This is a genomic window from Streptomyces mauvecolor (assembly GCF_039532965.1).
In the GTDB taxonomy this organism is placed as follows: Bacteria; Actinomycetota; Actinomycetes; order Streptomycetales; family Streptomycetaceae; genus Streptomyces; species Streptomyces violascens.
Genome location: NZ_BAAASQ010000029.1, coordinates 1 through 57,671, shown reverse-complemented (window position 1 = coordinate 57,671; position 57,671 = coordinate 1). Strand labels below are relative to the sequence as shown.

The following is a 57,671-nucleotide window of genomic DNA, read 5'->3' as shown; positions in this document are numbered from 1 at the left end:
AAGACCGCCGACCCGGTCTACGCACCGAACTCGAAGGGCGGCCCCGCGGCCGACACCGGCCGGTACGGGAATCCGCCCAGCTGGCACACCGACGGGGAGATCACACGGTCGGCCTACGTCTCTCATGCCGAGGACGACGACTGGGGCCAGCCAGGCACCCTGGTGCGGGAGGTCATGGACGACGCGGCCCGGGACCGGCTGGTGGACAACGTGGTGGGTCACCTCCTCAACGGGGTCACCGAGCCGGTCCTGCGACGAGCCTTCGAGTACTGGTCCAACATCGACAAGTCGATCGGTGAGCGCATCGAACGGGGAGTTCGCGCCAAGGCGGACGAGAAGGACCCCAAGGCCGCGGAGCAGAGCAACCCTGCGCGGCGGGACATGCAGGAAAAGGCCTGACCGCGGGAACAGGGCCTCATGGTGTCCCGCCGTGGCCCCCCGCCGGGAAGGCGAGCGGGGTGGCACTGCCCTGGGCCAGGTTTGGGCCTGACGGGCGTGCGTACCCGTACGACAGTCGTAGGTGTCCGACGAACCAAGGGAGTGATCGAATGTCCGGCAACAAGAAGGCCAAGGCGAAGTCTGAGCAGGTCAAGGGCAAGGCCAAGGAGGCGGTGGGACGCGCTGTGGGCAACGAGAGCATGGAAGCGAAGGGCCGTGCCGAGCAGGCCAAGGGAGACGCGCGCCAGGCCAAGGAGAAGGCCAAGGACGTCTTCAAGCACTGACCCGCTGCCGGGACGTCTCGTGGGGCGCGGCCCGAGCCTGTGGCTGCGCCCCGTCGTCCCACGGCTTCTGAGCCCTTCTGGGTCCCTCCGAGTCCCTTTCGATCCTCGTTGGCAGGGTCCGTGGTTCGGGCTGGGTGCGATCGCCGGGGTCGTGGGTGGTTGCCGGTACGGTCGGCCGCAGGGCGGGTAGTTACAAGCCATGATCACCATCGGGGTCGAAGAGGAGTACCTGCTGCTCGATCCGGGCACCGGGCATCCTGTGCCTCTGTCGGAGGAGGTGCGCCGCGCCGCGGGCCTGGAGGCGCTGGCCGAGGACGACGAGGTACAGCTGGAGCTGCTGCAGGCGCAGGTCGAGGTCGCCACGCCGGTGTGCGGCAGTCTGGCGGAGGTGGCCGGTCATCTGCTGCGACTGCGCCATGCTCTGGGCACGGCCGCGGAGCGGGCGGGGTGCCGTCTCGCCGCGACGGCCGCCGCTCCGGTGTCGGGTGCGGGCACCGTGCCCGTCACGGACAAGCGGCGGTATCTGGAACTCCGCAGGCAGGGCGGCCATCTCATCGACGGCATGCTGATCAACGGGATGCATGTGCATGTCGGGATTCCGGACCGGGAAGTGGGCGTGGCGGTTCTGAACCGTCTGAGGATCTGGCTGCCCACCCTTCTGGCCATGTCGGCGAACTCGCCGTTCTGGGAAGGCAGCGACACCGCCTTCGCGAGCTGGCGCACCCCCGCCTTCAGCCGTTGGCCGGTCAGCGGGCTGCCACCGCACTTCGCCGACATCGAGGACTACGAACGACGCACCGACGCACTGATCGCGTCTGCGGTCATCACCGACGCGGGACAGCTCTATTGGCAGGCGCGCCTCTCCGAGCGCTACCCCACCCTGGAAGTGCGCTGCATGGACGTCCAGCTACGGGTGGACGACGCCGTGATGCTCGCAGGAATCGTGCGTGCCCTGGCCGCCACCGCCATCAGCGAGCACAAGGACGCCGTCCCCGAGCCGGTCTGCCCTCCCGAACTGCTCCAGGCCGCGATGTGGCACGCCGCGAGACACGGCCTCGGCACGACCCTCCTCGACCTCGCCGGCCGCCCCCGCCCCGCCGGCGACGTCCTGGTCCAGCTGGCCCGGCACATCGCCCCGGCCCTCGCGGAACACGGCGACGGCCGCCACGTCGATCCCCTTCTTCACCGCCTGCTGCGCGAGGGCACCGGTGCCGACCGCCAGCGTCACGCCCTGGCCGAGGGGGGACTCCCCGCCCTGATCGACTTCATCATCGACGAAACCGCCTCCACCTGAGCGGCATGCGAGCGGCAACAGCGCGTCCTTGTCGGGGCTGAGGGGGCGTACGAGGTCGGCGTGCGGTCCTGTCCCTGCCTTCCACCTTGCATCCGGGGCACCTGTGACGCACCCGGGGAATCGCGGTCACGGCGTTTGCCGGACTTCGGGGTCAGGCGGGTTCGGCCGCTTGCATGAGGTGCTGGAAGGCCGTCATACAGGCCAGACAGTGGTGGTCGGTCTGGGCGTCCCCGTCGAGGTCGAGGGGCTGGCCGCACAGGGTGGCGCGCTGGCCCTGAGCCACTACATGCCACACCTTGCCGACGCCACTGACAGATATGCCGACGTGCATTTCGTACATGACAGTCCTCCAAACCGTGGACAGCACTCCACGCCATCACGGCTGAGGGCCCCGCGCTCCCTGGCGTGGCATTCGGGTGAACCCTCTGCGGCCGCGCCCCCGCTCCCGTCGCCGGCCCACCTACGCCGTCGGCCATGCCACCCTGCACGGCGGCAGCCGCCGTACCCGACGGGAGCGAGAGGTAGTGCTCCGGCCACGTGGCTCGGTGCGGGAGCGGGACTCGACGCAGGGTGCCACGGTCCTGCTCGGCGAAGCGGCGTCGCGCGTGGTCGGAGGCCTATGGCCAGGGCGACTGCCGAGGGGACGGACTGAGTTCTGCCTGGGACGCTGGGTATACGCAGGAAAGGGGTGAGAGGGAGCTGGCCCGCCTGATCGAGACACCTCACGTCAGCCATTTCTTCGGCCGCACACCCCTCGGCCCGCCCCCTCGGCCCGCCCCCTCGGCACCCCCGCGGGCCGACCGCCTGGGCCGGAGTCGCCACCGCCATCGACTCCGACACCGCCGTGGCGGCACGGGGCGTGACGCGGACGCCCGGCCAGTACCAGTCGCCCCCCGGCGTGCGACTGGGCACGTGGAACCGCTAGGAGGACCTCATGGACTCGAAGCAGATGGCACGTCAGGTGCTCCACTCCTACGGGGAGACATATGCGGGGGAGGCGGGCATCCGGCTGCGCGACACCCCGGCGCCGCTGTACCAACTGCTGGTGCTCTGCGTCCTGTTCGCGGTGCCGATCCGCGCGCAGACGGCACTCGCCGCGGCCCGGGAGCTGTTCGCCGCCGGGTTCCGCACACCACGGGCCATGGCTGATTCCAGCTGGCAGGACCGGGTGGATGCGCTCGGCCGGGCCCACTACCGCCGGTACGACGAGAGCACGGCCACCGCACTGGGCGACGGCGCCGAACTTGTTCTCGAACGCTGGCACGGGGACCTGCGCGCGCTGCGGAAGCAGGCTGACGGCGACCTGGGACGGATGCGGGAGCTGCTGCGGGAGGTACCGCGAATCGGCCCCACCGGCGCCGACATCTTCTGCCGGGAAGTCCAGGAGGTCTGGCCGGAGGTGCGGCCATTCTTCGATGCCCGAGCCCGGAAGACGGCCGCCGGTCTCGGCCTGCCCCGGACCCCCAAGGCTCTGGCGGACCTCGTCCAGCCACGCGAGCTGGTCCGGCTGGCGGACGGCCTGGTGCGGGTCGGCCTCACACCCGAGGCGACGGAGAAACTACGCCACGCGTGACATGTCGAGGGCCTGAGTGCGGGAGGCGGCCCGGATCACGTGCGGGGCGGCCCGCCGCGCCTCATGCCGTCCCGGCGGTCCGCCTCATGCCGTCCCGGCGGTCCCGAGGTCGCACCATGCGAACGCGCCCTCCGCGAGGCTGTCCAGCATCGGTCGGCCGCGGTGTTCGGCCCACGCTCATCGCCATGCGGCAGCGACGCGTCTCATCTACGGGTGACTGGTCCCAAAACCAACGCGTCCCTCGGTCGGCCGCGTGTGCGCCTTAATTGGCCACCGGCGGGGTGCAGAGGCGTGCGGGGCGTCTCAGAGTGGAAGGTGAGCCGGACATCACTGAGTGGCGGAGGAGACAGCATGCCTCGCGGATCGAGTTCCAAGCGGGAACGCCAGTACGAGCACATCAAGGAGAGCGCCGAGGAGCGCGGCGAGAGCACCAGGCGTGCCAAGGAGATCGCGGCCAGGACCGTCAACAAGGAACGGGCCCGCGCCGGCGAGTCCAAGACCGCGAGCAAGAGCTCCATTCAGGACATGTCCTCGTCCGAGCGGGGCGGCCGGCGCTCGCACAGCGGCGCACAGGGACCGACGTACGACCAGCTCTACGCGGAAGCGCAGCGCCGCAACATCCATGGCCGGTCCAGCATGGACAAGGCCCAGCTCAAGCAGGCCCTCGGCGGGAGCTGAGCCAGCGGGCAGGCCCGGGGGCGTCGCGTGCTTCGGCGGCCCCGGGCCCTGTGCCGTTCTCAAGGAGGCGCTCCATGCCGACGACGCCCCGTTGTGACAGAGGTCAACCAGCGCCATTGCCGGACCTGTTGGCGCTTCTGCGAGCCGGGCCGTGGCCGTCACTCATGGGCACACCTGGCTTCGTCGCCGACGCTTGATCGGTGGGAGTTCTGCGACGAGGATGAAGGCACGGAAGGCGAGATCATCTGGGGGAGTCGTAGTGGGTCTGGGGACGGTGGCGCTGACCGGCGCGGCGGGCAACATCGGGTCCTTCGTACGCAGGGAGCTTCGGCGGACAGCAACACGTGTGATTCTGCTGGACCGGGTGCCACTGCGGCGGGAGGCCGAGAACGAGGATGTACACACGGTCGACTTGCGTGACGCGCTCGCCGTGGAGTCGGCGCTCTCCGGCGCCGACCAGGTGATCCATCTGGGCGGTGTGCCGGACGAAGCGCCGCTCGCGGATCTTCTCGACGCCAACGTGCTCGGCACCCATCACGTGTTGGAGGCGGCGCGGCGTACCGGCATCAAGAGGGTGGTGCTGGCCAGCAGCAATCGTGTCACAGGGTTCTACCCCGTCGCGCACCTGACGGGGCCGGGGGAGCCCGTGCGGCCCGACGGTCTGTACGGGGTGAGCAAGGCAGCCGTCGAGGCACTGGGACAGCTCTATGCCGACAAGTTCGGCCTGTCCGTCATCAGCTTGCGCATCGGCAGCTTCGAACCCGTTCCCACCGAGTCCCGGCATCTGGCGACATGGCTCAGTCCGCGCGACGCCATGGGCTACATCCGAGCCGCTCTGACCGCTCCGGCCTCCACCCACTTCGTCACCGTGTACGCCGTCTCTGCCAACACCCGCCGTTTCTGGGCACTCCCTGATCCGGAGGTACTGGACTACACGCCCGTCGACAACGCCGAACTCCACGCGGGCGACATTTCCGGAGCCGACCTCCCGGCCGACCCGGATGCACCTCAAGCGGGACCGTACGCCCTGCCCGACTTCACCATCCCCCATCTCCGGCCCTGACCCGACTATCAGCGTGCGGGCAGCCACCGCGTCAGGGGCACCTCCGGCAGACGGCCCGCGATGACGCCCGCACGTCGGCCGGGGGCTGTGTGAGGCTTCGTGGGCTCAGTGTCCTGGCCGTGTCCTCGTCGTTGACGAGGTATGACGAGAACTACCCGACTGCGCCACCGCCTTGCGGTGACGCTCGCAGGCCCGTTGTCCCTCCTGCTCGCGTGCGCGGCCACCACGACCGCGCGCGCCGCCACCGGTGAACCATCAGGGAGGGTCGGCGCTGTCGGCGGTTATGCGGCCCTGGGTGATTCGTTCGCCTCGGGCGTCGGTGCCGGTCGCGCCGGTGGCGACTGCCGTCGCAGCTCCCTCGCCCACCCCGCGTTGTGGGCCGCCGGGCACCACCCGGGGCGGTTCGACTTCGCGGCCTGTACAGGGGCGACCAGCGCCGACGTCACCGCGCAGCAGCTGTCCGGGCTCGACCGCAGCACGACGCTGGTCAGCATCACCGTCGGCGGGAACGATGTCGGTTTCGCCGATGTCATGAGGACGTGCACCTTGAGCAGCGAGAGCGCCTGCCTGGAGAGCGTGGCTCGGTCCGAGAAGGCCGTGGACCACGATCTGCCCGGAAAGCTCGACGCCGCCTACCGCGCCGTCAAGGCCAAGGCCGCACATGCCCGGGTGGTGGTGCTCGGCTACCCGCACCTGTTCAGCCGAGACGCCTGCCTGATGGGGCCGGTGACGGGGCGGGAGCAGTCCGTGCTCAACACCGCGGCCGATCACCTCAACCGCGTCACCAGGGACCGTGCCCGCGCGCACGGGTACGTCTTCGCCGATGTCACGGCTGCCTTCGCCGGGCACGAGATCTGCTCCGCCGACCCGTGGATCCACGCTCCGTCACTCCTCACCGCGGACGTGGCCTACCACCCCACCGAGGAAGGCCAGCGCGAGGGCTACCTCCCCGCCCTGACCACAGCAGCCGGACCCGGCCACGCCTGACGGACCCGGCAGGGGGGCCGCTCGGGAGCACTCAGGTCGAGATGCCGGTGATGTCGGCGGCGAGGGTGGGGACCGCGGCGGCGGCCCGGCGGTCAAGGCCGTGGGCGGAGGTCGACGCGGTCGCGCCGCAGGTCGTCGGTGCCGGTGGGTGTTTCGGCGAGCAGGCGCGGCCGTACACCGGGGGACTGTGACTGCACGGCGGCCAGCAGGGCAGGGCCGCTCGCGGTGGTGACGGTGTCGTGGCAGCGCAGGTGAAGGTGCTCTCCAGCCGCTACCGCCCCACCCCGTTCGCCCTGACCGCCGCCCGCTGACCGAGCCCGTAGATGATCGATTCCAAGGGGGCGGTGGTCGATCGCCTCTTGACCTCTACCGCGCTTGAGGTAGCACGGTGGTTCACATGAACACGGAATCCACGGCGTACGCCGCAGACATCGAAGCCATCGGACAGGTCGTAGCCGCCGTCGAGCACTCACAGCAGCACAAGAACCCCGATGAGTTCCTCGCGCTGTTCCACCGCGACGCGGTCTGGACGACGGCCGGCGGCAAGGTTCTCATAGGCCTCGACGCGATCTCCGAGTTCACCCGCAAGGTTCTCCCCGCGGCGGACTGGGACGGCAAGGTCACCTACGACGTGGTCCACGTGTTCTTCATTCGCCCGGACGTCGCGGCGGTCAAGGTTCGTCAGCTCTACCTGACCCCGGGCGAGGAGAGCGAGGGTGCCCCGCTGTACGTGATGTCCAAGCAGGGCGACGGCCGCTGGTTGCTGACCGCCTGCCAGAACACGGGGGTCGTCACCGACTGATCAATTCGGACGGATCGGCTGCGCGCAAAAGGGGAGGGCGTCCAACGTCATTGGGTGAAGACAGAGTTGGACACCCTCGCCACCGCACTCTATGTGAAGACCGACGAACTGCTGAAGGACTCACCCCATCTGGCGCCCTGGCGTCCGGCGGTCGGGATCGGCCCGCAGCTGACCGATGCCGAGCTGGTCACGCTCGCGATGATGCAGGCCATGCTGGGCTTCACCTCCGAGGCCAAGTGGCTCCGCCACGCCCGCTACCACCTGCGGCATCTCTTCCCCGACCTGCCCCAGCAGCCCGGCTACAACAAGCGCCTGCGCAAGGCCGCCGAGCTGCTGCGGCGGGTGACCCGGGGACTGGCCGCCGACACCTCCGTATGGAGCGACGACGTGTGGATCGTGGATTCCACACCGGTGGAGTGCGGACGCTCCCGCGAGACCGTCAAACACTCCGACCTGGCCGGATGGGCGAGTACGGGTACTGCGCCAGCCACAGCCGCTTCTTCTGGGGCCTGCGCCTGCACCTGGTGTGCGCCCTGCAGGGCCTGCCCATCGCCTTCGCCCTGACGGGGGCCAAAGCAGACGAACGCGAGACCCTGCTGGACCTGCTCGCCGCCGAACCAGGTCTGACCGCCGCCCGGCCAGGACAGACACTGATCGGCGACAAGAACTACTTCGGCCGCGACTTCGAGCACCAGCTGGCCGAGCAGGAGATCCGGCTGCTCCGGCCGGCCCGCAAGGGCGAGCCGGAGCGGCCCGGAGCGCCGCTGTTCAAGCCGTTACGGCAGATCATCGAGTCGGTCAACGAGACCTTCAAAGGCCAACTCAATCTCGAACAGCACCGAGGCCGAACGCCGGGCGGGGGCGTCGCCCGCGTCATGCAGCGAGTCCTCGCGCTGACTGCCGCGATCTGGCACAACGACCACACCGGACAGCCCGTCCTTTGCTCACTCACTGCCTATGACCGCTGACCCCTTGGAATCGATCATCTAGAGGACAGGAGGACGCCGCTCCCCAGGTGCATGGCGGCGCGGCGCGGCGGAGGTTTCTCGGCGTGCCGCTAGCGTCATGAGAGTGACGGGAATCCATGCTGACCGGCGGTGGTCGGAGTCCATGCCGGCGGCCTATGAGCGGTACCTCGTGCCCGTGCTCTTCCGGCCCTTCGCCGAGGACCTGGCCGCCCGGGCCGGGGCACTCCGTCCCCGGCGAATCCTCGAACTGGCCGCGGGGACCGGCGTGTTGACCTCGGAGCTGCTTGCCGCGGCACCGTCGGCCGAGGTGACGGCGACCGACCTGAACGAGGCCATGGTGGCCTTCGGGGCGACCCGGGCCCCCGGCGCGGTGTGGCAGCAGGCCGACGCGCAGCGGCTGCCGTTCCCGGACGGGGGTTTCGACCTGGTGGTATGCCAGTTCGGCGTGATGTTCTTCCCCGACAAGATCGCGGCGTTCACCGACGTCCGCCGGGTGCTGGCTCCGGGCGGCCGGTTTCTGTTCAACACCTGGGGGCCGCTCGCCACGCACGGCTTCGACGCAGCGGTGCAGGCCGGTCTTGAGCGGGCGTTTCCGGCCGACCCGCCGGGGTTTCTCCCGACCGTCCCGCACGGTTACGGGGACCCCGCCGTTGTGGCCGCCGACCTGGAGGCGGCCGGGTTCACGGTCGAGGAGCAGCGGGAGCTGACGCTGGAGGGCCGGGCCGCGTCGGCCGCCGATGTCGCCCTCGGGTTCCTCGGCGGGACGCCGGTGCGTGCGGCTGTCGAGGAGCGCGGTGACGGGGCGGCCGTCCGGGCCACCGTCATCGAGGAGATGACGGCCCGTCTGGGTCCGGGGCCGGTCACCGCCCCGATGACGGCGTACGTCTTCCGCGGCACGGCCTGAACCCAGGCTGCACCCGTGCCGGGCGCTGCCCTCTCTCGTGGCATCGGGGCTCGGCCTGTGGGCTGCGCCATTCGGGGGAAAGCGGGACAGACACCCGCGGGTTCGCTCGGCGGGAAGAGGAAAGTGGACGTGTGAGCCCGCCTGTGGGGTGGCCGTCAAGGGGAGTTGCGGGTGAGCGCTTCGCTTTCGGATGTCCAGAACCAAACGATTGCCGCGATCGTCCGGGCCGTGGACGAAGGACGCGGGCACTGTGTGATCCGGCTCCTTGACGAGTTCGTGCAGGAGGCCGACCTGACCGCGCTGTTCGCCTTGCGCGAGGCCCTCCACGACGCCAGACCCACCCCCGGGCACCGCTCCCGGCCCGTCAGATCACGGTAGGAACCGCTGCTTACGCTGTCGGCAGGGGAGCAGGAAGGCAGCGCCGCCTTCCGGGGCTGGGGCGGTCGCTTCGAGGGTGCCGTGGTGGCGGCTTGCCGCGGACGGGCGCCGTCTCCGGAAGGTGGGTCATGAAATACGGGCCGCAGGAGTGGCGCAGGCGGAGCTCGTCGGTCAACTCGCGTGCTGTGCCTGCGAGATCGTGCCTGTTTCCCTGCTCTTCGACAACCCGGTCGACACGTCGCACCGCGCCGCCGTCGAGAAGAAGCTGAAGGTCACCACCGCGCCTCGGGTGGAAGGGAGTTGGGGCTGGCTGAAGGACCACTCGGGCAAGGACCGGATCGACTGGCGCCCCAAGGACCCCTGGCTGGCCGGGACCAAGGTCTCCGTGAAGGGGCGCGCTCGACGGCCTCGACGCCGGGAACGGGGGCTGGTTCGCCCGCGACTACGACTGTTCCTTCACCGTCGGCTCCGCCCACCGGGCCGTCGTCGACATGCCCTCGCACCCCCTGACCCTGTACGACGATGACCGTCAGGTCGGCCAGGTGCGGGGCTCGGCCGGATCCGCGCAGACCCCCACCCGGGGCGGCACCCACACCGTCACCAGCAAGAACCCGGCCGAGGCCATGGACTCGCAGACCATAGGCTTCGGCGACCAGTGGTCCCTGAAGGCCAAGTGGGTCGTCCACAGGACCGCCTCGGGGACGTTTCTCCACTCCGCACCCTGGAACCAGCCCGTCGGCGTGGAGAACAACAGCCACGGATGCTTCGGCATGACCGACGCCGACGCCAAGTAGGTCTACGACTTCCTCACCGTCGGCTCCCTCGTCGAGGTCAAGGGGGCCAGCAGTACGGTCAGGACCGACCCCGGCAACGGTCTCGAGGACTGGCAGGAGACCTGGCAGCAGTGGCAGCACCGCAGCGCCGAATCCCTGGCGGGGTAGCGTCCGCGTGCCTGCGTGGCTGTGTTCCGGCCGTGTGGTCGGCCACGGCGGCATTCGACGCTGCGCGAGGAGCTCCTGTTGAATCGGCGTGTTGAACTACCGTTCCGACCGGGGGAGATCCACCCATGACCGCTACCGTTGACGCCGAGTTTCTCGCCGCCGCCAGGAACCCCACCGCCGAGTGGCTCGAGTCCTGCTTCGGTCCTGGCGCCCTGTGGCGCCCGAGCGCGGAGTCGCTGCCCGAGGGGCTTGAGCACGCCGGGACCCGGGCGTTCCTCGCGGAGGTCGGTATCCCCGCCGCGCGGAACCGTTTCACCGGGTTCGACGGGAAGGACCTGCCCGAGAACGGCCTGTGGGAGGCGGACCCGGACGAGATCTACGGCCGCCGCTACCCCGACGACGACACCCCGCCGGAGAGCTACGCCTACTGCGTCGGACTGGTCAACCAGCTGCACCTCATGGTCGACGGCATCACGGGCTCGGTCGAGGCGTACGACCCGAACGGCTGGGACCACGCCGCCGGCCACGTGGGCTACGTGGCCGACTCGGCGCCGCAGGCGATCGCTGCCTTCGCCCTGCTGGCCCGTTACGAGGAGCGCTTCGACGGCGGCGACGCGACGGCGTTGGCCGAATTCACCGAACTGCTGGAGCAGTTGGGCCTGGACCCGGAGGACGAATTCTGGCGGAACCTGGTGGACGAGCTGCGCGAGAATTACCTGGACGTCGACTGACGCCTTGTGAAGCATCGGCCGCACGACCCCTGCCGGTCCGTGCGGCCGTGCGCACTTCCCGGCAGCGGCCCTCCCCGGCCGGCTGCCGCCCGCCCGCGACATCGAGACCGCAGACGGTCTGCGACGGGTCGGCGGTGCCGCCCTCGCAGCGGGATCACGAAATCTCGTGACCTTTCCGGTCGCGGTTCTGGCTCTCGGTCGCACCCGTGAGGCGCAGCGCGTTGCCCTGGACGCGGTGAAGCAGGGCGTGCAGCTGTTCGCGTTCGGCCGAGGTGAAGCCGGTGTAGAGCTCTTCCTCGATGCGTTCCTGTACTGCCCACAGGGACGCGATGGCCTGCTCTCCCTCGGCAGTGATCGTGGCGACGTCCTGGCGGGTCCTGATGTAGTTGCGGTCGCGCATCGCAGTCAGCGACGCGCGGGTGGGCGTCGAAGGACTGCCGGACGGGATGGGCGGCGAGCGTCAGGTTCCGCCCGAGGGTGGCGCGGATCCGGTCGGTGAGCATGGTCAGAATCATCCTGGTGCGCAGCTCGTAGATGCTGACGTCCGGATCGGCGAACCGGCGGACGCGGCAACCGAGCACGGCACCCCGTGCCGCGTCGAGCACCCGACGGGACGCGTCCAGCACGTAGTCCGGGCCGGCTCCGGCGGCCACGACGTGCCGGATCAGGTTCACGCCCTCGATCAGGCAGCGTCCGGCGGCGATCCGCCCGGACCGCGTGGCCGGCGTCCGTGCGGTGGCGATCCGTTCGTCCTTGGTCGAATCGATGGGCACCGTCGACGCCGGCGGCCCGGCCCGACGAAATTGATCCGCGCCCTGCTGCCTGATCTGTCTAACCTGTCTGGCCCGATGAACTGACAAGGAGCAACCCTCGTGCAGAAGATCCCGACCCTGTTCGTGCGCGATCCGGAGGACCGCCGTTACGTCCTCGACCTGGTCACCCCTGGGTGCGAGTGGGTGGCCTCCGGCGAAGGCGTGGCCACGCGGAAGTACGACGGAACCTGTGTCATGTTCGACGGCGAAGCCTGGTGGGCGCGGCGCGAGGTGAAGCCGGGCAAGACTGCGCCGCCGTCCTTCCGGGCCGTCGGCACGGACGACGTCACCGGCCGCACCGTCGGCTGGGAGCCGGTCGGGCAGTCGTCGTTCGCGAAGTTCCACGGAGAGGCGCTGGCCAACGTTGACCGGCTGGTCGACCCCTCGAAGCCGTTCCATGCCGGCACCTACGAGCTGATCGGCCCGAAGATCAACGGGAACCCGGAAGGCAAGCCTGGGCATTGGCTCGTCGCGCACGCCGAAGCCGACGTCATCTCCCTGCCGGGGCGGACGTTCGAGGAACTCCGAGCAACCGTCTTGAAGCTCGCCGAAGTCGACCGTGCGGAAGGCCTGGTCTTTCACCACTCCGACGGCCGGATGGCGAAGATCAAGGCGAGGGATTTTCCGACGTAGTCCGACGTAGTCCGACGGGGTCAGAGCGGTGGGATGAGTCCGGCGTGATCGCCGGGCGCGTGCAAGCGGAGGGCGGACGCCGCCGAAACGGGGTGGCGGCAGTGGCTGATGGCGGCACGAAGCAGTGAAAGAGCCCGTACGCAACGGGAACACGGCGATACGAATGATGTGCCGGACGGAAAATGTCGTGAACCGGTGGCACGGCTGTATCCGCACCCGCTGAGCCTCACGGCGGGCCCGGCGCCGACAGTGCGGCGCGGGGCCGCCACTTGTAGACAGGCCCGTCGTGGTGAAGCGCTCCTGACGGATGGGCACTCGCCATTCGCCGTCGATCACTCATCGCGCACGGAGTTGTTCAGAGTTGCCCGTACCTGTTCTTTTCGGCGGGGGTCATGACACATGGCGTGTGCTTTTCGGACGTGTTGTTGCCCGGCCCGCACGGCGCAGGCGCTGATTCGCGCCACTTACCGGTGAAGCCCCTTACTGACTTTGTGGGGGCGTCACGCTCTGAACAAATCTCCCTTCGCATCGGACAGTGGAGTGTTCATGACGCGTACTGGTTCCCCTGCGCCCGTGCTCATCGAAAACCCCTCCGTCAAGTTCTCCAGCGCCCCCCAACGCGCGCCGCTGCGGCACCTGGGTCGCCCCTCCCTGCGCACGTCCGCCTCGGGCACCCGGCGGCTCGCCCGCGGAGAAGCCCCCCGCGTACTGCTCCTCGTGCCCTCGTACACCCGGGTCGTGGAGCCCTCCCCGGAGAGGAGCAGCTTCCGGGCGCTCGGCCTGGACACGTTCGAGGTCATGAAGCGCGCGGGCACCCCGATCGGCCTGCTACGCATAGCCGCGAACGCCCGGCTCGCCGGGTTCGACGTCCGCATCGTCGACTCGCCCTTCGCCGGTTGGGAGCAGGAGCGCCGGCTCGTCGACCTCGGCGGCGGCAGCAGCCTGGTCCGCTACGGCCTCGACGACGCACAACTCCGTACGATCATCGAGGAGTTCGAGCCGGACGTCGTCGGCGTCCAGTGCATCTACACCGTCCAGTGGGGCAACGCGCGTGCCCTCGCCGAGCTGGTCAAGGACATCGACCCGGCGATCGTGACCGTCACGGGCGGCGCCCACCCCAGCGGCGACTGGCAGTACGCCGTGCCGGACTCGCCCTTCGACCACGTCGTGATCAACGAGGCCGACCAGACCTTCACCGCCCTCCTTCAGGCGCTGACGGAGGAGGGCGGCGACGTCGACGCCGTGCCCGGCATCGCCTACCGACGGGCCGACGGAGCGGTGGTCCGCACCTCCGCGATGTCGCCGTACATGCGGATCCTGCCCAAGCGGCAGGGCCTGGACCAGCGGCTCGCCATGATGCCGCTGCCCGACTTCGGGATGCTGGACATGCGCCAGTACGAGCAGGCGTACCACTCCTCGGGCAAGCGGGTGCGCGACCACGGCTCCTGGGCGCAGATCTTCTCGACCATCGGCTGCAACGTAGGGTGCGACTTCTGCTACATCCCGATGGTGAACGGCCCCTGGCGCGCGCTCGGCACCGACTGGTTCGACCTGCATCTCGCCGAGATCACCAAGCAGGGCGTGACCGAGGTCCTCATCGAGGACGACCATCTGCTGCACGACCCGCTGTACGCGATGCGGGTCTTCGAGCTCCTGCGCAAGCACGATCTGCCGTGGGTCGAAGAGGGCGGACTCAGCCTGTTCAACCTCGTACTGCTGCACCTGGGCGCCGAGTTCGCGGACGGCATGGACGAGGCCGAGCGCCGCAACCCCAACTTCCGCAACGTTCTCGCCGCCATGCGTTCCGGGCTCACCTGCCGGGACCTGATCAGGGCGATGGCCCAGGGCGGCTGCTACAGCGTCTACCTCGCGGTGGAGAGCGCCAACGAGGACAGTCTGCAGAAGTCCGGAAAACCCCGGCTCAACGCCATTCAGCGGGCCACCGGCGAGATCGTGGAGATGTTCACCGAGTACGGAATCCAGGTCACCGGCGGTTTCATGCTCGGCTTCGTCAACCCGCCCGAGCAGCCGGGGGACGCACCGTACATCGAGTCGCTGGAGCAGATCGAGAAGACCATCGACTACGCGGTGACGCTCATGGGGCACGGCATGGCGTACGCCAATCCGTTCATCGTCACCCCGCTGCCGGGCACGAATATGTGGGACTTCCAGAAGGACTACGTCGTACGCCACTACGACAACGGCTGGTCGCACGAGAAGGCGACCATGGCCACCGACCAGTGGAGCGCCGAGGACATCGAGCGCATGCGCCTGGAGCTCCTGGTGCGGGCCAATGGCGCCGACAAAGTGACCGAAATGGTGCGGCGCGGGACCTGGCCGGTGGACGCCTGACGGGGCTGGGCCCCTTCCTCATGGCCGGCGCGGCTCGGCTCGGCGTCGGCGGCGCGCCGAGCGCAGGGTGTCCGCCGAGGCCAGCGCGGCCCCGCCGGCGATGAGGACACAGGCGACGGCGACGGGCCAGCTCGCGTGGGCCCGTCCCGTCGCGACGAGCAGTGACGTGGACAGCAGCGGGGCGAAGTACGACAGGGTGCCCAGGAGGCGGATGTCGCCGTGCTTGGTGCCGTGGTCCCAGACGTAGAAGGCCCCGCCCACCGGGCCGAGGCCCAGGGCCAGCACGGCGAGCCACTGCGGGCCGTCGGGCCGGACCGTGGTCTCGAAGAAGAAGTGGCAGACGGCCGCGAGGGCGGCGGTGGCCAGGCAGAAGAACGCGACCATGTCCGTGGGGACTTGGGGATAGCGGCGATTGGTCACCGAGTACGCCGACCAGACCACCGCACAGACGGCCGCCGCGATGTACCCGAGCAGGTACTCCCCGCGGAAGTGCACCCCTTGACCGCCGGTGACCAGCAGGAACGTGCCGCCGAGCCCGAGCACCGCGCCCGTGATGTGCCACCAGCGCAGCCGTTCGCCGGGCAGCAGCGCGGAGAACACGACGATCAGCAACGGCCACAGGTAGGCGATGAGGCCGGCGTCCACGGCCGGGGCGTTGCGCAGGGCCAGGAAGTAGAAGAAGTGGTAGCCGAAGAGCCCGCCGATGCCGAGGGCCCAGGCGCCGACAGGCAGCCCTCGGGCCGCCGCTCCACCGCCGCGCAGGGCCCGGGGCAGCCCGATGATCCCGCCGACCGCGAAGGCCATCGCGGTGAGCTGGAACGGTGGAATCCGCCCGGTCAGCGTGGTGAACAGCGCGAGCGCCGCCCACAGCAGCACCGCCACGGCACCGATTCCGGTGGCTCTGAGCCGACGTGCCGGGTGCGCCGTGGCGCCGGTCCGGTTCCCCGCCGCCGCGATGAGATCGGCCTCCGCGTCCATGCGCCCCCCAGTCCGTCCGTCTCCGGCGACTACCGGGGCATCGTAATGACGCCCGCCCGATCCGCCCACGCTTTCCGGACAGCCGACGGACGGCGCGGGCCGGCCTGTGGCTGAGGTGTCAGCGGACGACCCTGGCGCCGAAGTGGTTGCCGAAGCCGCGGGCCAGGCCGATGGCGCTGTGGATGCCCGGCGTACACGGCTGGAGCGACGCCAGGGGTGTGCCATCACACCCGCGCCGCACACCATGGGCCGCCTCGCTGGGAGGACTGCCTTCGGGACGGTCGCCTGCCGGGATCTCGCGGTCCCGTCTCCCCATCACGCGCGGTCGGGCCGCACCGCGTCGAGGATCTCCCGCAGCTTCGCGCGGCGGGGCTCGTCCCTGAGGGGGCCCGAGTCCGTGACGAGTTGCTGCGAACCCGCCTCGTCCCCGGCGAATCTCGGCTCACCGGTGCCGAGGAGGGCGGTGGCGTGCCCTTCGCACTCCGTGCGGATCGCGTCGAGCCGGTCCCGCAGGGTGCGGCGGCGGGTGCCCGCGGCGGAGCGGATCTGCTCGCGGACCTGCCAGGCGTGCCCGTACAGCGCTTGGACCAGCTGGTAGCGGGCCTCCACATTGCCCGGGTCCGTCTCCCACAGCTCGCGCAGTTCGTCGGCGAGCGGGCCGACCCCGGCCCCGTCGGGGCGGTCCCGGTGCGCGGCCACGGTCGCCATGACGACCAGGGCGCGGCGGCGGTCGACCGTCTCGGGGTCGCTCCAGCGCGCGAGGTCCTCGGCGATGCGCCGGGCCGGGGGCACCTGCTTGCCCGAGCTGATCCAGTGGTTGTACGCCTCGACCAGCAGATAGCGCAGCCGCTCGTCGTCGGAGCCGCCGTCCAGCAGCGCCCGAGTCTGCGTGACGGCCTCGGCATACTCGCCCCGGGCGATGTCGTGGCGGATGAACGACACCGCGAGCCTGCGGCGCCCGAGCTCGCCGAACGCCTCGCGACGCGCCGTCGACAGCACCTCCAGGACCTCGTCGTGCCGGTCGAGGCTGGCGAGCAGCCTGGCCAGGGCACGGGCGGGGCCGGTGGCGCCGGGCAGCCGCGCCACCCACCGTCGCAGGCCGGTCACAGCGGCCTCGACGACGCGCCGCTCGGCCTCGTCACCGGGTGCCGCCGATGTCTCCAGGATGGCGAACGCGGAGCGCGCGGAGGGACGGTAGAGCCGCGTCGGGTCGTCGAGGAGTTCCGCGTACCGCTCGGGAATGGCGTCGCCGTTGCGCCCCCAGGAGCGGGCGATACGGCGGAACCGCTCGGGGAAGTCCTGGGTGACGGTGCCGGTGGAGGTCTCCTCGGCCGCTTCGTAGATCCGGCCCAGGGCGAAGTTGCAGGCGAGCTGGGCGAGTTGGTTGTGGTGCTCGATGATCTCGGCCGGATCGCCCTGGAGGCCGAGGAGCCGCGCGGCGCGCTGCACCACCTCGTTCGCCGGGTCCATCGGAGCCGCGTCGACGAGGCGCAGGTTGGCGATCACATCGCCGCAGTACTCGGTGAGCGGCCACTCCGTCTCCGCCCCGGTCAGCGCCCGCACGAGCCGCATCCGCCACAGGATGCGACCGCGCACCCACTTCTCGTGCGCCTGCTCCTCGGCCTCGTCGCCGGGCCTTCGGGTGCGCCCGTGCGTCCGTGACGCCTCTCGGTACGCCTCCTCGATCCGCTGTCGGCACAGCTTCGCGAACGGCTCCCGCACCCGGGGCGGCAACTCTCGTACGGCCGCTTCGACGGTCTGCGTGCTCCGGTCGCGGGCAGCGGCCAGCTCGGCCTCGCCGACCGAGCGGCCGACGCCGAGGAGGAGGGTCGGGCTGCGGTGGGAGAGCGTGTGGTTGAGCTCTTCGAGGCGCAGATGGGCGGTGGCGATCGCGACCTTGCCGGTGCCGGCCAGGACCGGCGGCACCTCGCGCAGGTCACCGTCGAGTTCGCGGTCGGTCGCCGACCCCGCGCACAGCGGGGCCGTGCCGAAGGACCCGGCCAGGACGCGGTGCACCTCGGCGCGCTCGGACGCCCCTCGCCGGATGTCGCCGTGGGCCAGGTCCTTGAGGTACAGGGCTTCGAGATGGCGGCGCCACGCCAGCGCGGCCGGGGCGAGGTCCCCTGCGGAAGTGTGCGCCACCGCGAGGTTGCGCAGCACGCCGGGGTGCAGCGGGTCGTCCTTGAGCATGGTGCTCCAGCGCCGCCGGGCGGCCGCCGTACGCCCCAGGCGCAGATCCGACTCGGCCTGCTGCCCGCCGAGGTAGGCGCGCAGCAGAGTGACTGCCTCGCGGTGCCTCAGTGCGGGCGGATAGGCGTCCAGCGTCCGCCAGGCATCGTCGAAGTTGGCGTCGAGGCGGGCCTCGGCGGCCTCCAAGGCGTGGGTGACGCGCTCACGCGGGCCGGCGTGGGCGGGTGGCGGCGCGGGGGTGGGGACCCGGTCGGCGGGGGGAGCGGCTGGTGCGGTGGAGGTCCCGGGGGGCTGCTCCGTCTCCAGTACGGACAGGTGCTCCCCGAGAGCCAGAGCGTTGGCGGAGGGCGCGGGCCGGGACCCCGCGAACTCCTGTGCCCTGGCGGCCAGTTTGCGCTCGACCTTCTTGGTGAGAATGCTGCGCAGACTGCCCAGCGGCTGCTGGAACAGTGCCTCGCATTCCTCCACCCGTCGGCGGAACTCCTCGAACTCCATGACCAGACCGGCCGGTTCGGCGTCCTTGAACCGCTGGAGCGCCTCCAGCCAGGCCTGCCGGACTCCCTCCAGGCGGCTCACCAGGCTGGTCAGGATCTCCTTGTCGCCCGAGACCCGGGTGAAGTCGGCGGCGTCCCCGAGCGCGCCCTTCGCCAGCGTCTTGGCGTGGCCGAGCGCCTGGTCGCTGAGGGCGCCGAGCCGGGCGGCCGCCTCCTCGAACGCTGCGAGCCGCTCGTCCGGCCCCGTCGGCGCCCCCGCGGAAGCGGCCGGAGCCACCACGTCCCCCATCGGCTCGGGCGGCCCCGCGCCGAGCGTCTTCTCCGCGGAGCGCAGGGCCTTCTCGTGCCGGCCGGGGTCGCCGTCCGTGAAGGCCCTGGCCGCCGCGTGGGCGCCGAGGTCGGGGAAGCGCAGGGGCCGCCAGAACAGCCGCTGACGATGGATCAGCGCGGCGAGCGTGTCGGGCAGCGACCCGTCCGCGAGGCAGGCCGCGAGGCGCTCGGGGAGGTCGGCGCGGTCGGTCTCGAACAGGTCGCAGACCAGGCTCAGCAGGCGGATCGCCGGCCCGTCCTGCTGCGGCAGGCCTTCCGCCAGGCGGCGTACCGTCGCGGTCGGATAGCCGTACACCATCCATTGCACGGCGAGCACGGTGAACGCGGCCGTCCCGCCCCGGCGCCGGGCCGCGAGGCCGGCGATGTCGGCGAGCTCGACGGCGAGTACGTCCCGGCTCCGCTCGGCGGTCCGGCCGCGCAGCCGCCCGTCGGCCGCCATGTCGCGGACGCCGGACCAGCGGCACTCGCCGGGCCGCAGCAGCGGCAGCACGGGTGTCGCGGCCTCCGGATCGAAGTCGTCGCGGCCCGCGCGGATCGTGTCGGCGATGGCCTCCGCGCGGCTGCGGTCGTCGCCGCTGTAGCCGTCGGATCCGGCGCGGGCCTCGTCGAGCTGCCGGTGCGCGAGGCTCAGATGGGCCCAGATCCGGTGGTGGGCGGGAGACAGTTCGGCGGCCGCGCTCAGCCAGCGGACGGCGGCTTCGAGGCGCCCGTGCCGCAGATAGAGCAGCCCCACGTGGTAGGGGTGCTTGGGGTTGGCGTTGTCCAGGCGGTGGGCGCGGGCCAGCAGGGTCAGGGCCTGCGCGGGCTCGGTCGCGGGATGCACGCCGATCCGGAAGAAGGCCTCGACGAGGGCGTCCAACTGCCCCTGTGTCAAAGGGAGTTGCTGCTCGACATCGGCCCACAGCTGCCCGGTCATGCGCCACAGCACATCGGGCCGGCTCTCCAGCGCCCTCGGGGACCTCATGCCCGCTTCCCCTCCGCCGGGCCGCCGCCCAGCTCCTCGGGCGGCACGACAAGGATGCGCTCCCCGTCCGACACCGCGGCCCGCAGCCCGTCCGCGGACAGGGTCATCGGATGCCTCGACACATACGTCGTACGGCCCTCGCGCACCAGCGCATGCGAGCCGTCGGGGTATTCGAGGACCAGCAGCCACCCGTCCCGGGCCGCGGCTACCGGCCGGGCCCCTGGCACCGTGTGGAAGCCGACGCGTACCGCCAGTTCGGCGTCGAAGCAGACCCCGTGGCCCGCCGCGTCGACGATCGCGGTCAGCTCTCCGCCCGCCAGCGTTCCGGTGACCGCGCCGACGGGCTGGGAGACCTGGAGCAGCCGCCCGCCTTCCGGGTCGAGGCGGTGGATCCGCTGCTCGCCCACGACCAGCACGAAGTCCCGGACCCGGGCCATGGCGAGCAGCAGGGACTCCAGGGTGTGCTCCGCCCCGGCCCGGCCGCCCGTGTAGCGGGTGAGCACACCGTCCAGGCCGCCCACCAGCAGGCCGTCGCTCCCGGCCGTCAACACCTGGACGCCCGCGCGGTGTTCGAGCACCGGCTCCGGAGCGCCGCCGCCGAGCGGGATGCGCCAGACCGTCCCTCCCCACAGGCCGACGTACAAGGTGTCGTCCGCGTCGAAGGCCAGCGCCCCCGGCACGTTGAACCGCGCTCCGTGCCGCGCCGGGAGGTCCACCGCGCGTGCCTCGCCGTCCGGGTCGGCGAGGACCACCCGGCCCGACCAGTCGGCGACGGCGAGACAGCGCCGCCCGCGCGCCCACAGCCGGGGCCGGTCCCGCAACCGAGCGGTGCCGGCGGCCTCGTACCCCGCCGTGTGGACGGTCAGGGTCCGGCCGTCCAGGACGGCGAGCGACCGGCCGTCTGGGAAGAACACCGGGCGTCCGCGTGCGGCCAGGGCGGGCCGGTCGGCCTCGTCCCAGGAGGGCGGCTCCTCGGGCGCCCGGACCGGGAAGGGTGCGGTGGTGGCGGGCTCGCAGCCGGGGGCGGTCGCCACGAGCCGCACCTCGGCCGTGGCGGTCCGGAACGCGAGGTCGGTGAACACGGCCGTGTTCCGCACGACGGGCGCGGTGAGCGTGCCGGTCAGCACGGCCTCGGCCGGCTCGGCGCTGACGGTGACCGTGCCGTCGACCGGCCAGGGGGGTGTGCCCTCCGGCACGGAGCCGGTCACGCTCACGGGCGCCAGCGTGTGGCCGACGACCGCCTCGGTGAGCGAGGTGTCGAACCGCAGGGTGGTGCGCGTCCCGGCGGGGAGCAGCCCCACGGCCCCGCGCACTTCGTCGATCCAGTGCGGCCGGGAGGTGGGGATCCAGTTGATCCGGTTCACGATGTACGGGACCTTCGCCGCGGCGCCCGGGTCGATGAGCAGCGGAACGAGCCGCCCGCCCTCCGGAGGGTTCAGCTTGTACGCCTCGTGCAGCTCCCATTGGCAGACGGCCTTGTCGAAGTACGTCTGCGAGTAGAGCGCGACCACATGGCGGCTGCGCGGCAGGGCCTCTTCGAGGAAGCTCTGCCAGTCCGCGCCCAGCGGGGTGCCACTGGTGCGGGACACGTCGAGGTAGATCCGCGGCGCCCCGCCGTGCGCGGTCACACAGGCGCTCAGGGCGTCGTGCAGGTCCTTGGCCTGGATGTAGTCCTCGCGGGCGTAGCTGATGAACACGTCCCACTGCCCGGCGGCGGACGGCGCCGGGGGCGTGCCGTGGCCCGCCGTCGTCATCGCAGCGTCCTGGAGATCGTCGAGATCAGTTCGTCGAGCAGTGTCTGGTCGCGGGAGTCCAGCGTGCGCTTGGCGTCGCGGCGCAGCCGGCGCGCGTCCTCCAGGATGCCGCCGAGCCGGCTGCGCACCGTGTACGGATCGGCGCGCAGCCGTGCCAGGGGCTCGGACTGCTGCTCGGCCAGCTCGTTGAACCGCCGTACGAGAGCGGAGACCTGGATGCCCGTCTTCACCTTCTCGACCTCCGACCGGCGGGAGACCACCAGGGCGGCCAGTTCGTCGAGCTGGTCGCCCGCGCCCTTCCTGGCCGCCTTGCGCACGCTCTTGATCTCCGCGGCGATCCCGTCCAGCGCATGCCCGAGCCGGTCCGCGTCGCGCGCGTCGGAGATGCCGCCCTTGACACTGGACATGAGGCGGTCGTACTTCTCGTAGAGACCGCCCACGACGATGGCGTCGGTGACCTCCACGAGGCGCTGTCCGACGGCCTGCCCGAGCTCGCGGACGATCTGCGCGCCCGTCTCGCTGCGGACGGACGAGGACAGAGAGGGCAGGACGTGCTCCAGCGCGACGAGTCGTTGCCGCAGCGCCCCGAGCCGTTCGACGCTCACTCCGCCGCGCACGGATTCCATCGCGGCGACGTACTCGTCCACCACGGGGTTGACGAGTGTGGCCTCCTGCCAGCTCCTGATCGTCTCCAGGAGCTCGCGGGCCTGGGTGAGCGTCGGGTCGCGCAGCGCGGTCTCGGCGCAGGCGGCCGCCCGGTCCGGATCACGCAGCAGCCGGTAGAGGCAGGCGGCGTACAGGAAGTTGATCCACGGGAAGCGGGGGACCAGCGCGAGCACCTGGGCAAGGAGGCGCTCGGCCTGTTCGGCACGGCCGGCGCGCATCAGCTCGGCGGCATGCTGCCCGTCGGCGTCGGCGATCAGCGAGTACAGGTCCTCGGTGCGGTCGGCGGGCAGCCGCGGCGCCGGGGGAGCGGCACGCCGGTCCGTCCGGCCGTGCAGGAGGGCCAGATAGGCGTCGAAGTCGTCGACGACGACGCTGCGGCGCCACCGGGGATCCATTCTCGCCAGCTCGCGCCGGGCCCGGTCCAGGTCACCCGTCTTGAAGGCGGAGACGGCCGGCGCGGCATGGGGCGTCAGCAGCGCGAGCCGCAGCCGGCGGGCGAAGGCGGCCACCTGATCGCCGTCGGCGTCCGCCTGCGCCGCGCCCCGCTCCGCGGTGTCGAGCGCCCGCTCCAGGTCACCGCCGCGCGCCTGGCCGAGGGCGAGGAGGTAGGACAGCGTGCCCTCCTCGGGGGCCAGCTCCAGGAACGCCTCGACGCGGGCCAGCGCGCCGCGGGGGTCGGTGCGCATGGACTGGGTGTAGGCGGTGACTTCCGGCGGGGTCAGCCGACGGCGCAGTTCACGGCGCAAGTCCCTGATCCGGTCGCGCAGGCCGTCGTCGGCCAGGGGTTCGTCGCGCAGGGGGCGCAGGACGCGCAGCGCCTCCAACTGGCCCGGCCCGTCCAGGTGGTAGAGGCAGTAGGCGCGCAGATAGCGCCCCTCCTGGTGCTCGGGGTGCGCGCCCAGGTACTCGCCGAGCAACTCAAGAGCGAGGTCGTACTCCTGAGCGGTGGCGTTCGCCCGCGCGTCCTCCAGGAGGTCCTCGTCGCCGCTGCCGAGGTCGAGGGACATCCCCCCGGCGTCGGCCAGGGGCGGCGCGAGAACAAGGGCGGTCTCCGAGGCAGCCGCCGCGGCCGCCTCGCGGGCCAGCTCCTCGAGCCGCCGGTCGTGCTCGGCGAAATCCCCGTGCCCCGTGACCTCGGTGAATTCGAAGGCAGGCGCATGGAGCGACTGCACGGGGCGGATCTCCTGGAACGTGTGGTCACGGCCGGTGCCGGTCATGCGAGGTGCTCTCCCTCCTGCGGTGCCTCGCCGGGGTCGGGGACCGTGCCGAGCGCGTGCTCGGCCAGCTCCCGGCACAGCAGGTACTCGGCTTCTTGGTCCACCTTCACCAGCAGGAGCACCACCCGCGCGAGCGAGCTCTGCTCGAAGAGCTGGTCCTGGTCCGCCGCGGGCCTGTGTTCCACGGCCGGCAGACGGTCGAGCAGCCCGGCGTGGTCGGCCGCGGGATGCTTGCGGGGCAGAAGTCCCTTGAGAAGTCCGGGAGTTGCCCCGGACCGCCGGTCAGGCGGATTCCTGGTCATGGATCTCCTCGGGCTCCTCGGGCAGCAGGATCTCGCCGGTGCTGGTGATGAGCTTGCGCTCGGCGCCGTGCAGGATCTCGGCGCCCTCGGCGTACACCCCGGAGGCCCGGTCGAGATCGTCGAGCAGGGCCCGCAGCGCGCGCTTGGCCGGGGCGTCGTCGGGGAGGTCCCGGATGCGCGGGTAGACGATCAGCTCGATCCGCCGGCGCAGCGCCTGGGAGCGGCGCCGGTGGTCGTCGGGCGCGGCCCGCTGGTGCACCACGGCACCTTCCTCCAGGTCGCCCGGATCGCCGAACGGCGTGAACTTCGCTTTCAGGCGCCGGAACTGGGCCCGGTCCTCCTCGGAACGGTCGGGATCGTCGAGGAGCTCCGCGACGAGGGTGAGATAGCGCGAAAGCGCGTCCCCCTCCCCGCCGAGCGCTCGCTCGCGTTCCATGAGGTCGAGGACCTCGGGCAGCAGGATGCCCTTGGCCAGTTCGGTGCCCTCGTCCAGGACCGCGAGGGCCTGCTCGCGCTCGGGCTGGCCGAGGGCGAAGTAGTAGTGCACGAGCCCGTCCACGAGGGCGGCGTCGCCGAGCTCGGGGTCCGCCGCGCGCACCGCGTCCACCCGCCGCCGCAGCTCCCCGAAGCCGTCCGCCGAGGGCGCCCCGGACAGCGCGGGCCCCGCCAGCCACTCCCGCAGGAGCGCGACGAGCCGCAGCACTGCGATGCCGGTGCGCAGCCGCCCCGTCGTGGCGCGGTCCTCCTCCGCGAGGTCGCCCTTCTCGCACCCGTGCTCCACCTGCTCCGCGAGCCGCCCCAGCCACTCGCCCAGCTGCGCGGGGTCACCGTCCGCCCAGTCGCAGACGAGGAGCCCCAACTCGGCCTGGACCGTGGGCATTTCACGCTCGACCGCCCTCGCGCGAGCGTCGGCGAACGCCTCCCGCGCGTCGTCGGCGCGCCCGTCGAACACCGCCTGTACGCCCTTGACGAGCTGGAGGTCGTTCACCTCGGGAGGGATGTTCTCGGTGAGCTCGCCCAGCTCCCGGACCCGGTCGAAGTGGTGCAGGGCGCCGTCCGTCTCGCGACGCCGCCAGTGCCCCACGGCCAGCTCGAGGTGGGAGACGGCGGCGATGCGGCGGCTCTGCGGCCGGGCGTCGAGCAGGGCGTGGTGCTCCCTGTACAGATCGGTGACGCGGTCGTGGTTGCCGAGGCGGGCCTGGACCCACAGATCCAGGTAGGCGGTGTCCGGCGTGGGCCCCTCGGCGGCGATCAGCTCGTCGAGCACGGTCGCGGCGGCACCGTAGCGGGCCGGTTCGTAAGTGCCCAGCATCGCCCGCACATAGGCCTGCGCGAAGCGGATCCGGTTCAGCGCCCGGCCCCGCGGCCCCTCGTTGACGGCCTGCCCGAGCAAACGGTCGGCGCGTTCGAGGGCGTCGCGGTCGTCGCTGGCGAGCAGCGCGAGGGACTCCTCGTACGGCAGCCGCCAGCGGCTGGGCAGGACGAGGAGGAAGTAGCCGGCGCTGGCCACGCTCGTCAGGAACAGCAGCGGCAGGACGACGAAGAGCAGAATCGTGGTCATGCGCGTGCCTTCCCGTCCCGTGCCCCGTGCAGCCGGAGGTCGAAGTCCGCGAGCCTCATGCCGTGTTCGTGGATCTCGCCCCGGTCCATCTGGCCGTTCTCCCGCACGCGCCGCAGCCCCGCCCTGACCTGCTCCGAGATCTGGGCCGCGGCGTCGAGGTGGCCGAGCCCGAGGAAGGTCTCGCCGTAGTCGAGCATCAGGTCGAACCGCCACCACATCAGAGTGTCCCCGTCGTGCAGCCACTGGTGCACGAAGGCGTTGGCCTCGGCCAGTTCGCCCTGGCCGAGCAGGCAGGAGGCCATCTCGTGCGCGTGCTCGCGGCGCAGCTCGTGCGGCAGTCGGCCGAACGCTGCCCGGGCCGTCGCCTGGAGCCGCTGGGCGTAGGAGCCGTCGGTGGCCCCGGCGAGGCGGACCTGGACCGCCGACCAGCCGCCGATGACGGACAGCTGTGCCGCGTACGCCTCGGTGCGCTCCGGGTCCGTCTGCACCGCGCGCTCGAGGAGCGACAGTGCCTCCAGGGGTTCGCCCAGATCCTGGTGGGCGATCTCGGCCGCGAGCAGCAGGAGCGCGTAGCCGGGCCGGTCGACGAGGGCCGCGTGGGCGAGCCCGACCGCCCGGCGTGCCTCGCCCGCGTCGCGCAGCGACCGCACCGCCGTCAGCGGGTCCATCGCGCGGCGTGCCCGGTCGAGGGAGTCGGTCAGCCGTTGCACCGCCGCGTCGTCGAGCGCGGCGGCCCGCGGTCCGGTGAGCCCGCCCAGCTCCTCGCGCACCGCGCGTACGGGCTCCACGCGCCGCATCCAGGACGCCAGCCTGCCCTCGCGCCGCGGCGGGGCGAACACGGCAGCGCAGGCGGCCCGTTGGAGCAGCCGCTCGGGGTCGTCGTCCGGCAGGGCCTCGAAGCAGCGCAGCGCCGTGACGCCCAGGCTGTGCAGACCGGGGTCGCGGGCCCCGGCCGGCAGACCGCGTGCCCCTTCGGGCGTCAGATGGGCGATCCGCTCCGGCTCGGCGAAGACCTCCGCGAGCGACGGCGCGCCCCAGGCCGGCAGTGGAAGGAGCAGCGGGCGGTGCCCGGCCAGCACGATGTCGGCGGGCAGCGCGACCAGGCCGGCGCCGATCGCCTCGCGCCAGCCGGGGAACGCCCGCAGCGCGGCGGCCACCGAGGCGATCCGGCAGGCGGGCTCGTGCTCGGAGAGGGCGTCGGACAGACTGCGCCCGGCGTCGGTCTCGTAGCTGACGATCTGGAACCAGCGGTCGGCGAACTGCCGCTGTTCGCCGCGCTCTTCACGTACCACGGGGACCAGGTCGGGCCGCCGGGGCCGGGTCTGCCAGGCCAGCAGCTCGGCCCGCTGTTCGCCGCTGACCTCCTCGACCGGGATCAGCCGGTACCAGCGCCGGCGCCGGGGCGCCCGGTAGAGCGAGCCCCACCAGCCGGCCCCCGCGTACTCGGCGCCCAGCTCCTCCTCGATGACCCGTGTCCGGTCACCGACGGCTGTCGTCATATGCGTCCTCTAGCCGGTCGGCGAGATCGTCCAGGGCGTCCTCGTCCGCACCGGCGCGCACGCCGTCCAGGAACGCGCCCAGCGCATCGGTGAGCGCGGCCGGCGCCTGCCCGTCCTTGGCGGCCCGCAGCGCCTTCTTGACCACACGCCGGTACTCGGCCGGCACCTCGCCGGGGTCGGTCTCGGCGACCGGCACCGCAGAGGGGGCCGGAACCGGGGCGGGTCTCCTTACGGGCTCCGGTACGGAGGAGACGGGTCCCGGGAGCGGGGCGGCCGCGGGCGGCGTGACGGGCGCGGGGACGGTGAACGCCCCCGGGCCGGTACCGGACCCGGTGTGGCCCGGCTGGGGCGCCGCTCCGCCGGGCCGGACGGTGGCGTACAGACCCACCAACACCGCGCGCCGCTCGGCCAGTTCGTCGACCTTGCCGATGGTGGTGCTCTGGTCGAAGGTCGCCTGGTACTCGCGCCCGGTGTTGGTGTGGGTGACCTGGACCCCGAGCAGCCCGTTCACGTCGAGCGAGAACTCGACCTCGAACTGGTGGTAGCCCTCGGGGCGCGGCTCGATCTCGTCGAGGTGGATCGTGCCGATCAGGGCGTTGTCATAGACGTACTCGCCCTCGCCCTGATAGATCGCCGCCTCGATGCGGTGGGCCTGCTCGGGATTGGTGTACGTCTTCACCTGGCGGGCCGGGATCTTGGTGCCGCGGGGGATCAGCGCGTTGAACCGGCCCTGCTGGACTCCGACGCCCAGGGTGTGTTCGGTGATCAGGGTGACGGTGTAGTCCTGTTCGTCCGCGGACCGCTCGGCGTTGGGCCGGGTGGTGAGGTCGAACGCAGGCGACGGCTCGAACCGGTTGGCCACGATGGCGGCGCCCCGGGCGACCAGGGTGTCGGGGTTGGCGTCGCCGCGCACGAACCCCTCGTCCTGGTCGAAGTAGTCGAGCAGCATCTGCTTGACCCGGGGGATGCGGGTGGAACCACCCACGAGGAGCACCGCGTTGATGTGGTCGCGCTCCACACCCTTGGCGGTCCTGGCGAAGTTCAGTGCCTCGTCGACCTGGCGCAGGGAGCGGTCGAGGATGGGCTGGATCAGCGCCTCGAAGCCGGCCCGGTCGAGTTCGAGAGGGGCGGTGCCGGAGCCGAGGTCGACGGTGGTCGTGGAACGCAGGGACAGTTCGCGCTTGGCGACCTCGGCGGCGGCCTTGATCCGCAGCCGGTCCATGTCCTTCGGCAGCGTCTCGCCGAGGCTCTCGGCGATCCACGCGGCGACCGCGTCGTCGAAGTCGCCACCGCCCAGACGTTGGTCACCGGCGGTCGCGATGACCTCGATCTCGTCGTCCCGGGTCTCGATGATGGACACGTCGAAGGTGCCGCCGCCCAGGTCGAAGACCAGGTAGATCTGCCGCTCGGACTCGGCCCGGTCGACTCCGTAGGCGATGGCCGCGGCGGTGGGCTCGGGGATGAGCTGGCGGGGGTAGAGCCCGGCGAGCAGGGCGGCTTCCTCGGTGGCCTTCTTCTGGCGCTCCATGAAGTACGCGGGGACGGTGACGACGGCGTCGTGGATGTCGGCGCCCAGCGCCTGTTCGGCGATCCGCTTCATCCGCATCAGGACCAGGGCGCTGATCTCCTGCGGCCGCAGCCACTCGGTGCCGAGCCTGGCCCGTACCGGGTCGCCGACCGCGTAGCTGCCGCTCGCACCGAAGTGCTGCAGCAGTTCCGGGGTGAACACCGCGCCCATCTCGCGCTTGATCTCCACCAGCGCGTCGCCCGCGCCCGCCTCCTGGCTGATGGCGTCCTTGGCGTCATGGCCGACGACCAGCGCGCCGGTGGAGGGGTCGATCCGTACGACCGAGGGCGTGGCGACGGCGGCCGCTCCCTCGTGTTCCGGGTCCGCGAGGATCTTGGGCGCGAAGTCGTCGGGGTCGTAGGCGGAGACGGCGGAATAGGTCGTGCCGAGGTCGATGCCGACGACCCGGTGCAGCTCTTCTTCCATGCGGGATCCTCCGGGGTCAGTCGTCGCTCACGCGTCGGCGAAGCCATCGAGCAGGTGAGTGCGGGTGAAATCGCTGGTGAAGTCGGTACGGGTGGTGTCCATGGGGTGGTGGACGCTCTCGCCGGCCGCCGTCAGAAAATTCTCGATCTCCCGGCGCAGGACGGTGAGCCCGGCGTCCCGGTCGTCGAGGACGGGCTCCCAGGTCGGTTCGAGGCGCAGCAGCGGCAGCGGCGGAAACCGCGCGTCGTGCGTGGCGCGGGCCTCGGCGCTCTCCAGGCTGACGGCGTGCGCGGCGACGATCTCGTCCTGGCTCGCACCGCGCGCCTGGAGTTGGGCGTCGTAGCGGGCGGCGGCCGCGCGGATCTCCTCGGCGGTGGCCTCGGGCGGCACGCCGAGCCGCGCGTACTCGGTCGCCCGCGGCACGACCATGGGCAGCCCGAACAGTTCCCCGCCGCCGACATCGGAAACCGACATCCCTGAGCCCCCGTTCCCCGTACCTGTACGCGCCCCGCACTCGTACCCGTGACCCACCCCGCCGAGCCGTGGGCCGGCTCTGTGGTGGGCTGCCGTTCACTGACGTTCGTCGACATCGGTTGACGCACCACGACCTCGTGCCGTCGTGATGTTGCCGTCGATTGTAGAGGTGCAGGACACAACTTGCCTCAGATGTAAGGCAGTTGGGGCCAGTGGGACGGATGTGGCCGAAAATGATGGGCGGACGGCGGTTGCCTGTACGGCGCCCCGCCGCTCGGTGGGGGCTGTCCTGGGTGGGGTCAGAGGGTCAGGGGGAGGGCGGTCAGGCCGCGGGTGAGGCGGGTTCGGCGCCAGGTCAGGGATTCGGCGGGGACGGCCAGGTGGATGTCCGGGAAGCGGGTCAGCACGGCGCGCAGGGCGATGTCCGCCTCGGCGCGGGCCAGGGGGGCGCCGGGGCAGCGGTGGATGCCATGGCCGAAGGAAAGGTGGCCGCCGGCGTCGCGGTCGAGGTCGAGGCGGTGCGGGTCGGGGAACGCCGCCGGATCGCGGTTCGCGGCCCCGGGGGCGATGAGTACCGGGAAGCCCGCCGGGATGTCGACCCCGCAGATGCTCAGGTCCTCAGTGCTGTGGCGGAAGGTGGCCACGCTCACCGGGGAGTCGTAGCGGAGCAGTTCGTCCAGGGCGGCGGGGATCAGGTCCGGGTCCCGGCGCAGGCGGTCGAACGCCTCCGGGTGCCGGAGCAGGGCCAGTACGGCGTTGCCGATGAAGTGGGTGGTGGTCTCGTGCCCGGCGACCAGCAGCAGCGCGGCCAGGGAAACGGTCTCGTCGCGGTCGAGGCCGCCCTCGTCGCAGTCGCGCAGGAGGGAGTGGAGCGGGCCGTCGCCGGGGGTGGCGCGGGCGGTGTCGACGAGCTGGGTCAGGTAGTCGCCGATCCGGTGCGACGCGGCGTCGATACGGCCGTTGTCGGTCGCGTCGAAGAGGTCGTGGGACCAGCCGGCGAGCGTGGCACGGTCGGATTCCGGCACCCCCAGCAGCTCGCAGACGACGGTGACCGGCAGGGGTACCGCCAGGTCCGCCACCAGGTCGACCTCCGTGCCCGGCCGCCACGCGGACATGAGGCCGTCGACGACCCGGGTGATGTACGGGCGCAGTTCCCGGACGCGTCCGGTGGTGAACAGGGGCGTCGCCAGCCGCCGTTGGCGGGTGTGCGCGGGCGGGTCGCTCGCCAGCATGTTGCGGGAGATCGCCGGGTGCAGGTCGCGGTTCGAGGGCCGGCCGGCGAAGAAGCGGGCCGTGTCCTTGGACAGCCGCGGGTCGGTGAACGCCTCGCGGGCCTCGGGGTGGCCGGTGATCAGGTACGCCTGGTGTCCGCCGGAGCCGGTGGGGATGCGCTGCACCGGGCAGCCTTCGCGCAGCCGGTCGTAGGTGGGGTAGGGGTCGGCGAAGAAGCGCGGGTCGCGCAGGGGGTCCTGCCGCGGGGTGCTCACGAGGCCACCCCCGCGTTCTCGCGTGCCGGGCGGCGCATATGGGCGGCCGCCACGAGCAGCAGCCACGCGGTCTCCGCCGGGAGGTCGCCCTTGCGGGAGCGGGTTCCGGCCGCGGGCGGGGCCTCGTCGCCGTCGAGGGGGAGTCCGGCGCGCTTCGCGTCGACGGCCGCGGCGATGACCGCCGCCTCCACCTCGGCGTCGCCCTCGGGGGTGCCGGCCGTGCCCCGACGGGCGGCCTCGGCCGCCGCGGCGTCCCGTACCGATGCCTGGCGGTACCGGCGCAGGGCCAGCACGCAGTCGTTGATCTCGATGACCCGGCGGTGGAGCTGGAAGTCGAGGTCGTGGGCGTCGGCCTCGGTGTTGCCCGGGTCGAGCACGACCTCGGGCACCGCCGAGGTGACCTCCCGCCACAGGGGTTCCAGTGCGGCGAACGAGTTCCGTTCCCAGCGACGGCGGCGCAGTTGGCTGAGCGGCCACAACAGGGCGGGGAGGGTGAGGCCGACGGTGATGAGCAGGACGGCGACGGCGGGCGCGGTCACGCTGAACGTGCAGCGGAAGGGGCTCAGCGGTGTCGAGCACCGGGCGTTCTCGGGCACGAGCCCGAGGCCGAGCCCGATGGAGACCAGGGTGAAGAGCTTGTACGCGGCGTAGACGAGGGCGAAGCCGCAGCCGACCGAGGTCGTGCGCAGGCCCCAGCGCTGACTGCGGCGGGTGGAGCGCTGGGACTGGGCCCAGGTCTGCAGCAGGAAGTCCTTGGCCGTGTACCCCAGGTAGGAGATGTAGATCAGCACGTAGCAGGCGTACAACACCGGGTTGCGTCCGGTGAGTTGTTCGGCGGCGAAGAACGCGGTCATGCCGGCGACGGAGATCGCGAGGGCGGTGACGTGCAGTCGGATCTGCCGACGGGCGCGTTCGCGCTCCAGGTTGAGCTGGAAGAGGAAGGCGAGGACCGAGGTGGCCGCCGTCAGGGTGAAGGTGTTGCTGAGGAGCCGGGCGACGTCGGGGACCACCGATTCGACCGCGCGTTCCACGGCGGGGGCGTAGGAGGCGAAGGCGAGGGCGAACGAGGTCAGCAGTGCCGCCATCGCCCAGGTGCCCGTGGGGCGGTGCCCGCCGCGTCCGCGCACCCAGTAGGCGGCGAAGCACAGCAGCACGACGGCCGTGCCCGTGAACACGATGTTGATCATTTCCGGTGGCGATTCTTCCTGTGTGGCTCGGCGAACAGCGCGTCCCAGCTCTCGGCGCCGCTGGCGGGCCGGCTCGACGGGCTTTCGCGTCCCCGGTACATGAGTTGGCGGATCACGCTGGCCATCACCTCGGCCTCGCGCTCGTCCTCGCTGGTGTAGCTGGTCCGGCCGGACATGCGCTGTACGAGGGTGGGGTTGAACCCGATCGCGTGCAGGGTGTCCTGGTCCAGCTCCAGGCTGCCGGGGTGGTCGCAGATGATGTGGCTGATCTCGTGGGCGAGGATGTGGTTCTGGTGGAGGGGGGAGGTGGCCTCCTCGTAGAACAACAGGTCGGCGTCCGGGGTCTCCAGGCGGATGCCGCACGGAGCGTCCAGGGCGCCCAGGGTGCTCAGGGGCCGCAGGACGATGGGGCGTCCGCGTTGTTCGGCCACGGCGTCGCGGAGGTCGCGGGTGCTGAAGCGGTGCGGGAGCCGAAGCGCCTCGACGCGCGCCTCACACGTGGCGCGAAGCTGCTCAAGGTCCATGTCCTCACTCTGGTGACGCCGGTCGGTCGAGGCGCACCTCACCCTGGGAATCCCGGTACGCGCGTGTGCGCGCCCCATGTTGACATGATCGTGACTCCGCTTCGAGGGCGGGGTGCCGTGTCGGGGCGCGGGCGCCGGGGGACCGCCGTCCGGTGCGCGGGTCAGTCGTCCAGGTCGAGGTCCTGCGCGGGGTCTTCGGTGGTGAGCCCTTCGAGTTTCCGAGCCTGTTCGATCACGGTGGACAGCATCTTCAGGCTGTCGACACTCAGCCCGTTGGCGCGCAGGGCCACCTTGCGGACGTCCCTGTCGCGCATGGCGGCGAGCAGGTCTATCTCCGCCATGGTGCGTTCGGCCGCCGCGCTGTCGACGAAGTAGCCCGCCGGTACGCCGAAGAAGTCGGCCAGGGCCTTGATGGTGTGGCGCGTCGGGTTCCGCTTGGCGCCGGTGCGCAGTTGCTGGATGGCGCTCGCCGTCACGCCGCGCCCCTCTCCGGTCGCGGCCTGGCGGATTCCCTCGGCGACCTCCGCGTAGGTGTAGGGCCCCCGGGAAGGCGGGTGCACCTCGCGGAAGAGGTGGTCCAGGAGCTGGGCGAAGGTGGGCGACTGGTCATCCTCCACGTACACGACCTCCTTGGTGTGATGCCGACTCTTTGCCCACCACAGTGTTTCTCGAAGCCTCTCGGGCCGGCCCCGGCAACACTTTGGTTGACGCCGGATACTTACTCTGGTGTACGTTACCAACGCTTCGTCACCACTGAAGTGTCGAGGGGGGAGTGGTGGCGGTGCGGGCCGGGGCGAGGTCGAGCTGCACGGGGGTGAGCTCGGCCTCCGGCCCGGAGCGCCGTGGCCGCCGCGCCGGACGGGTTCATCCCGGCCGGCGCGCGGCTACGCGGGGCCGGCGACGTGTTTCCGCGACCCGATGGACAGTCAGGCCCGGCAGCCGGCCGGGCGATCGGCGCGCTCAGCGCAGGGAGCGGACCGCCGGGCTCGCGGCGACCAGGACGGCGCAGGCCAGGACGGCGCTGCCACAGACCAGAAACAGCGTCGTCGTGCCGTACGGGAGCAGGACGCCGGCGACTACGTAGGAGAACGGGTCGAAGGCCACCGTGGCCAGAACGACGAGGCTGAGCACACGGCCGAGGAGTCGCTCCGGCACCTGCTCCTGCAGCGTGGCCACGACGACCACTCCGAGGAACCCGGACCCGAGGCCGATGAGTGAGACGACCGCCGTTGCGGCGACGACATGCGTGGAGGCGGCGAGCCCGGCCATGCCCGCGCCGATCGCCGCGACCCCGCCGACCACGGTCCAGCCGCGCCGGGCGGGCGGCCGCCACCCGGCCATGAGCGAGCCGGCCAGTGAGCCGGCACCGAATCCGGAGAGCACGACGCCCAACGATCCCGCGCCGCCGAGCCGTTGATCGGCGAGCACCGCGCCGCCCACGAGCACGGGGCCCACGACCGCGATGTTGATCAGGCCGATGGCCGCCAGCATCCCTCGCACCAGCGGTTGCTGCCAGGCGTATCGCAGGCCCGCGCCAAGGGCACGTACGCTGCTGGACTCCTCCTCGTCGATGCCGTCCGAACCGGCGTCGCCCCTGACACCTTCGCCGCGTCGGACCACGCGGATGAGCGTGCTCAGGGCGAGGGCGGCCACCGCTGCCACCGCCGTGATCCCACCGAGCGTCGTATCGAAGCCGACCGCGGCGATGACTCCGGCGGCCACCGCCGGGCCGACCAGATCGCCCCCCGACTCCACACCCTGTACCAGGGCGTTGACCCGCGGGAGCTTCTCGGTCGGCACGACGGCGGGCAGCAGTGCCAGGGCGGCCGGGAAGTATGCGGCGTCGGCGGCGCCGAGCAGCCCGGCGAGCAGCGCGACCGCCGTCACCGATGGCGAGGTGAAGGTGACCACGGCACAGAGGGCGAGCAGGACGGCGACCCGCAGCCACGCGGCGCCGGCCACGACCCGGGCGGCGCCGAGGCGGTCGACCAGCACTCCCGAAGGAAGCAGGAGCGCCGCCCGCGGCAGCGCCACCGCCACCAGGACGAAGCCTGTGGCCATTCCGGGTTCCGACAGCTCGAGTACGAAGAGGGTGAGCCAGACCAGGAACAGAGCATCCACCACGGCAGCCAGCCCTTGGCCCACGACCAGGCGGCGCAGGTGCGGATTGCCGAGCGGTTCGCGCGGAAGGGAAGGGGCGGTCGGCTCCGTCGTCATGGCCGCCTCCCCGGGCCGCCACCCGCGATGTGGTGGCGCCCGGTTGCGCCGAGACGGACCTGACCGCAGCGCGCACTGATCAACAACATGAACCCATCCGCTCGCAGAGCCTGCGTGTCCCTAGGCGATGTGCGTGCCCCCATCGACCACCAGGGTGGTTCCGGTGACATAGGACGCCGCGTCGGAGACGAGGAAGACCAGAGCCGCAGCGAGTTCCTCGGGCTGCCCGACGCGGCCCGAGAGCACCCGCGGCATCATCGCCTCGACGTAGCCCTCGGCGTATCCGTCGGTCATCGGCGAGGTGAAGAGGCCCGGCGCGAGGGCGTTCACACGGATGCCCTTGCCGGGCGTCCACTGCTGGGCGAGATCGCGGGTGAGCCCGAGGATCCCGGCCTTCGAGGCCGAGTAGGCGGCCTGCGGCAGACCGCCCGTGACCAGCGCGAGGACGCTCGACACATTGACGATGGCGCTGCCGGGCGCCATCACCGCCCCCGCTGCCTGGGCCATCCAGTAGGAGCCGTTGAGATTGATGTCGACGACCTCGCGGAACTGCTCCGGTGTCTCCTCCGTCGCGGGGTGTTCACTGCTGATCCCGGCGTTGTTGACGAGAATGTCCACACGCCCGCATGCCCGCACCGCCGCGTCGACCAGCGCGCGGCAGTCCTCAGGCTCGGCGACGTCGGTCCGCACGGCGAGGGCCCGGCGCCCGAGTTTCTCGACGGCCGTGCGCACAGCCTCCAGCCTCTCGACGCGCCGCGCCCCGAGCACGACATCGGCGCCGGCCTCGGCCAGCGCGGTGGCGAAGGCGATGCCAAGCCCGGAGGAGGCGCCGGTGACCACGGCGACGCGACCGTCGAGCCGGAAGCGATCGAGTACGCCCATGTCAGAGCCCGAGGCGTCGTCGGTAGGTGAGGAGGGTGCGCAGGAAACCCTCCACCTGCTCCTCGGTGTGGCCCGCGTGCGGGAACAAGCGCAGCAGGGCCTGGTTGCGTGCGACCGCCGGGTAGGAGAAGACGGGCACGAGGTAGCCGTCCTCGACGAACCACTCCCGCATCTGCAGGGCGGCGGCGTCGTTCCCGATCGGCACCGAGAGCATGTATGAATCGGTCGGCGTCGTGGGCGTGTTGACCTCGTGCATCTGCCGGCGAAGGCGGGCGGCATGCGCCAAGTAGTCGTCGACGATCCCCGGATTGTCGGCGAGGGCGTCGATCGTGTGCGTGGCGGCGTAAGCGGTGGGGGGCTGGATGGCGGCCGTGAACATCGAGGTGCCGGAGAGCAGTTCGAAGGCGTCGATGGCCTCCGCGGGACCGGCGATCGCGCCGCCTTCCAGACCGATGGCCTTCGAGAGGGACACCATGACGAAGTCGGCCCGCTCCCGGATCGCCGCCGCCTCGCGGGCGTACGGACGGTTCTCTGGCCCGTACACCATGAAGCCGTTCGCGTCGTCGATCATGCTGATGGCGCCGTGCCGGTCGCACTCGTCGAGGATCTCCACGATCGGCCCCATGGTGCCGTCGGCCGAATAGATGCTCTCGGCGATCACCACGGTCTTGCGGGTCCGGACCCGGTTCAGGACGCGTGCCAGGTCGGAGACGTCGTTGTGCCGGAACGCGTGGACCCTGCGGCCGTAGCCAAGTCCCTCCAGGCCCTTCCAGATACTCCAGTGGACGTCACGGTCGACGACGAAAACGGTGTCGTGATTGCGCACCTCGATCCCGGCGTCGAAGTGCGCGGAACTGCTCATGGCGTGCACGAACCCGATGTTGGCCAACAGCCCCGTGGCGAAGCTGATGGCCCGCTCCTTGCCGGTGTGGCGGGCGATCGTCTCCTCAAGAACCTGGTGCGGGCGGCAGATCCCCTGGGTCATCCTGGACCCGCTGGTGCTCAGGCCGTGCGCGAGCGCCCCCTCGGCGAAATGGCGTCGTACCGGGACGTGGCGCTCCAGATCGAGGAAGCTGATGCTGGCGAAGTTCACCAGCTCGCGGCCGTTGCGGACGATGGTCGGGCCGACCGGACCGTCCACCACGGGCGGGCGGTATGCCGTCTCGTGGGTGTTCGCCTCGACGAAAGCGGCGAAGGCCCAGGGGGCCAGACGGTCCACGGACTGTGCCGGGGCGTGGGACGCGGTCATGGTGAGGTTTCTCCTCCACGAGGGGCGCGGGGCGGTAAGGGCTCCAGAGCTGCGGCAAGGCGGCCGAGCGAGGCCGTTCCCGCCAGCTCGTCCGACGCGATCCCGGTGAAGCCGGACTGGTGGAGCAGCGCCAGTAGACGGGGGACGGCGACCAGGGTGACTCCGTGGTCGGCGAGGCAGCGGTTCATGTCCACGGCGGCAAGGCTGTCGAAGGAGCCGCCGCCGGGTCCGACAGCGGCCACGGCGGCGGCCAGGGCCCGTTCGGGGCCCGTGAGGTGCGGACGCGACGGGGTTCCCGCGCCGCCGGTGGCGGTGGGGGAGCGGCCGGATTCGAGGCCGGCCGGGGACAGGACGTATCGGCGTGGTGCCACGAGACCGGGCACTTCGCCGAGGCGGTCCAGGACATGGCCGTGCAGGTCGTCGGAGGTGACATCCGGGGCGACGCGGGCGTGCACGACGAGGTGCGGTTCCTCGCCTTCCCCCGCCGTGTCCCCGCTGGGCGTCACCGTCACGTCGAGCACCCCGGGATGGCCGCGCAACACGCCTTCGACCTCGGGCAGGCACACCCATCCCTGCGGGGCACGCCACCACCCGGCGGCGGCCGGTGTGAGCGGGTGTGCCGGAACCCGGCACTCCGCACCTTCGGCGACCGCGCGCAGGAGACCGCACAAGCGGACCGGCAACGCCATGGCCTGCTCGGTGTCGAGCAGATGGTCCCCGACGGTGACATCGAGGGTGACGACCCCCGCGTCGCGGCTGAGGTCGAGGTACAGCGTGTCGCAGGGCTCATCGGGCGCGCTGCTGATCCAGGTGGCGGGCCCGTCCGGTGGGGAGTTGTAGGCGGGGACGAGGTAGTCGCGCGGCCACGCATAGCAGTTGTACTCGATGGTGGGTACGGTCACGACACCGCGGCGGCGGTCCATGCGGGCCTGGGCGGCGACCAGTTCGGCGGGACACCACTGGCCGTGCCGGTAGGCCGCGGCCGAGGCGGCGGCGACCGAGGCGACCACTTCGCCGAATGCCGCGCCCGGGCGGAGATCGATCTGTACCGGAACGGTCAGGGCCCGCACCCCGATGCTGCTGCGCAGAGCGGCCCGGGCCCGGTTGGAGACCACCACCGAGGCGAGGAACCGGTGTTCGCCGGTACGAGTGGCGACGTCGTGGGCCAGCGCGGCCAGCATCACGACCTCCGGGCTGACCCGATGACGCCGGGCGACACGGTCGAGGTCGTCGTACGCGTCCACCGAGCGGTGCTGGAGGCGGTGGCGCCCGACCCCCTTCTCGGTCCCGCCGAACGGGCCCAGCACGCCGGTCGGGTTGCTCGCCAGACGCGTGAGCCATGCGCGCTCCGCCGCGCGGGCGTGTCCCGGGTGCTGGGCGGCGGCCATGTCGAGCGGATGCACGGGTGCCTCCGCCGGTGCGGGCTCGCCGCGCAGTTGATCGTGGAGTTGGCCGATCAGTACCGCGAGGCCCCATCCGTCGATCACGATGTGATGGGCGGCGACCAGGACCGCACGCGGCGCTCCTGCCACGAGCAGAACCCGGGCGCGCCAGGGCGGATTTCGCTCGGGATCGATCGGCAGCGCAGCCAGCGCCGCTGTGGCGGCCTCCAGGGTGTCGGCATCGGCGGCGGGGACATCGACGCAGTCGACCGGCAGCGGGGCCCAGTCCGCGCGGTGGACGTGCTGGATCGGGCGGAGCGGGTCGACGGTGGTGCGCAGCGCCTCGTGGCGGGCGGTGAGGGACGCGAGCGCCCTGTGAACGTCGGCCACCGTCGCCGGGGGCGGGACGTGGCAGTGGTCGGCGAGCGGGGTCGGGTTCACCCGCCGTGGCGCGGGAATGGTGTGCTCGAACCAGTGCCACTGCTGGACCCAGGTCAGCGGCCCGCTGCGGGTGACGCTGGCGGGGCTCGGGCTCGGTTCCGGAAGGTGATGCACGGCCGGGACCCTCATACTGCCCGGACCACGAGAGCGGCGTTGTGCCCGCCGAAGCCGAACGAGTTGCTGAGAGCGATCTGCATGCGCTCGTGGTGCTGCGCCCGGTGCGGTACGAAGTTGATGTCCGGGGCGATCGGCTCGTCGCAGTTGATGGTCGGCGGGACGTCACCTGTGCGCAGGACCTGGATCGACGCCACGAGCTCCACCGCTCCGGCGGCACCGATCATGTGCCCGGTCATCGACTTGGTGGAGCTGACCGGGATCCGGGTGACACGATCGCCGAGGACCTTGCGCAGGACGGCCGTTTCGGTGGCGTCGTTCAGCTGCGTTCCGGTGCCGTGCGCGTTGACGTAGTCCACCTCCGACCCCGCTATGCCCGCGTCGCGCAGTGCTGCCTCGACTGCGAGGCACGCGCCTCGTCCTTCCGGGTGAGGGGCGGTCCAGTGATGGGCGTCGGAACTCGCTCCGTAGCCCGCGAGTTCGGCCAAGGCCGTCGCCCCTCGCCCGTCGGCCACCTCGGCGGCCTCCAGCACCATCACGGCGGCTCCCTCACTCATCACGAACCCGTCGCGGTGCACATCGAAGGGCCGGCACGCCGCGGTCGGGTCGTCGTTGCGCCGGGACAGCGCGCGAGCGTTGCCGCTGCCCGCGAGGTCGACGGCGGTGACGCAGGCGTCCGCGCCGCCGACCAGGACGATGTCGGCGTCCCCATGGCTGATCATGCGCATGCCCGCGCCCACCGCGTCGGCGCCGCTGGCGCACGCCGTGCTCTGGGCACGGCTGGGCCCCTGCGTCCCGAGACGCATGCTGATTTCGCAGGCAGCGCTGTCCATGGCGGTCGTGACCTGGGCGAAGGGGCTGATGGCCCGTGGTCCCTTGTCCCGCAGCGTGTCGGCGGCACGGTAGATCGATCCCACCGGGCCGTACCCGCTGCCGATGATCACGGCGACCCGCGGCGCCAGGCGCTCGTCGACGACGAGTCCGGCGTGCTCGCAAGCCTCCAGCGCCGCCGCGAGGGCGTACTGCGCGTACGGGTCGGCACGACGGCTGACGGGCGTGGGCATGTAGCGGCTGGGTGTGAAGTCGCGTACCTGGCCACCGATCCGGACTCCGAGACCGGTCACGTCGATCGCGTCCACGGTGTCGATGCCACTGCGCCCGGCCAGCATCGCCGTCCATGTCTCGCCGACGCTGTGGCCCAGCGGCGTCACCGCTCCGTACCCGGTGACCATCACCCGGCGTCCGGACCGGCCGCACCCGGCGGAACCTCGCTCTCGTGCGCCGGTCACTGGGGCACCACCTCGGCGTCGCGGATGGGTGGGGGGATGTCGTCGGGGGCGACCGGCACCATGAGGACGGCTGTGCCTCCCTGGGAGCAGAAGCGTCGCGCGGCAAGAATCTCGCTGGTCAGCGCGGACTTGTCGCGCAGCACGCGACAGCGGATGTCCGGTCCGTCCACCACGGGCGGCGGCGCTCCCGGGCGGGTGAAGGGGTAGCGGTCGGCGTCGAGGCCGAGGCGGGCGCGTTGGGCGTCCAGCCAGCCGTAGCCGCCGTTGCACAGCACCACGTACAGAACGCCGCCGTGGGCCGGAGCGGCGACGGCGATGTCCGCGCGGGCCGCGAGGAACGCCCCGTCGCCGATGAACGCGGTGACCTCATGGTCCGGGGCCGCCCGTTTGACCCCGATGGCCGCGGCTGCCCCGAAGCCCAAGGGGGTCTGCTCCGACGGCACGATGGACCCGCCTCCGGCGTGGAACGGGAAGCAGTAGGACCACATGTCCTGCAACCCGTTCTCCTGGACCAGCACGCGGGGCTCGCCGGCGGTGGCGTCGAGCGCGGCGAGCAACTCGGCGATGCGGACCCCCGGCAGCGTCGCCGCGCGGACCAACTCCGCTTCCACGTCGAGCGACATGGCCTTGCGGGCGTGGGCGATCTCGCCTGCCCACACCTCGGTCGCGTCCGCATGCTCGGCCTTGCGGTGTTCACCCAGCGCCCGCGACCAGCCGAGCACGGCGTGCCGGGCGTCTCCGAGTACGCGCGGGCCCGAGAACTCGGCCGAAAAGCCGGCCGGATCGACATTGACCTGCACCACTTCGACCGGGGGCCACGGCGTTCCGCCTTCGACGACCGTCTCCTCCAGCCGCCCGGCGAGCGACACCACCAGGTCGCACGATGCCCACAGCGCACGGGCGGGGGCCGCGGCGTAGAGGCCCGCCACGCCGCAGAACAGCGGGTGGCGCTCGTCCACGGCACCGCGGCCGGACGCGGTGGTGAAGAGCGCCGCGCCGAGGCGTTCGGCGAAGCGCTCGACCACGCCGTCGTCGTTGTGGTGCCGTATTCCGCCGCCCGCCAGGACCACCGGACGACGGCTCGCGCCGATCGCCGCCAGCGCCGGTCCCCACGTCACCGGACCGGGCTCAAGGACCAGTGGCTCGGGCGGAGTCGGCCGCGGCCCGGTGACGAGGACCTCCGCCGTGCGGACGTCATCGGGTATCTCCAGGTACACGGGCCCGGGGGGCGGCCCCACAGCTCGGGTCAGCGCCGTCACCGTGGCGGGGACGACCCGGTCGGGATGACCCACCCGGTGCGCCCATCGTACGAGGGGCGCTGCCACGGCGACCTGGTCGAGCTCCTGGAATCCACCGCTGCCCCGGCGCCGTTCGGCCACGCCGGCGGCGAGCACGAGGACCGGTGCACCCGATTCCCGCGCCTCGAGCAGCCCGGTGGCCGCGTGTGTGACCGCCGGCCCTTTGCCCAGCGCGCATACGGCGAGCCGGCCCGACTGCAGCGCATAACCGGTCGCCATGTACATCGCGTTGCGCTGGTCCCGGCACGGTACGAGGTCCAGGCCGGCGGCATCGAGGGCGCGGAGCAACTCCAGGTCGTCGGCGGGCAGCCCGAAGCAGGTGTCGACCCCGTTCGCCACCAGGAGGTCGACGATCGCGGACCACGCGCCGCCGTACCGTTTGCCGGCCCGGGTCACTCCCCACCCACCGTGACAGGGGCAGCCGTCGGCAGATGCTGCGCCACGGCCTGCGACATGAGCAGTGGTTCGGCGTGCCGCTCGCCGCCGTAGGACAGGTAGTTCGCCATCATCCCGAACCCGCCGAACGGGCGGTTGCCGTCCTCGGCGTCGAGCAGCGTGTGGTTGACACAGGTGTGGTGACGCCTGGCCAGGACTTTCACCGTCTCCGGATCGTTTCCGTAGACCATGGCTCCCAGCGCGCGTTCGCCGAAGTGGGGGCTCGCCAGCCGTTCGCGCAACCGCCTCGCGCTGGGGTAGGCAACGACGTTGAACACCGGGGCGAACATCTCGTCGAGGGGGATCTTGTCGTCGAAGTCCCACAGCAGCACGGTCGGCTCGATCCTGCGGGACGGCAGATCGATGCGTCCGCCGTGCCGGATGCGACTGGCATGACGCACCAGGTAGTCCGAGCAGTTCACCAGAGCCGAGGTGTAGTAGATCGGGCCGTAGTCGACAGCAGGGTCGTTGTTCTGCCCGAACCGCAGCGAGTTCAGTTCTGCGGACAGCACGTCGATGAATTCCTCGGTGCGGCCCTGCGGTGTGAACACGATGTCGGGACCGAAGCAGTCCTGGCCCGAGTTGTAGAGGCGGATGTTCGTGACGTCGTGTGCGGCGCGCGCAAGGTCGGCGTCGGGTGCGATCACGAAGGGGTTGATGCCGCGCCCGAAGAAGAGGAAGAGCTGGTCTTCCGCCAGCCCTTCGCGGATGGTCTCGGCGTTGGAGTAATTACCGGTGAAGACGATGAGGTCCGCCTCGCGAACCGGTCCCGTCACGAACTTGCGCTGGCTGAGCTCGGACAGCTTGATGGGTAATCCGTGAACGGGCGCCAGCAGGGCGTGCAGGCGCTGCGTCTGGCTTTTTATCTCGGACGATGGTCGAAAGGTGATGGTGTCGCTGTAGAGGGACGCCACGAGCGTGTAGAGCGCGTAGGAATACAGCGGGATGTTGGAGGGCATGAAGACCGCGGTTCGGGGCACGTGGCCGGGCCGGACCCGGCGGATCTCGTCCTCCGCCCCGTCGAGGGCCGCGAGGAACGAACGAATCTCCGCGCCGGCGGTCTGGTGGGGCGAGATTTCGGTGAGAATGCTCAGCACCGCGTCTTCGTTCCCGGCCACGTACCGGCGCACCGCGCGCAGCGCGTCGATACGGCCGGAGAAGGGAATGCGGTAGGGGATCGCGCGGACAGTCGAGCCGGATGCGGTTTTTTCGGTGGTCGTGTGGTGCGACACGGGCAGCGAGGTCACAGCAATTTTCTCCAGAACGGCCAGGTTGGGCTTTCCCGTGTTCGTGAGGGGCAACGCGGGAAGCACGACAATGTGGTCGGGCTGTTCGTAGCGGGCGAGCACAGCGCGCAGTACGCGCTTCCAGTGCGCGGGCTCGTGATCGTCCGGATCCGCGATCACGAACACCAGGCGACAGCCCAGACGCTCGTCCGGGACGGCGACGACCTCCGTCTGCGCGCCGGCCGACTCGGCCCGCTCGGCGAGGTGATCGGGATAGAGGGTGTGGCCGTCACGGTGCACGGCGCGTTTGCGCCCGACCGGGAAGACGCGGCCCGCGTCGTCGAGCAGGCCGATGTCGCCGGTGCGGTGAGCGGGACCCGAAACCGGAATGATCTCGCCGTCATCGCCCAGATGACCGGTCATCAGGCCCTCGCTGCGTACCACGAGTTCGCCGAGCCGGCCGTGGGGAAGCGGCCTCCCCTGATCGTCGTGGACTTCGACGATCACGCCGGGCAGGGGTGTGCCGCACCCGACCGGATCGGCATGCGAGGCCAGCGCGATGTTGCCGACCTCGGTCGCCCCGTAGCCGTCGAGCAGGTGCAGGCCCGTGCGGGCGTGGAACCGGGCAGCCAGATTGCGCCCCAGCGGCGCACCGCCCACGCACCAGGCCCGGACCGTCTTGAGTTCGTCGGCGAGAGAAGGACGACGGTCGAACAGGTTGAGCAGGCTGTAATAGGTCGACGGGGCCCCGTCCACGACGGAGAGGCCATGGTCCGCGCCTTCCGCAAGCGCACGGTCCAGGCGGGTGGTTGGCCCGTACACCACGAGCGTGCCGCCGCCCAGCCACCAGCAGAGGACGAGCGAGAGACCATATTGGTGGGAGTACGGCAGGACGGGCAGGAAGACGTCGTCAGGGCGGTATCCCATGCGTTCCGCGCTGACTGCGAGGTTGTCCAGAATCGAGCGGCCGGAGCGGACTATGCCGCGGGGGGTGCCTGTTGTGCCCGACGACCAGGAGATCGCGGCGTCCTTACGTCGTGCCCAGGCCGCGATATCGGGTTCGGCTGTCGTGTTCCCGGTGGGCCGTGGCGCCGCGGTGTCGCCCATGCCGCCGCTGACGTCGAGCACCACGCGCGCCTGAGCGCGGATCCGCGATCGCTGCGAAGGGGTGGCTCGATGATCGGTCAGGACCACCGAAGCGTCGAGATGAATGAGCGCGAGCAGATGGACGACCCATTCCGGAGAATTGGCCCCGCTCATCATCACCCGCGAACCGGGTTCAACGCCGCGGCGTGCAAGAAGTCCGGCGGTATCGAATATCCGGGCCGCGATTTCCTCTGTGTCCCAGATGCGTCCCTCGGGCGAGATCAAGCACCTGAAAATGGGCACACGTGCTCCTTAACTCCAGGCGGTGCGTCGGGCTTTCTTTTCCTGGACGTACACGCTTGTAATCCCACGGTCCCGCGATACCGTACTTCTGTCTGGAAAAATCCATCTAAGGACCATCCCATACCTGCGGGCCGGTGTCGAGTGCCGCAACGACGCCAGTTGAATGTGGCGTGTATGGAGTCATTGAGCGTCGCGTGGTGGAAGAGGATCCTGAAAAGTGGCCCGTTCTTTTCGACGGCCGCGTGGCGCGATTTTGCCTACGATTTCGAGAAGGGATGACCGGTTTCTGCCCCGCTGTGCATGACATCTCCCGCGTACCGCTCACTCCCGTGCCGAAATCACAGATGGCCATACCACGGAGTGCATCCGGTCGGGCCGGGCACGGCTCCTCATCCTGGCGGCTTTTCGTCGGAGGGGTCGCGTCCGTTCGCACCCCTCCCCAGCCGCGCGCTCGGCGGCCCGGCGATGGAGCGGAGCGGATGCTGCGGCAGTACGCCTTGCACCACTGGTACGGCGTCTCGGCCGGTGCTGCCTTCATGCGAGCCGCGCAGGCGGCGTCCGGACGTGACCTGGCGCAGTTCTGGGAGAAGCACCGGATCCGGGCGCACGACAGCTGACCCGGTCCGTCATGCGCCGGGCCGGTGGCGAGGCGGGAGCGGGCGGGCAACTCCCCGGAAGGGACCTTGCCACGCCGGGCCGCCCCGCTCGTTCAGCCCGCGTCGCCCTTCAGTAGATCCGCGCACTTCTCCCCGATCATCATCGTGGTGATGCACGGGTTGACCGCCGGCAGGAACGGCATCACCGACGCGTCCGCCACCCGCAGCCCGCGCACGCCCTTGACCCGTAGCTGTGGGTCGAGAGCCGCGTCCGCGTCGTCGGGGGCGCCCATGCGTACGGTGCCCGCCGGGTGGTAGACGGTGTTGTGGGTCTTGCGGATGTAGTCGAGGAGCTCGTCGTCGGACCGCGTGTCCGGGCCCGGGGCCAGTTCCGTGCCGGCCCAATCGGCCATCGAGGGCTGGGAGATGATCTCGCGGGCGAGCCGCAGGCCCGTCGTCATCACCCGTACGTCGTGCTCGTCCGTGAAGTAGCGCGGGTCGACGCGCGGCTTGTCGCGGTAGTCGCGGGTGCGCAGCCGGACGGTGCCCATCGAGCGGGCGCGGGTGACGTTCGGGGTCAGACAGAAGGCGTTGTCGGAGGTGGGGTAGCCGTGCCGGTAGGTGTTCATGTCGAACGGCACCGAGCCGTAGTGGAACATGAGGTCCGGGCGGTCCAGGCCCGGCCGGGTGTCGGCGAAGATGCCGATCTCCCACCACTGCGTGGACGTGGTGACCATCGGGCGTTTCGCCTCCCACATGATCACGCCCTCCGGGTGGTCCTGCAGATGCGAGCCGACGGCGGGGAGATCGACGGCCATGGCCACACCGGTTTCGCGCAGATGCCCGGCCGGGCCGATGCCCGACAGCATAAGGAGCTTGGGGGAGTCGATCGCGCCGCAGGAGACGATCACCTCGCGCCGGGCGCCGACCCTCCCGGTGTGGATCAGATCCGGCGCCTGGTACTCGACCCCCGTGCAGCGCATGTCCGCGTCGAGCACCAGGCGTTTGGCCTGGATTCCGGTGCGCACCTCCAGGTTCGGCCGCTTGCCCAGAACGGGGTGGAGGTAGGAGACCGAGGCAGAGGAACGGGTGCCGTCCGGGCGGCAGTTGATCTGGAACCAGTGCGCGCCGCGCTTGACCGTCGTACCGGTGTTGAACGGCGTGACCGGGATGCCGGTCGCGGCGCACGCCTCCAGCAGGGCCGATCCGCACGGGTCGTTCGGCGGGACGGTGCGGATGGTCACCGGGCCGGTGCGGCCGTGGTGGTCACCGGGCGCGTCGTTGGTCTCCAGGCGCTGGTAGAGCGGGAAGCAGTCCGCGGCGCTCCATCCCGTGCAGCCCATGGCGCCCCACTCGTCGAGGTCCTCGGCCGGGGCCCAGAAGGCGATGCAGGAGTTGTGCGAGGAGCAGCCGCCGAGCACCTTGGCGCGGGCGTGCCGCATGAAGCTGTTGCCGTTCTCCTGCGGTTCCACCGGATAGTCCCAGTCGTAGCCGGATTCCAGCAGACCCATCCACCGGTCGAGGCGCAGGATGGCGTCGTCGCCGACGTCGGAGGGCCCGGCCTCCAGGACGCACACGGTGACGGACGGGTCCTCGGTCAGCCGTGCGGCCACCACCGCTCCGGCGGTGCCGCCGCCGACCACCACGTAGTCGAACTCCTCCACGTCAGCTCCTTCTCGTCGCACGATGCGCTGTCACGCGGTCTCACGCTCCGCCGTGGGCCGGTGGGGGCTCCGGCGGTTCCCCGATGGAGTGTTCGGCGAGAACGCCGGTCTTCCCGCGCTGGACGAACCAGTAGTAGGTGAAGCCGCCGACCGCGACGACGCCGACGAACAGGACGCCGCCCCACCGCAGGTACCAGTGCTGGGGCCCGGTGGCGTTGTAGACCTCGGCGCGCGGCCACAGCAGGTTGACCGTCATCGCGCAGCCCCAGAGCACGGCCAGGATGTTGACCGGCAGGCCGAGGCGCCCCAGCGAGAAGTGATCGGTCGCCGTCGTCCAGCCGCCGCGCAGCCGCTGTACCAGCATGGGGATCGTGACCAGCAGATACGCGACGTAGATCATGACGATGGCGATGCTGGTGACGACGGAGAAGATCTGCGGCTGGTTGATGTTGACGACCAGGATGGCGATCGCCACGAACCCGATCAGACAGGTGGCGAGCACCGGCGTCTGGAACCTCGGGCTGAGCCTGGCCAGCTTGGAGCCGGCCGGCAGGTTGTTGTCCCGGGCCATCGCGAAGGCCAGCCGCAGACCGGCGGTCTGCACCGACAACGCGCATACGGTGATGGCGATGGCGACGCACCACAGCACGGCCAGGCCGACCGTTTCGCCGAGCGCGGCCTTCACCACATACTGCAGACCGTCCACGGACAGCTGCTTGGCATGCAGATCCGGGGTGGCAAGGAGCGCGAAGAGCAGGATCAGGCCGCCGAGCGTGAAGGAGGCGACGAGCGCGCGCAGGATGGCGCGTGGAGCGTTGCGTGCCGGGTCGATGGACTCCTCACCGAGCGAGGAGGCGGTGTCGAAGCCGTACATCACATACGCCGAGGCGAGCGAGGCGGTCAGAAACGCGCCGAAGTAGCCGAGCGTCTGGCCCTGGCCGAAGCCCGAGGTCTGCACGATGGCGCTCGGTCCGCGGGTGATGTGGGCGGCGAGCAGCCCCACCAGCACCACCGCGGCGATCAGCTCGATGAAGACTCCCGCGGAGTTGATGGTGGCCATCAGCTTCACCCCGAAGGCGTTGACCAGGGTGGTGAAGACGATCAGGATCGTGCCGAGCAGCACGGCGTTGGCAGCCGCGTCGTACTTGCCCGTGCCGTCCCCGACGACCTGGAAGACACTGGAGATCTGAGGCAGCGTCAGCTGGTAGGCGAGCGCCACGGCGGCCAGTGACACCATGGTCGCGATCGTCATCATCCAGCCCGCCAGCCAGCCGACGTGCGGACCGCCGGTGTACTTGGACCAGTTGTAGACCGACCCCGCGACGGGGAAGCGCGCGGCGAGCTCGCAGAAGCACAGCGCCACCATCAGCTGGCCGAGGAAGACCATCGGCCAGGACCACCAGTAGCCGGGACCGGCGAAGCTGACGCCGAAGTAGAACAGCTGGAAGGTGCCGGTCAGGATCGAGATGTAGCTGATTCCCGCGGCGAAGGTGTGGAAGTTGCCGAGCGTGCGCTTGAGCCCGGGCTTGTAGCCCAGTTCGGTGAGGGCCGCGTCGTGGTCCGAGCCGTCGCTCGCGGCTGGTTCCGGTCGATCGGGCGGGACGTCCGGCATGACGGTTCTCCTGGTTCCGTACAGGAAAGGTGCGGGGCGGTGGGGTCACGCCCGCAGCGGCGGGGTCACTCGAACCACCGCTGCGGCCGGGGTGCCGTGTTGCGCCAGATGTGCTTGGCCTCCTGGTACTCCGCGAGTCCCGCCGGCCCCAGCTCCCGGCCGAAGCCGGACTGCTTCATGCCGCCCCATTCGGCCTGCGGCACGTACGGGTGGAAGTCGTTGATCCACACCGTCCCGGCGCGCAGCCGGGACGCCACCCGGTGGGCGCGCTCCGTGTCCTGCGTCCAGACCGCCCCGGCCAAGCCGTAGACGGTGTCGTTGGCGAGCGCGACCGCCTCGGCCTCGTCGCGGAACCGCTCGACGGTCAGCACCGGGCCGAACGACTCGTCACGCACCACCGACATGCCGGGCGCGCACTCGTCGAGCACGGTGGGCGGATAGTAGAAACCGTCGCGCAGTGCCGGGTCGTCGGGGCGGGCGCCTCCGCAGCGCAGGACGGCGCCCTCGGCCACTCCTGCGGCCACGTACGCCTCGACCTTGTCGCGGTGCGCGGCCGAGATCAGCGGTCCGGTACGGGCGTTCTCGTCGAAGGGGCCGCCGAGCCGGATCTGCCGCGCCCGGCGCACCACCTCGTCGACGAACGCGTCGTGCAGCTCGTCCTGGACCAGCAGTCGCGCGCCCGCCGAGCAGACCTGCCCGGAGTGCAGGAAGACCGCCATGAGGGCGTAGTCGACCGCGGTGTCGAACTCGGCGTCGGCGAAGACGATGTTCGGGTTCTTGCCGCCGAGCTCCAGGGCGATCTTCTTCACCGTGGGGGCGGCCGCCGCCATGATCCGGCGGCCGGTGACCAGGCCACCGGTGAAGGACACCAGGTCCACCCGCTCGTCGGAGCTGAGCGGCGCGCCCGCGGTGGCGCCGGCGCCCAGTACCAGATTGGCGGCGCCGTCCGGCAGTCCTGCCTCGGTGAGCGTCCCCATCAGCAGGATCGCGGTGTGCGGGGTCAGTTCGCTGGGCTTGAGGACGAACGTGTTGCCCGCGCCGAGGGCCGGGGCCACCTTCCAGGCGGTCTGCAGCAGCGGATAGTTCCAGGGGGTGATCAGCGAACAGACGCCGACCGGCTCGTGCACGATCCTGCTGTCCGCGGCCGGGCTGCCGGTGTCGACGACGCGGTCGGTGCCGCCCGAGGCGACCAGGTTGCCGAAATAGCGGAAGCAGGCGGCGATGTCGTCCATGTCGTACTGGCTCTCCACCAGCCGCTTTCCCGTGTCCAGGGATTCGGCCCGGGCGTACGCCTCCTTGTCCCGCTCCAGCAGGTCGCCGACGCGCAGCAGCAGCCGGCCGCGTTCGGCGGCCGGGGTGTGCGGCCACGGCCCCCGGTCGAACGCCTCGCGGGCGGCCGCCACGGCCGCGGCCGCGTCCTTGGGCCCTGCCTCGTCGACGGCGGCGACCAGGGTGCCGTCCGCCGGACAGCGGATCTCGCGCACTCCGCCGTCGACCGCGGACTTCCACTGGCCAGCGATGAACAGCTCCGGCATGGCATCCCTCCGGGCTCGCATGAGGAAGCAAGGCGACCGGCGAATACGGTCCGTGACGAGCTCCGGGCCCAGCCTAAGTGGCCTGGATCACAGCGGCGACATAGGCGCCGCCAGTCGGCCCAGCCCGCGGATCAGTTCTGACAGCGGGCGAGGGTGCCGCTGTCCACGCTGGATTTGTCGCTGAATATCCAGCCTTCGGTGTGCGTGCCGTCGATACGGGCGTAGATCCACTTGTTGGCCTGGGCATTGGTGACGTAGCAGTCGTAGGAGACCTTGGTGCCCGGCTTGACCACGGTCACGTACGAGCACACCGAGTACGGCCCGGTGTAGAGGTGGGTGGTCTGGGTCGCGCGGCCGACGCCGGTGCTGCTGTCCGAGTGGGCCCAGCCGGGGCACGCCGTCGACACCGGAGTGGGCTCCTTCACCGTGGCACTGGGGGTTGTCTTCGGAGAGGCTGATGGCTTGCCGGTCGGCTTGTCACCTCCGGCACCGGGCGCCGACGTGGGACTTTTCTTCCGGCCTTCGTCCTTCTTCGAGGGAGAGGCGGACGGACTGTCCGTGTCGGACATCGCACCGTCGCCGGGGGTGCTCGCCGTGGGAAGTGCCGTGTTCGACCCGCCGCCCTCGTCGCCTTGTGTGTCCATCAGGGCGTAGGCGACTCCGCCGCAGGTCAGGACCGTGGCGGCCGCCACCGCGACGATGGTGCGGGTGCGGCGCCGGGCGTTGACCGTCGTGGCACGGGTCTCGGAGCTGCCGTGGTGACCGGCGGGTATGCCGGGCTGTGCGGCGCCCGTCGGGGGAGGTGCGGCATACGGGCCGGCCGACATGTAGGGACCGGCGTGCTGGGGTGCGGGCGGGGAGAGCGGCGCGGCGAGGGCGGGGCCGAAGCCCGGCGGTACGGGCTGGGGAGCCGCCGCGACGTCCGGGCTCGTGCCCGCTGCGACCGCCTCCAGCATCTCGCGAGCCTGCCCTGCGCCGGGCCGCTGCAGCGGGTCCTTGGCCATCAGCGCCTGCAGCACCGGGGTGAGCGGTCCTGCGCGCCGGGGCTCCGGCAGCGGGTCGCCGACGATCGCCGCCAGCGTGGACCACACCGACGTACGGCGGAAGGGCGAAGCGCCCTCCACTGCCGAGTACAGCGTCATGCCGAGCGCCCAGATGTCCGAGGCGGCACTCGGTACCTGGCCCTGCGCGCGCTCCGGTGGCAGGAAGTCGAGAGAGCCCACGATCTGACCGCTCTGGGTCAGCTTGGCCAGCGCCTCGTCGCCGGAGGTCTCCATGCTGGCGATGCCGAAGTCGGTGAGCACGACACGGCCGCCGCGCTCAAGCAGTACGTTGCCGGGCTTGACGTCCCGGTGGAGGACCCCGGCCCGGTGTGCCGCGTCGAGCGCGTCCATCAACTTGGCGCCGATCGCGGCCGCTTCGCGCGGATCCAGCGCGCCGCGCTCCGCCAGCACATCGTCGAGGGAGGGCCCGTCGACCAGCTCCATGACGATGACCGGCAGGCCCTGTTCCTCGACCACGTCGTGCACGGTGACCACACCGCTGTGCCGGATACGGGCGGCGGCCTGCGCCTCCCTCTGCATCCGGACCCTCAGCTCGGCCAGTTCGGCCGGGGAGGCGTCGGTGTAGGCGCGGAGGATCTTGACGGCGACCTCGCGGTTCAGCAACTGGTCCACCGCCCGGGCGACCACACCCATGCCACCGCGGCCGATCGTCGCGGTCACGCGGTATCGCCCGCCCAGAACCTCGCCGGCCAGATCGGCGCCGTTCGCCCCCGTCACCTGTCACATCCCGTTCGTCGCACTGTTCGAAATTCGCCATGCGGCGGGCACCAGGGTAGGGGTTCGCGTATGTGCGAGTGCGCACGGCCCGGCCTTCGGGGCGCAGGGTGCACCCCCGGCCGACAGGGCGGGCCCCTGCCGACTCGGCAGGGGCCCGCGGTGCAAACAGCAGAAGAGCGCCGGGACTTGCACTCAATGAGCAGCATCCCGGCTCGCCCGGGCTACCGTCGGCCATCGGCCCGACGGCGGGCCCGTCCCGTGTTCAGCGCAGATGCCGGGCGAAGAACCTGGCCGCGTCCTCGCCCGCGTAGTGCGGGACGCCGGTGTGCCCGCCCATGTTGGCGTGCAGCGACTTCTCCTTGGAGCCGAAGGCGTCGAACAGGTCCAGGGCCGCCTGCCGGTCGTTCCCTTCGTCGTCCCACTGCAGCAGGACGTGCAGCGGAATGTTGACCCGGCGGGCCTCCTCGAACATGGCGCGAGGGATGAGACTCCCGGCGAACAGACCGGCGGCCACGATGCGCGGCTCTACCGCCGCCAGCCGGATGCCGATGGAGATCACTCCTCCCGAATACCCGACGGGACCGCCGATCTCGGGCAGCGAAAGGAGGGCGTCCAGGGCTGACTGCCATTCCGGGACCGCCTTTTCGACGAGCGGCAGAATGAGGGCGTCGATGATCTCGTCACCGATCGGCTCGCCGGCCTCCATGGCCCGGCGCAGGTCTGCGCGGGCCTGCTCGGCAGCGGGCCACCGGGGCCGGTCACCGCACCCGGGGAGCTCGATGGTGGCCGTGGCGAAGCCGTCCGCCGCGGCGTGCCGAGCCCGCGCCACCAGTCGCGGGTACATCCTGCGCAGTCCGAGCGTGGGGTGACCGAGCAGGATCAGCGGGGCTGGTGCGGATGCGGACGCGGATCCGGGCGTCCACAGGATGCCGGGGATCTCGCCGAGGGTGAATTCGCGCTCGGCGACTCCGTCGTCGAGACGCTGTGCAGAAGTGAATTGCATGGTCGTGCCTTTCGGGAGGGCTCATAGCGGCGCTCCCGGACGACCTACCGCCCGACCGTGACTCCAGAGGAGAGCACCCATGTGAATACGTTCACGGGTACCACCTCCTCGTTCTCTCGCACGGCCTCCGGAAGGTTAACAATGCTCGCTGTGATGCGCCAACGGGTTTTTTGCGAGGGCTCGTCGGCGGCTTGTCGGCCGGACTGGACCGCACCACCGTCACCCGCCGCGCCGACCGCCCGGAACGGGCCGGACTGCTCCAGCGCCGGCCCGACCCGCCGACGGCCGCGCGACCCTGCTGGCCCTCACCGATGAAGGCCGGGCGGCCGTCTCGGCCACCGGGCGGCAACTGGCGGCCGCCGTCGAGGACTCGCTCGACGCCTGGCCCCGCGCCGACGCACAGGCCTTCGCCCGCCTTCTGCGCCGCTTCGTCGACGAGGGCCCCTTCGTCGCCGGCCAGAACCGGCGGTACGGAGATTGATGAGCGGCCCGGTCCCCGACCATGAGTCCCGACGCAGGTTCGCTGCCCCGGCGCCGGCCTGTTGGGCGCATTCGGGCGAAATCCGGCTGACCGGGAGCCGTCAGCCGCGTCCGCGCGACTGGGGCGCGCTATTCCTGTCCGGTGACCAAGCCCGCACCCCGTACAGCCGAAGCCGAGACTCCGCCGCCCACGACCAGAACCTCCACGCGTACGGGCAGGATCCGGCCCCGCACACGCTCCGCCCTCGCGATGTCCGCCGCCGCACTGCTCACCTGCTGCGTGGGAGCCTCGGCGGACGCCGCGCCGCCGCAGACGCCCGCGCCCGCACTGGACGCGAGCGTGTCGGACGTCCCGATCGCCAAGCTCGGCGACAGCTGGCATCCGGGCTGCCCGGTCCCGCCGTCCGGACTCCGGCTGATCCGGATGAACCACTGGGGCTTCGACGGCCAGGTCCACCAGGGCGAACTCGTCGCCGGCGAGCAGGCGGTGGACCCGCTCCTCCATGTTTTCGGGCGAGCCTTCGAGGCGCATTTCCCGATCCGGCAGATGCGAGTGATGGCCGAATTCGACGGCGACGACGTGGCGGCGATGGCCGCCGACAACACCTCCGCATTCAACTGCCGCTCCGTCACCGGGGATCCCACCGAAGTCTCTCAGCACTCCTACGGCGACGCCGTGGACATCAACACGCTGGAGAACCCGTACGTCGATGTGAACAACGTCGTATATCCGCCGGCCGGGGCCGTCTTCCTCGACCGGAACAGGGACGACCAGGGCATGATCCACCCGGGCGATGTGATCAGCACGGCGATGCGCGAGGTGGGCTGGCAGTGGGGCGGACGCTGGTCCCCGCCCGACTACCAGCACTTCTCGGCCAACGGCCGCGCAGCCACGGCCGGCCGGGCAGCAGGCGCGAGCGCCGATCGGGGCCGAGCGCACGCACCGTGGGGGCAGAACACCTCACGATGAGACACGACAGGGCGTGGCTGCCCTGGGGATTCAGCGACCACCGCGCGGTTCGAAACAGCCGTTCTCCATGAACCGGCCGTTGGCGGTGCCCTGGTGGTTGCTCGGCTGAGTGAACGCGGTGATGCAGGGGCCGTGTCGGACCCGGGGTGCGATGCGGGTGCCTTCCTGAGGTGGCGCAGACTTCGGGAGTCTGTCCGTATCGACACGGCCTTCGGCATCGTCGGCCGAGCCGTTCGGGATGACCATCGCGATGCGGGGGATCGGTCTCCGACGGCGAACTGTGTTGTCGGTGTCCGGGGTGCGCCGGCTCGACGAGCGGGACGTGTCCGGCGTCGCCAAGTGGGTGCTGCTGCGGCCCGGTTCCTGGCTTCCCGGCATGTGAGCCTCTCAATTCGCTACCGTGTGTGATGAAATACGGCATCCGATTACCCTACGTGGTCGCTGCTGTGCTGCTCCGTGCTGCGCCCGGCGTCCCGTGTTCCCACGAGGAGTCCCATGTTCCGCAAGGGGATCCGCCGCAGGGGGAGGTGGACGTTCGCGGCCTGTGCCGCGATCGTCGTCCTGTCCGCCACCGCGCCTGTCGCGCTCGACCCCCACCAGGCCGGCTGGCGTCCGTTGGGCGTCCGGACGGTCCAGGGTGGCGGTCCGGTGCCGGAAGTGGTCTGGCGGCACGGGCAGTTGGGACCGTGCGGCCACCAGGGCGGCGCCCGGCCCGCCGTTTTCGGACAGCCGCCGCATCTGCGCCTCACCTTCGACACGTTCGACTACCTCGAGCACGCGCCGTGTGCCGAGCGGGTCCCGCAGCCGCTCGTGGGCATCCTCCCCGTCTTCCGCGACCACGGCGCCACTGATGCCGCGCAGGACGCGAAGGGCGGCCACAGACGAGCCGACGAGCACGCCCGAGGTGACGCGGCGCATCAGGGGAAGGGCGGAGGGGAGCGGGGAAGCGCGGCGCCGGTCGGCGAAGACCCGTCCGTCCGGGACCCGGCCGCAGACCTCGCGAGCGGCTCGCGGTACCAGCGAGTCTTGCGGGCCCCGGGCGGCCGGACCGTGGCGGACCTGCCGGAGTCGGGCTCGGGCCGCGTGAAACGGACCGTCAGGAAGGCGGCCGGCGCACCCCACTCGACGAGTCCTGGGCGAGGCGCGGGCGTCAGCTCCGCCGGTGCGCCGCACAGATCCGGGGGAACTGCCGGGGCTCCGGCGCGGGACAGCCACGACGGCCACGACAGCCGCCCAGCCTCACAGAACGGCTACCCGAGCGCCCCGCCGAGGAACCTCGGCGACAGCCCGCGGAGCTGGCCGGCGCGGCCGGTGTACAGGGTGCCCATGGCTCCGGCGTACGGTCCCGGCCGCCCGCCCAGCTACCGCCCCTGGGTGGGACCGCCCCCGTCGTGGGGCCAGGCCACGGCCACGGCGAGGTCCTCGGCGACGGCGTGGAGCGGACCGGTCGCGCCGCGCTGAATCGCCTTCCGGCGCCCGGTCCCGAGCCGGACAGTCGCGGGGCCAGTCGGTGCAGGACGGCGTCGGTGTCGCCGAAAGGTTCACCTTCTCGCCCCAGCGGGGCGGCAGCGCGCCCAGGACCAGGCCGCCGACGACGCTCCCGACAGCCACGGCGCTCAGCAGGACCCCGCTCATCAGCGGGGCATAGTGCAGGATCGTCGCGCTGGTGGTGAGGAAGGCAGCGGCAGTCGGCCTGGCCCAGGGCGCCACCGGTTCGGCCAGGAATGCTGTCGGCATCGGCTCGGCGATGAAGCCGCAGAGAGGGCTTTGCCTGCCGGTCAGGCCGTGGCGAGGGACCCGGACACGACCGACTTCGACATCTCCCTCGACCGGCTGAACAGGGGCCCCTTGGCGGGGCGGGGCGCGGGCCCCCGGAGGCGTCGCACCGGCGCCCGCCCCCTCGCTGGGTGCGGGCGCCGGTGCAAATCGCTGGGCGCATTTAGTTCAGCTGTCCCACATCGGAACCGCGGCCCTGCGCAGGGACCTCCCCACCGGAATTCGACAGGGTTGCCGTCGGGATGGGGAAGCTTCCCGCCGGGCTGCGCCTGAGCTTTCCCGGGCCCCGGTTGGGCGGGTCAGCGCAGGCCGGCGAAGAGATCGTTCTCGGGTACGGCAGCTCCGGTGGGGTCCTGGACACGTACGAAGGTCTCCATGCCCATCAGCTCGCCGAACCTCTCCTTGCCCATCCTGAGGAAGAAGATGTTCTCGCCCTGACTGGCGTGCGCGGCCAGCGCGTCGAACTTCTGACCGCTGAATGCGGTGGTGTCCACCCACGTGGTGATCTCATCGTCGGGGAGGCCGATGTCGGCCAGCGCGGCTGCCTCGGCAGGATCCGGCTCCGGCATGTCCTCCTGGAACTCGCGCATGATCTCCCCGAATCGCTGCATCGCCGAGTGGGGCATCGTCGTCCAGTACACCTTCGGTGTCAGCGTGGTCATCTCCAGCGCCGCCATCGTGATGCGGTGGGCCTGGATGTGGTCGGGGTGGCCGTAGAAGCCGTTCTCGTCATAGGTGACGACCACATCGGGGCGGTAGTGCCGCATGAGTTCCGCGAGTCGGGCGGCGCCTTCCTCCACGGGGGTCTGCCAGAAGGATTCGGGGGCGTCGTTGCTCGGCCAGCCCGTCATCCCGGAGTCGGCATAGTCCAGCATCTCCAGATCGCTGATCTTCAGGGCGTCACAGCTCGCCTTGAGTTCTTGACGGCGCATCAGGGCGACGGCCGCCGGGTCGTGTCCGGGGTCGCCTGGCTTGGCACCTCCTGGTCCGTCACCGCAACCGCCGTCGGTACACGTCACGAGAACCGTACGGATGCCTTCCGCCGCGTACCGCGCGAGTACGCCTCCGGTTCCGGTGGCCTCGTCATCGGGGTGGGCGTGCACTGCCATGAGCGTCAAGGGCCGGTCAGTCATGAATAAGTCCTCCTGCGGAAGTGCCTCTTGGTTCGAGTGCGCGGCGGGGATGCCGCGATCCCGGGGCCCGGATTCCGTCGGGACGGGTGATCTTGTTCCCACCCGTGCGACGCCGGTCCCTCGGTCGATGCAACAGTGCCGGACGGACCGGCTGTTCCCGACACGGCCACGTGGCCTTCCCAGGTGTCGACGTACTCGAATGCGGTACGGGAACGCCCCCTGCATTTCTCAGCGCCACGCCGGACCCGGCTTCTTCTCCGACGCTGGCGCAACTTCGCGTTGCCCGGGGAGGGTCTGCTCAGGGGTGCGGGCTGAGAATGAAGGCTCCGCTGGATGGTCTGGGTCTGCCCTGGGCGTGGTTGGCCGTCGCTTCGCAGCAGGTCCAGCTCGACGATGCGCGCCTCGGACTGCGCTGCCCGGACGAGCCGATCGCCCCCCGTAGCCTACGGCGAGCTCGTCATCTGCTCCGTCGGCACCACCCTGCAACTGCCGCGTGGGCCGCTGGCGCCACGGACCGAGGGACAACTGCCGCCCGTGCTTGTGCGTGCGGACAACGTCTTGGGTCCTGTCCCAAGCTCAGCCCGAACATGCCGATCTCGTACGCCAGATGCACGCTGCGGGTCACCCTCGCCCCCCGTACCGCCGTCATGCTCAAGGTCGCAGCCTCGACCATCTACCATCTAGCTGTATTGACCCGCAGGGTTGTTGACGCGGGTGATGGGCGGGTGTCCGTCGAGTGCG

Annotated in this window: 47 protein-coding genes and 2 pseudogenes (1 of these 49 running past the window's edge); 20 read left to right on the top strand and 29 right to left on the bottom strand. The window is 71.2% G+C overall.

What is annotated here, in order from left to right; genetic code table 11:
- The 3 genes and pseudogenes from ABD346_RS31725 to ABD346_RS31715 form a co-directional block, all read left to right on the top strand.
- Positions 1–399 (top strand): annotated as a pseudogene (locus tag ABD346_RS31725) (catalase) (its annotated part extends 486 nt beyond the left edge of the window); the annotation flags it as partial.
- Positions 400–548: 149 nt separating this feature from the next.
- Positions 549–722, top strand: coding sequence for a CsbD family protein (locus ABD346_RS31720; RefSeq protein WP_189959556.1), 174 nt, complete (start codon positions 549–551; stop codon positions 720–722).
- A 199-nt stretch (positions 723–921) separates the two neighbouring features.
- Positions 922–2,016, top strand: a complete 1,095-nt coding sequence (locus ABD346_RS31715; RefSeq protein WP_344379546.1) for a carboxylate-amine ligase — start codon at positions 922–924, stop codon at positions 2,014–2,016.
- A 151-nt stretch (positions 2,017–2,167) separates the two neighbouring features.
- On the opposite strand, the gene ABD346_RS31710 is transcribed toward ABD346_RS31715, so the two are convergent.
- Positions 2,168–2,356, bottom strand: a complete 189-nt coding sequence (locus ABD346_RS31710; protein WP_344379544.1) for a hypothetical protein — start codon at positions 2,354–2,356, stop codon at positions 2,168–2,170.
- 594 nt (positions 2,357–2,950) lie between these two features.
- On the opposite strand from ABD346_RS31710, the gene ABD346_RS31705 reads away from it, so the two are divergent.
- From ABD346_RS31705 to ABD346_RS31690, 4 genes are all read left to right on the top strand, one after another.
- Positions 2,951–3,589, top strand: a complete 639-nt coding sequence (locus tag ABD346_RS31705) for an endonuclease (RefSeq protein WP_344379542.1) — start codon at positions 2,951–2,953, stop codon at positions 3,587–3,589.
- Positions 3,590–3,940: 351 nt separating this feature from the next.
- Entirely contained in the window at positions 3,941–4,267 is a 327-nt protein-coding gene (locus ABD346_RS31700) for a plasmid stabilization protein (RefSeq protein WP_344379541.1), read from the top strand.
- 259 nt (positions 4,268–4,526) lie between these two features.
- On the top strand, positions 4,527–5,330 hold the full coding sequence (locus ABD346_RS31695) for an NAD-dependent epimerase/dehydratase family protein (RefSeq protein WP_344379539.1): 804 nt from the start codon (positions 4,527–4,529) through the stop codon (positions 5,328–5,330).
- 141 nt (positions 5,331–5,471) lie between these two features.
- Positions 5,472–6,317, top strand: a complete 846-nt coding sequence (locus ABD346_RS31690) for an SGNH/GDSL hydrolase family protein (RefSeq protein WP_344379537.1) — start codon at positions 5,472–5,474, stop codon at positions 6,315–6,317.
- 31 nt (positions 6,318–6,348) lie between these two features.
- Here the strand turns inward: ABD346_RS31690 and ABD346_RS31685 are convergent, their stop codons facing one another.
- On the bottom strand, positions 6,349–6,495 hold the full coding sequence (locus ABD346_RS31685; protein WP_344379536.1) for a hypothetical protein: 147 nt from the start codon (positions 6,493–6,495) through the stop codon (positions 6,349–6,351).
- A gap of 219 nt (positions 6,496–6,714) precedes the next feature.
- On the opposite strand from ABD346_RS31685, the gene ABD346_RS31680 reads away from it, so the two are divergent.
- The 7 genes and pseudogenes from ABD346_RS31680 (at position 6,715) to ABD346_RS31650 (ending at position 11,041) form a co-directional block, all read left to right on the top strand.
- Entirely contained in the window at positions 6,715–7,119 is a 405-nt protein-coding gene (locus ABD346_RS31680) for an SgcJ/EcaC family oxidoreductase (RefSeq protein ID WP_344379535.1), read from the top strand.
- A 54-nt stretch (positions 7,120–7,173) separates the two neighbouring features.
- Positions 7,174–8,087 (top strand): annotated as a pseudogene (locus ABD346_RS31675) (IS982 family transposase).
- Between the two features lie 97 nt (positions 8,088–8,184).
- Complete coding sequence (locus tag ABD346_RS31670; RefSeq protein ID WP_344379534.1) at positions 8,185–8,991, top strand: class I SAM-dependent methyltransferase; 807 nt, start codon at positions 8,185–8,187, stop codon at positions 8,989–8,991.
- Positions 8,992–9,219: 228 nt separating this feature from the next.
- Complete coding sequence (locus ABD346_RS31665; RefSeq protein ID WP_344379533.1) at positions 9,220–9,369, top strand: hypothetical protein; 150 nt, start codon at positions 9,220–9,222, stop codon at positions 9,367–9,369.
- Between the two features lie 76 nt (positions 9,370–9,445).
- Entirely contained in the window at positions 9,446–9,895 is a 450-nt protein-coding gene (locus ABD346_RS31660) for an Ig-like domain-containing protein (protein WP_344379532.1), read from the top strand.
- A complete protein-coding gene (locus ABD346_RS31655) occupies positions 9,861–10,163 on the top strand; it encodes a L,D-transpeptidase (protein ID WP_344379530.1) in 303 nt (100 codons plus the stop codon). The genes ABD346_RS31660 and ABD346_RS31655 overlap by 35 nt, the downstream gene beginning before the upstream one ends.
- 272 nt (positions 10,164–10,435) lie before the next feature.
- A complete protein-coding gene (locus tag ABD346_RS31650) occupies positions 10,436–11,041 on the top strand; it encodes an SUKH-4 family immunity protein (RefSeq protein WP_344379529.1) in 606 nt (201 codons plus the stop codon).
- A 154-nt stretch (positions 11,042–11,195) separates the two neighbouring features.
- Here ABD346_RS31650 and ABD346_RS31645 read toward each other — a convergent pair whose 3' ends face one another.
- Positions 11,196–11,441 carry a hypothetical protein gene (locus ABD346_RS31645; protein WP_344379528.1) on the bottom strand — a complete coding sequence of 82 codons (246 nt, stop codon included), beginning with the start codon at positions 11,439–11,441 and terminating at the stop codon, positions 11,196–11,198.
- Between the two features lie 19 nt (positions 11,442–11,460).
- Here ABD346_RS31645 and ABD346_RS31640 point away from each other — a divergent pair, with 19 nt between their 5' ends.
- From ABD346_RS31640 to ABD346_RS31630, 3 genes are all read left to right on the top strand, one after another.
- Positions 11,461–11,898: a hypothetical protein gene (locus tag ABD346_RS31640; RefSeq protein WP_344379526.1), complete on the top strand. Its 438-nt coding sequence runs from the start codon at positions 11,461–11,463 to the stop codon at positions 11,896–11,898.
- 15 nt (positions 11,899–11,913) lie between these two features.
- Positions 11,914–12,486, top strand: a complete 573-nt coding sequence (locus ABD346_RS31635) for an RNA ligase 1 family protein (protein ID WP_344379525.1) — start codon at positions 11,914–11,916, stop codon at positions 12,484–12,486.
- A 573-nt stretch (positions 12,487–13,059) separates the two neighbouring features.
- On the top strand, positions 13,060–14,838 hold the full coding sequence (locus tag ABD346_RS31630) for a B12-binding domain-containing radical SAM protein (RefSeq protein WP_344379524.1): 1,779 nt from the start codon (positions 13,060–13,062) through the stop codon (positions 14,836–14,838).
- Positions 14,839–14,856: 18 nt separating this feature from the next.
- Here ABD346_RS31630 and yddG read toward each other — a convergent pair whose 3' ends face one another.
- From yddG to ABD346_RS31530, 20 genes are all read right to left on the bottom strand, one after another.
- Positions 14,857–15,816, bottom strand: a complete 960-nt coding sequence (gene yddG / locus ABD346_RS31625) for an aromatic amino acid exporter YddG (protein WP_344379523.1) — start codon at positions 15,814–15,816, stop codon at positions 14,857–14,859.
- A 315-nt stretch (positions 15,817–16,131) separates the two neighbouring features.
- Positions 16,132–19,794 (bottom strand): hypothetical protein, encoded by a 3,663-nt coding sequence (locus tag ABD346_RS31620; RefSeq protein WP_344379522.1) that lies wholly within the window; start codon positions 19,792–19,794, stop codon positions 16,132–16,134.
- The gene (locus ABD346_RS31615; protein WP_344379521.1) at positions 19,791–21,548 is read right to left on the bottom strand and encodes a TIR domain-containing protein; all 1,758 of its coding nucleotides are present in this window, start codon (positions 21,546–21,548) and stop codon (positions 19,791–19,793) included. The genes ABD346_RS31620 and ABD346_RS31615 overlap by 4 nt, the downstream gene beginning before the upstream one ends.
- Complete coding sequence (locus tag ABD346_RS31610; RefSeq protein WP_344379519.1) at positions 21,545–23,431, bottom strand: hypothetical protein; 1,887 nt, start codon at positions 23,429–23,431, stop codon at positions 21,545–21,547. The genes ABD346_RS31615 and ABD346_RS31610 overlap by 4 nt, the downstream gene beginning before the upstream one ends.
- The gene (locus ABD346_RS31605) at positions 23,428–23,733 is read right to left on the bottom strand and encodes a hypothetical protein (protein ID WP_344379517.1); all 306 of its coding nucleotides are present in this window, start codon (positions 23,731–23,733) and stop codon (positions 23,428–23,430) included. Before ABD346_RS31605 ends, ABD346_RS31610 begins: the two co-directional genes overlap by 4 nt.
- A complete protein-coding gene (locus ABD346_RS31600) occupies positions 23,714–25,294 on the bottom strand; it encodes a hypothetical protein (RefSeq protein ID WP_344379516.1) in 1,581 nt (526 codons plus the stop codon). Before ABD346_RS31600 ends, ABD346_RS31605 begins: the two co-directional genes overlap by 20 nt.
- The gene (locus tag ABD346_RS31595) at positions 25,291–26,793 is read right to left on the bottom strand and encodes a hypothetical protein (RefSeq protein WP_344379515.1); all 1,503 of its coding nucleotides are present in this window, start codon (positions 26,791–26,793) and stop codon (positions 25,291–25,293) included. Before ABD346_RS31595 ends, ABD346_RS31600 begins: the two co-directional genes overlap by 4 nt.
- The gene (locus tag ABD346_RS31590; protein WP_344379513.1) at positions 26,774–28,786 is read right to left on the bottom strand and encodes an Hsp70 family protein; all 2,013 of its coding nucleotides are present in this window, start codon (positions 28,784–28,786) and stop codon (positions 26,774–26,776) included. Before ABD346_RS31590 ends, ABD346_RS31595 begins: the two co-directional genes overlap by 20 nt.
- A 27-nt stretch (positions 28,787–28,813) precedes the next feature.
- Positions 28,814–29,260: a hypothetical protein gene (locus ABD346_RS31585; RefSeq protein ID WP_344379512.1), complete on the bottom strand. Its 447-nt coding sequence runs from the start codon at positions 29,258–29,260 to the stop codon at positions 28,814–28,816.
- A 299-nt stretch (positions 29,261–29,559) separates the two neighbouring features.
- Positions 29,560–30,747: a cytochrome P450 family protein gene (locus tag ABD346_RS31580; protein WP_344379511.1), complete on the bottom strand. Its 1,188-nt coding sequence runs from the start codon at positions 30,745–30,747 to the stop codon at positions 29,560–29,562.
- Complete coding sequence (locus ABD346_RS31575; RefSeq protein ID WP_344379509.1) at positions 30,744–31,934, bottom strand: MAB_1171c family putative transporter; 1,191 nt, start codon at positions 31,932–31,934, stop codon at positions 30,744–30,746. The genes ABD346_RS31580 and ABD346_RS31575 overlap by 4 nt, the downstream gene beginning before the upstream one ends.
- Positions 31,931–32,458, bottom strand: a complete 528-nt coding sequence (locus ABD346_RS31570; RefSeq protein WP_344379508.1) for a M48 family metalloprotease — start codon at positions 32,456–32,458, stop codon at positions 31,931–31,933. Before ABD346_RS31570 ends, ABD346_RS31575 begins: the two co-directional genes overlap by 4 nt.
- Positions 32,459–32,619: 161 nt before the next feature.
- Complete coding sequence (locus ABD346_RS31565) at positions 32,620–33,075, bottom strand: helix-turn-helix domain-containing protein (protein ID WP_344379507.1); 456 nt, start codon at positions 33,073–33,075, stop codon at positions 32,620–32,622.
- 343 nt (positions 33,076–33,418) lie between these two features.
- Positions 33,419–34,675 carry an MFS transporter gene (locus ABD346_RS31560; RefSeq protein ID WP_344379506.1) on the bottom strand — a complete coding sequence of 419 codons (1,257 nt, stop codon included), beginning with the start codon at positions 34,673–34,675 and terminating at the stop codon, positions 33,419–33,421.
- Between the two features lie 120 nt (positions 34,676–34,795).
- The gene (locus ABD346_RS31555; protein WP_344379505.1) at positions 34,796–35,557 is read right to left on the bottom strand and encodes an SDR family NAD(P)-dependent oxidoreductase; all 762 of its coding nucleotides are present in this window, start codon (positions 35,555–35,557) and stop codon (positions 34,796–34,798) included.
- A 1-nt stretch (position 35,558) separates the two neighbouring features.
- On the bottom strand, positions 35,559–36,806 hold the full coding sequence (locus ABD346_RS31550) for an aminotransferase class I/II-fold pyridoxal phosphate-dependent enzyme (RefSeq protein ID WP_344379504.1): 1,248 nt from the start codon (positions 36,804–36,806) through the stop codon (positions 35,559–35,561).
- Complete coding sequence (locus ABD346_RS31545; RefSeq protein ID WP_344379503.1) at positions 36,803–38,743, bottom strand: condensation domain-containing protein; 1,941 nt, start codon at positions 38,741–38,743, stop codon at positions 36,803–36,805. Before ABD346_RS31545 ends, ABD346_RS31550 begins: the two co-directional genes overlap by 4 nt.
- Positions 38,744–38,754: 11 nt before the next feature.
- On the bottom strand, positions 38,755–40,032 hold the full coding sequence (fabF, locus tag ABD346_RS31540) for a beta-ketoacyl-ACP synthase II (protein WP_344379502.1): 1,278 nt from the start codon (positions 40,030–40,032) through the stop codon (positions 38,755–38,757).
- A complete protein-coding gene (locus ABD346_RS31535; protein ID WP_344379500.1) occupies positions 40,029–41,726 on the bottom strand; it encodes a thiamine pyrophosphate-binding protein in 1,698 nt (565 codons plus the stop codon). The genes fabF and ABD346_RS31535 overlap by 4 nt, the downstream gene beginning before the upstream one ends.
- Positions 41,723–44,362 (bottom strand): aldehyde dehydrogenase family protein, encoded by a 2,640-nt coding sequence (locus tag ABD346_RS31530; RefSeq protein WP_344379499.1) that lies wholly within the window; start codon positions 44,360–44,362, stop codon positions 41,723–41,725. Before ABD346_RS31530 ends, ABD346_RS31535 begins: the two co-directional genes overlap by 4 nt.
- A gap of 497 nt (positions 44,363–44,859) precedes the next feature.
- Between ABD346_RS31530 and ABD346_RS31525 the strand changes: the two genes are divergently transcribed.
- Positions 44,860–44,997 (top strand): hypothetical protein, encoded by a 138-nt coding sequence (locus ABD346_RS31525; protein ID WP_344379497.1) that lies wholly within the window; start codon positions 44,860–44,862, stop codon positions 44,995–44,997.
- Positions 44,998–45,089: 92 nt separating this feature from the next.
- Here ABD346_RS31525 and ABD346_RS31520 read toward each other — a convergent pair whose 3' ends face one another.
- The 5 genes from ABD346_RS31520 to ABD346_RS31500 all read right to left on the bottom strand — a co-directional run bounded on the left by ABD346_RS31520 (position 45,090) and on the right by ABD346_RS31500 (position 52,571).
- Positions 45,090–46,640 carry a GMC family oxidoreductase gene (locus tag ABD346_RS31520; protein ID WP_344379496.1) on the bottom strand — a complete coding sequence of 517 codons (1,551 nt, stop codon included), beginning with the start codon at positions 46,638–46,640 and terminating at the stop codon, positions 45,090–45,092.
- A 40-nt stretch (positions 46,641–46,680) separates the two neighbouring features.
- Positions 46,681–48,252 (bottom strand): APC family permease, encoded by a 1,572-nt coding sequence (locus ABD346_RS31515; RefSeq protein WP_344379495.1) that lies wholly within the window; start codon positions 48,250–48,252, stop codon positions 46,681–46,683.
- Positions 48,253–48,317: 65 nt separating this feature from the next.
- On the bottom strand, positions 48,318–49,787 hold the full coding sequence (locus tag ABD346_RS31510; RefSeq protein ID WP_344379494.1) for an aldehyde dehydrogenase family protein: 1,470 nt from the start codon (positions 49,785–49,787) through the stop codon (positions 48,318–48,320).
- A 131-nt stretch (positions 49,788–49,918) separates the two neighbouring features.
- Positions 49,919–51,568 (bottom strand): serine/threonine-protein kinase, encoded by a 1,650-nt coding sequence (locus ABD346_RS31505; protein ID WP_344379493.1) that lies wholly within the window; start codon positions 51,566–51,568, stop codon positions 49,919–49,921.
- Positions 51,569–51,830: 262 nt separating this feature from the next.
- On the bottom strand, positions 51,831–52,571 hold the full coding sequence (locus tag ABD346_RS31500; protein ID WP_344379492.1) for a dienelactone hydrolase family protein: 741 nt from the start codon (positions 52,569–52,571) through the stop codon (positions 51,831–51,833).
- A gap of 730 nt (positions 52,572–53,301) precedes the next feature.
- Between ABD346_RS31500 and ABD346_RS31495 the strand changes: the two genes are divergently transcribed.
- Both ABD346_RS31495 and ABD346_RS31490 read left to right on the top strand, forming a co-directional pair.
- Entirely contained in the window at positions 53,302–54,021 is a 720-nt protein-coding gene (locus ABD346_RS31495; RefSeq protein ID WP_344379490.1) for a M15 family metallopeptidase, read from the top strand.
- Positions 54,022–54,516: 495 nt separating this feature from the next.
- Entirely contained in the window at positions 54,517–55,482 is a 966-nt protein-coding gene (locus tag ABD346_RS31490) for a hypothetical protein (protein ID WP_344379488.1), read from the top strand.
- A gap of 614 nt (positions 55,483–56,096) precedes the next feature.
- Here the strand turns inward: ABD346_RS31490 and ABD346_RS31485 are convergent.
- Positions 56,097–56,930, bottom strand: coding sequence for a PIG-L family deacetylase (locus ABD346_RS31485; protein WP_344379487.1), 834 nt, complete (start codon positions 56,928–56,930; stop codon positions 56,097–56,099).
- Between the last annotated feature and the right edge of the window lie 741 nt (positions 56,931–57,671).

What these genes read in the sequence shown, in the direction of transcription:
- ABD346_RS31720 (WP_189959556.1), top strand. Translation starts at nt 549, where the DNA reads ATGTCCGGCAACAAGAAGGCCAAGGCGAAGTCTGAGCAGGTCAAGGGC.
- ABD346_RS31715 (WP_344379546.1), top strand. Translation starts at nt 922, where the DNA reads ATGATCACCATCGGGGTCGAAGAGGAGTACCTGCTGCTCGATCCGGGC.
- ABD346_RS31710 (WP_344379544.1), bottom strand. Translation starts at nt 2,356, where the DNA reads ATGTACGAAATGCACGTCGGCATATCTGTCAGTGGCGTCGGCAAGGTG.
- ABD346_RS31705 (WP_344379542.1), top strand. Translation starts at nt 2,951, where the DNA reads ATGGACTCGAAGCAGATGGCACGTCAGGTGCTCCACTCCTACGGGGAG.
- ABD346_RS31700 (WP_344379541.1), top strand. Translation starts at nt 3,941, where the DNA reads ATGCCTCGCGGATCGAGTTCCAAGCGGGAACGCCAGTACGAGCACATC.
- ABD346_RS31690 (WP_344379537.1), top strand. Translation starts at nt 5,472, where the DNA reads ATGACGAGAACTACCCGACTGCGCCACCGCCTTGCGGTGACGCTCGCA.
- ABD346_RS31680 (WP_344379535.1), top strand. Translation starts at nt 6,715, where the DNA reads ATGAACACGGAATCCACGGCGTACGCCGCAGACATCGAAGCCATCGGA.
- ABD346_RS31670 (WP_344379534.1), top strand. Translation starts at nt 8,185, where the DNA reads ATGAGAGTGACGGGAATCCATGCTGACCGGCGGTGGTCGGAGTCCATG.
- ABD346_RS31655 (WP_344379530.1), top strand. Translation starts at nt 9,861, where the DNA reads ATGCCCTCGCACCCCCTGACCCTGTACGACGATGACCGTCAGGTCGGC.
- ABD346_RS31650 (WP_344379529.1), top strand. Translation starts at nt 10,436, where the DNA reads ATGACCGCTACCGTTGACGCCGAGTTTCTCGCCGCCGCCAGGAACCCC.
- ABD346_RS31645 (WP_344379528.1), bottom strand. Translation starts at nt 11,441, where the DNA reads ATGCGCGACCGCAACTACATCAGGACCCGCCAGGACGTCGCCACGATC.
- yddG (WP_344379523.1), bottom strand. Translation starts at nt 15,816, where the DNA reads ATGGACGCGGAGGCCGATCTCATCGCGGCGGCGGGGAACCGGACCGGC.
- ABD346_RS31620 (WP_344379522.1), bottom strand. Translation starts at nt 19,794, where the DNA reads ATGAGGTCCCCGAGGGCGCTGGAGAGCCGGCCCGATGTGCTGTGGCGC.
- ABD346_RS31615 (WP_344379521.1), bottom strand. Translation starts at nt 21,548, where the DNA reads ATGACGACGGCGGGCCACGGCACGCCCCCGGCGCCGTCCGCCGCCGGG.
- ABD346_RS31610 (WP_344379519.1), bottom strand. Translation starts at nt 23,431, where the DNA reads ATGACCGGCACCGGCCGTGACCACACGTTCCAGGAGATCCGCCCCGTG.
- ABD346_RS31605 (WP_344379517.1), bottom strand. Translation starts at nt 23,733, where the DNA reads ATGACCAGGAATCCGCCTGACCGGCGGTCCGGGGCAACTCCCGGACTT.
- ABD346_RS31600 (WP_344379516.1), bottom strand. Translation starts at nt 25,294, where the DNA reads ATGACCACGATTCTGCTCTTCGTCGTCCTGCCGCTGCTGTTCCTGACG.
- ABD346_RS31595 (WP_344379515.1), bottom strand. Translation starts at nt 26,793, where the DNA reads ATGACGACAGCCGTCGGTGACCGGACACGGGTCATCGAGGAGGAGCTG.
- ABD346_RS31590 (WP_344379513.1), bottom strand. Translation starts at nt 28,786, where the DNA reads ATGGAAGAAGAGCTGCACCGGGTCGTCGGCATCGACCTCGGCACGACC.
- ABD346_RS31585 (WP_344379512.1), bottom strand. Translation starts at nt 29,260, where the DNA reads ATGTCGGTTTCCGATGTCGGCGGCGGGGAACTGTTCGGGCTGCCCATG.
- ABD346_RS31575 (WP_344379509.1), bottom strand. Translation starts at nt 31,934, where the DNA reads ATGATCAACATCGTGTTCACGGGCACGGCCGTCGTGCTGCTGTGCTTC.
- ABD346_RS31570 (WP_344379508.1), bottom strand. Translation starts at nt 32,458, where the DNA reads ATGGACCTTGAGCAGCTTCGCGCCACGTGTGAGGCGCGCGTCGAGGCG.
- ABD346_RS31560 (WP_344379506.1), bottom strand. Translation starts at nt 34,675, where the DNA reads ATGACGACGGAGCCGACCGCCCCTTCCCTTCCGCGCGAACCGCTCGGC.
- ABD346_RS31555 (WP_344379505.1), bottom strand. Translation starts at nt 35,557, where the DNA reads ATGGGCGTACTCGATCGCTTCCGGCTCGACGGTCGCGTCGCCGTGGTC.
- ABD346_RS31550 (WP_344379504.1), bottom strand. Translation starts at nt 36,806, where the DNA reads ATGACCGCGTCCCACGCCCCGGCACAGTCCGTGGACCGTCTGGCCCCC.
- ABD346_RS31525 (WP_344379497.1), top strand. Translation starts at nt 44,860, where the DNA reads ATGCTGCGGCAGTACGCCTTGCACCACTGGTACGGCGTCTCGGCCGGT.
- ABD346_RS31515 (WP_344379495.1), bottom strand. Translation starts at nt 48,252, where the DNA reads ATGCCGGACGTCCCGCCCGATCGACCGGAACCAGCCGCGAGCGACGGC.
- ABD346_RS31510 (WP_344379494.1), bottom strand. Translation starts at nt 49,787, where the DNA reads ATGCCGGAGCTGTTCATCGCTGGCCAGTGGAAGTCCGCGGTCGACGGC.
- ABD346_RS31500 (WP_344379492.1), bottom strand. Translation starts at nt 52,571, where the DNA reads ATGCAATTCACTTCTGCACAGCGTCTCGACGACGGAGTCGCCGAGCGC.
- ABD346_RS31495 (WP_344379490.1), top strand. Translation starts at nt 53,302, where the DNA reads ATGTCCGCCGCCGCACTGCTCACCTGCTGCGTGGGAGCCTCGGCGGAC.
- ABD346_RS31490 (WP_344379488.1), top strand. Translation starts at nt 54,517, where the DNA reads ATGTTCCGCAAGGGGATCCGCCGCAGGGGGAGGTGGACGTTCGCGGCC.
- ABD346_RS31485 (WP_344379487.1), bottom strand. Translation starts at nt 56,930, where the DNA reads ATGACTGACCGGCCCTTGACGCTCATGGCAGTGCACGCCCACCCCGAT.